The sequence below is a fragment of the Pseudomonas sp. TCU-HL1 genome, assembly GCF_001708505.1.
Lineage (GTDB): Bacteria > Pseudomonadota > Gammaproteobacteria > Pseudomonadales > Pseudomonadaceae > Metapseudomonas.
Map to the genome: position 1 here is coordinate 2,086,862 of NZ_CP015992.1, position 57,671 is coordinate 2,144,532.

Sequence of the window (57,671 nt, forward strand, 5' to 3'; positions counted from 1 at the left end):
AGCGGGAAGTTCCACGGGCTGATGCAGACCACCGGGCCCAGCGGGCGGTGGCTGTCATTAGCGAAATCGTGGCGGGCCTGGGCGGCGTAGTAGCGCAGGAAGTCCACGGCCTCGCGCACTTCGGCGATGGCGTTGTTGAAGGTCTTGCCGGCTTCGCGGACAAGGATGCCCATCAGCGGCTGCATCTCCGCTTCCATCAGGTCGGCGGCGCGATCCAGGGCGGCGGCGCGCTCCACCGGCGGGGTGGATTGCCAGATCGGCGCGGCGGTGATGGAGGCCAGCACGGCATTGCCAACATCAGCGGTCGTGGCGTTCTGCACGTGGCCAACCACATCGCGGTGATCCGCCGGATTCAGCACGGGCTCGCTCGCACCTTCGCTGGTCGGGCAGCCGAGCATGGGCTGTGCGCGCCAGTCTGCATGGCCGGAGCCCAGCAGGGCGCTGGACAGCGAAGCCAGGCGGTGTTCGTTGGCCATGTCGATGCCGCTGGAGTTGACGCGGGCTTCGCCGTACAGGGCCTTGGGCTGGGGGATGCGCGGATGCGGCAGGCCCAGGGTGCCTTCGACGCTGGCCATGGATTCGGCACTGGTCACCGGGTCTTCCACCAGGTCCTTGATGGAGATGCTGTGGTCGGCGATGCGGTTGACGAAGCTGGTGTTGGCGCCGTTTTCCAGCAGGCGGCGGACCAGGTAGGCCAGCAGGGTTTCATGGGTGCCGACCGGTGCGTAGATGCGGCACGGGCGGTTCAGCTTGCCGTCGGCGATCTTGCCCACCACTTGCTCGTACAAGGGCTCGCCCATGCCGTGCAGGCACTGGAACTCGTACTGGCCCGGGTAGTAGTTCTGGCCGGCGATCTGGTAGATGGCCGACAGGGTGTGGGCGTTGTGGGTCGCGAACTGCGGGTAGATCGCGTCCGGTACGCCGAGCAGCTTGCGTGCGCAGGCGATGTAGGAAATGTCGGTGTAGACCTTGCGGCTGTAGACCGGGAAGCCTTCCAGGCCGTCGACCTGGGCGCGTTTGATCTCGCTGTCCCAGTAGGCGCCTTTCACCAGGCGGATCATCAGGCGGTGCTGGCTGCGGCGGGCGAGGTCGATCACATAGTCGATCACGTAAGGGCAGCGCTTCTGGTAGGCCTGGATGACAAAGCCGATGCCGTTCCAACCCTTCAGGGCCGGGTCGAAGCAGAGGCGCTCGAGCATGTCGAGGGAGATTTCCAGACGGTCGGCTTCTTCGGCATCGATGTTCAGGCCGATGTCGTACTGCTTGGCCAGTAGGGTCAGGGACAGCAGGCGCGGGTACAGCTCGCCCATCATGCGCTCGTACTGGGCGCGGCTGTAGCGCGGGTGCAGGGCGGAGAGCTTGATGGAGATACCCGGGCCTTCATAGATGCCGCGGCCATGGGAGGCCTTGCCGATGGCATGGATGGCCTGCTCGTAGGAGGCGTAGTAACGCTGGGCGTCTTCCTCGGTCAGCGCGGCTTCGCCGAGCATGTCGTAGGAGTAGCGGAAGCCCTTGGCTTCGAAGCTGGTGGCGTTGGCCAGGGCTTCGGCGATGGTTTCGCCGGTGACGAACTGCTCGCCCATCAGGCGCATGGCCATGTCCACGCCCTTGCGGATCACCGGCTCGCCGCTCTTGCCGATGATGCGGTTCAGCGAGCTGGAGAGGCCGGCTTCGTTGTGGGTCGACACCAGCTTGCCGGTGATCAGCAGGCCCCAGGAGGCAGCGTTGACGAACATCGATGGGCTCTGGCCCAGGTGTTGCTGCCAGTTGCCGGTGCTGATCTTGTCGCGGATCAGGGCGTCACGGGTGCCTTTGTCCGGGATACGCAGCAGGGCTTCGGCCAGGCACATCAGCGCCACGCCTTCCTGGGACGACAGGGAGAACTCCTGCAGCAGGCCCTGGACGATACCGGCGCGGCCGCCGGCGCTCTTCTGGTTGCGCAGCTTCTCGGCAATGCCGTAGGCCAGTTTGTAAGCGGCGTCGGCCATCTCGGCGGGCAGGCGGGCCTGCTCCAGCAGCATGGGTACGGCTTCCTGCTCGGGGCGGCGATAGGCGCCGGTGATCGCGGCGCGCAGCACGGACTGCGGCAGGATGCTTTCGGCGAAATCGAGGAACGGCTGGTGCGCGGCTTCGGGCAGGGCTTCGAGCGCGTCGTGGTCACCTTCGGCCAGGCGCTGGGCAATGCCCTGGAGTTCCGGCAGGGTCATGCCGCTTTCCAGCGCCTCGAGGTAGCTGAAGATCGCTTGCTTGATCAGCCAGTGCGGGGTGCGCTCGATCCTGCGCGCAGCTTCCTTGAGACGATCACGGGTAGCCTCGTCCAGTTTCACGCCAAGGGTGGTGCTCGTAGCCATTTCTTGTCCTCTTTTCAGCCGTATGCGACGGCATTAGCGGCGCAAAGAGTAGCGTTGTCCTACAAGGGGTGCAACCTGGTGCAACCAAAGGTCGTAGAACTTGCTTCGCTCTCCGGATGAAAGGTCCTGAGCAGCGTTGATCGGGTTGCACCTTGTTGGTGCGAAAGTCCGATTTTTCAGGCGGCCGGCAGGGCGAGGCCCGTCCGGTGGAGAAGGGTGCAACCCGGGTGCAGCCAACTTCAATCCGATCTGGAAAGCATAGGCGGCCCTCGGCGAAAGCCGAGGGTGCGAGGTGGCAGGCGACGGATGGCGGGTCAGGCCCTGGCAGCCTGGGCGGCCTCTACCTGGGCGAGGAGGGTCTGGCGGGCACTTTCGAGGATTCGGTCGGATAGCTCTTCACTCGCCACACTGCGGGCCAGGGTCAGTGCGCCCACTAGGGTGGCGAGCATGGACAGGCTCTGCTCGGCACTACCAGTTTCCTTTTCCAGCAGCTCCAGCATCCCGGTCAGGACGCCGTCGGTGATGGGGCTGGCATTGCCGCGTTGGCCAAGTTCAGCTGACATGGTCGGCAACGGGCAGCCTTGCTCGGGGTGGGCGCGGTGCTGGGGCGAGAGGTAACGCTCGAAGAAGGTCTTCAGCGGTTGCTCCTTGGCGAACGCCTTGACCCATTGTGCGTTGGCGTCATTCGCTGCAGCCTGGAGCGCTTCTTCCACCAGGGCGTCCTTGGACTTGAAGTGCGCGTAGAAACCGCCGTGAGTCAGGCCCAGCGCCTTCATCAAAGGCTGCAGGCCGGTGGCATCGATGCCATCGCTGCGGAAACGACGAGACGCTTCGGCAACGATGCGTTTATGGGTTTCGGCCTTGTGGTCTTCGGGGTAGCGCATGGCAGTCACCTCGTTCGGAACGTTGATATGGCGATTGTAATTCCTCGTTGCCGGTCGTGCGAGCCGGATCTTGGGCGTTAGTCCGTGGCAAGCGCCTGCTCCGCTTTCACCGCGCTGATGAATGCCTGCATGGCTGAGGATTTGATGCGGTGGCGACGGGTGATCAGGCCGAAGGGCGGCAGGCGCGGTTCGAAGGCGATGGGCAGCACTGCCAGCAGGTGTCGGCCGGGATAGTCCTCCACCACCGAACGCGGCGTGACGCCGATCATGTCGGTCTGCTGCAGCAGGGAAAGCAGGGTCATGATGGACGTGGTTTCGACGATGCTGCTGGGAATGTCCACCCGCGCATTGTGGAAGGCCTGGTTGACGATGGCGCGCATCGGGCTCGGATGCTGTTGCAGCACCCAGGTCATGCCCTGCAGTTCATTCCAGCCCAACGCCTGCGCGCTGGCGACCGGGTTCTGCGCGCCGGCGATCACGCAGAGCTCCTCTTCGCCGAGGCTGTGGAACAGCAGGTCATCGGCGCGCGCACCGGTGGGAATGCGCCCCAGCACCACGTCCAGTTGGTCCTGCAGCAGGGCCTGGACCAGTACATCGCTGGTGTCCACCTGAATGCTCATGGAGAGGCGGGGGTGGCTTTTCTTCAGGGTCGCAATGGTGCGTGTGAGCAGACCCGATGACAGCGCCGGAATGGCGCCTACCGTGACGCGGCCGAGGTTGCCGGATTCCAGCGCGGCCAGCTCCTCGCGCATGCCGGACAGTTCGGCAAAGACCATGCGCGCGTAGTAGATCACCGTCTCGCCGAAGGGCGTGGCGCGCATGCCTCGGGGCAGGCGTTCGAACAGCTCCACCCCGAGCAGGCCCTCGGCTTCGTGCAGCATCTTGGTGGCGGCGGGCTGGGTCATGCCGATCTCATCCGCCGCCCGACGCAAAGAGCCGAACTCCTTCAGGGCCAGCATCAGGCGCAATTGTCGCAGGCGCAGGCGGCTGTGGATGAGGGCGGCTTCGGGAATGCGCGACATGGGCAGGACTCGGCAATCAGGGAGCGGCAAGCCTGACAAGAATTGCCAGGCGCTGCCAAGGGGAGGGAGGAGTGGGGCACAGGATTGCGGCACCGATTTGTGGGAGCGAATTCATTCGCGAATGAATTCGCTCCCACGCGGCCTACTGGGCAGCCAGGTGTCGCTTGCGCACGCCGCACAGCGCCTTGGCACCCCGTGCCAGCAATGGCCAGAACAGCATCAGCAGCGCGGCGCTGGTCAGGCTACCCACCAGTGGGTTGGACCAGAAGATCGTCAGCTCACCGTTGGAGAACAGCATCGATTGGCGGAACGCGTCTTCGGCCTTGTCGCCCAGCACGGCGGCCAGCACCAGGGGGGCGATGGGGTAGCCAAGCTTCTTGAACAGGTAACCCAGGGCGCCGAAGCCCAGCATGAGGACCACATCGAACATGGAGTTGTGCACCGAGTAGGCGCCGATGGCGCAGACCATCACGATGATCGGGGCGATGATCGAGAACGGGATGCGCAGGATCGAGGCGAACAGCGGCACGGTGGCCAGCACCACGATCAGGCTGACGACGTTGCCCAGGTACATGCTGGCGATCAGCCCCCAGACGAAGTCGTGCTGCTCGACGAACAGCGTCGGTCCCGGATGCAGGCCCCAGATCATCAGGCCGCCAAGCATTACCGCTGCCGTGGCCGAGCCGGGAATCCCCAGGGTCAGCATCGGCAGCAGGGCGCTGGTGCCGGCGGAGTGATCGGCGGTTTCCGGGGCGATCACTCCTTCGATCTCGCCCTTGCCGAAGTTCTCGCGGTTCTTCGAGAAGCGCCGCGCCAAGCTGTAGCTCATGAACGATGCCGCCGTGGGGCCGCCGGGAGTGATGCCCATCCAGCAACCCACCAGCGCGCTGCGCAGCCAGGTCAGCCAGAAGCGTGGCAGCTTCGCCCAAGTGCGGAGGATCACCATCGGCGTGATGCGCGCGTGTTCGCCCCGGAACACCAGCCCTTCTTCCACCGTGCAGAGAATCTCGCCGATGCCGAATAGGCCGATCACCGCCACCTCGAAGCTGATCCCCGAGAGCAGCCAGCTCTGGTCGAAGGTCAGACGCAGGTCGCCGGACACCGTATCCATGCCGACGGCAGCCATGGCGAAGCCGATCATCATCGCCACCACCGTCTTCAGTGGCGGGTTCTTGCTCATGCCGATGAAGGTGCAGAACGCCAGCAGGTAGACGGCGAAGAACTCCGGCGAGCTGAACTGCATCGCGAAGTCGGCAATGCGGGTGGAGAGGAAGGTCAGCAGCAGCACGCCGACCAGCGCACCCAGCAGGGCCGAGGTGAAGGCGGCGGTCAGCGCTTCGGCAGCCTTGCCCTGACGGGCCATGGGGTAGCCGTCGAAGGTGGTTGCCACCGAAGACGGCTCGCCGGGGATGTTGAACAGGATCGAGGTGATTGAGCCACCGAACAGTGCGCCCCAGTACATACAGGAGAGCAGGATGATCGCCGACACCGGCTCCATAGTGAAGGTCAGTGGCAGCAGCAGCGCTACGCCATTGGGCGCCCCCAGGCCCGGCAGCACGCCGACCAGGATGCCCAGCAACACCCCCACCACCATCAGGCCGATATGGCCGGGAGTTAGAATCAGGTTCATGCCGTGCATGAGGGATTCGAGTTCGCTCATTTAAGCAGGCCTCCCAGCATGGCCAGCGGGCCGGCTTGCAGCGGCACCTTGAACCAGAGCGCGAAGATCAGGTAGCTGGCCAGGGTCGCGCCACAGGACACGGCGAAGATCGCCAGCCATACATAGGGCTTCCCGTGCTGGCGGTCGCGCCACATGAACCAGGCGATGAAACCCGCCGAGGCCAGGTAAATGCCGGTGAATAGCATGGCGGCCACGTACAGGGCGATGGGCAGGAACACCGCCAGCACCTGGCGGAAGGCGCCTCGGCTGACGAAGGCCTCGCCCAGGGCGCGCCAGTGCAGTCCTGTCAGTAGCAGGTTGGCCAGGCTGGCACCGGTCAGCAGCAGGCCGATGTAGAAGGGAAAGTAACCCGGCTCCGGGCCGGCATCGCCCCAGCCGATACCGCTGGCGTAGCTTCCGTACATCACCACGCCGCCCAGGGCGGCAGTGAAGAGCGCGAGGCCGGATTCCACCCAGCGGGTGCCGACCAGCGCGGACGAGTCTTGGTTCGTAGACATCTGCTCACCCCACTGACGGGCGCTGCGCGGGGCAGCGCCCGTGTTGGATCACTTGCGCAGCCAGCCGGCCTGCTGGAAGACCGGGGTTACCCGGGCGGTGTCCTTCTCGATGTAGGCGTTCAGCTCGTCGCCGGCGAGGAAGGTCGGCACCAGTGCGTTGCGCTGGACGTAGGCCTTGAACTCGGGGGTCTGGCTGACCTTGCGCAGCAGCTCGACATAGAACGTGCGTTGCTCGGGGGTGACCTCGCCGGCCATGAACACGGTGCGCGGGAAGCGGTACTGGTCGACGCCCAGGCCCTGTTCCTTGCAGGTGGGGATGTCGGCCCAGCTCTGCTCACCGGCAACTTTCTCGGTGTAGGCCATGCGCTGGTGGCTGAACACGCAGAGCGGCTGGACCTGGTTGCCGCGCCACTGGCTCAGGCTCTCGGCCGGGTTGTTGACGTTGGAGGAGATGTGCTTGCCGGCCAGTTGCGTGGCCGCTTCGCTGCCGCTCTTGAAGGGTATGTAGGTGAGCTTGCTGCCGGTCGTCTGGTTGAGCAGCAGGGTCAGGGTCTGGTCCACGTCCTTGGACTGGCTGCCGCCCATGCGCAGCTTCGCCGGGTCGGCCTTGACCTGTTCGTAATAACCCTTGGCGTCTTTCCAGGCGGCACCCTGATAGGTCCAGAGGATGAAGTCGTCTTCGGCCACTGCAGCGACCGGGGTGAGGTCGGTCCACTGGTAGCCGAGCTTGGCGACCAGGGGCAGCAGGTAGACATTGTTGGTGCCGATCACCAGGCGCTCGGCGTCACCCTTGGACAGTTTCATGTCCAGGAATGCCTCGGCACCGTTGCCGCCGCCCTTGTTCAGCACCACGGTGTTCACGTCCATCAGCTTGTGCTGGCTGATGATCGACTGGATCAGGCGGCCGAGCTGGTCGGTGCCGCCGCCAGGTCCTCCGGCGACCACGATCTCGACATTCTTCTCGGGTTGCCAGGTACTGGCGAGTGCTGGGAGGGCGCTGGCGCAGAGCAGGGTGCATCCGGCGAGCAGGCGAGCGATATGACGAACGGGGGGGGTTCGCATGGTGGACCTCTTCTTGTGCTTGTTATGGGTGGGCCGAGTGTGGGAAGCGGGAGCTATCACGTCTACTCAATAAATCGCATACAGCGATAGCCTGGAGTTATCGCTTACCGCTCCAGCGCCCCAGGCTGGCATATCAGCCTTTCGGGAAGCCTTCACCCACGCGGGTTCGATCTTCCGATATCCCCAGGGAATAGGTCTATGAGGAGTTTTGATTAGACGGTTATTGCTCCGGTTTGGAATAGTTCGTCCATACCAAGAGCGCCCCAGACCTGCCACAGGGCACCACTGACACGAGGACAACCGCATGAGCAACGCCCGCCTTCCCCGCATCGCCATGGTCCTGGGCGACCCCGCCGGCATCGGTCCGGAACTGATCGCCCGGCTGTTGGCCGAGCCCGAGGTGCGCCGGCAGGCCCATGTGCTGCTGATCGCCGACGAAGCGGAAATGCGCAAGGGGATGCAGATCGCCGGTTGCGAGTTTCCCTACCGGCCGGTCGCTTCCCTGGAGAACCTGGAGTTCACCGATGAGGTGCCGCTGTTCTATCAGTACCGGGGTGCGGCCGAAGGGCCGTTCCCGCGCAGCGAAGCCAGCGTCGTCGGCGGGCGCTACAGCCTGGACACCCTGGAAGTGGCCTTGCGCCTGACTGCCGGCAAGGTCACCGACGCCATTCTCTTCGGCCCGCTGAACAAGACCTCCCTGCACATGGCCGGTATGGCCCACAGCGACGAATTGCACTGGTTCGCCGAATACCTCGACTTCCAGGGACCATTCTGCGAGTTCAACGTGCTGGACAACCTCTGGACCTCGCGGGTGACTTCCCACATCGCCCTGGCCGATGTGCCCGGCATGATCAGGCACGACCGCGTAGTGGAAGCCATTCGGCTGATCGACACCGCCCTCAAGCGCAGCGGACTGGAAAAGCCGCGTATCGGTGTCTGCGGGCTCAACCCGCACAACGGCGACAACGGCAGCTTTGGCCGCGAAGAGTTGGACATCATCGGCCCGGCCGTCCGCACGGCGCAGGAGCAGGGCATCGATGCCGATGGGCCTTATCCGGCGGACACCATCTTCCTCAAGGTGCAGGGCGATGCGCGGGTGTTCGACGCGGTGGTGACCATGTATCACGACCAGGGGCAGATCGCGATCAAACTCATGGGCTTCTCCCGCGGCGTGACGGTCCAGGGCGGCCTGCCCATACCCATCACCACGCCAGCCCACGGCACTGCCTTCGATATCGCCGGGCAGGGCAAGGCCAACGTTGGCGCCACGCGCCAGGCCTTCGAGATCGCTTGTCGCATGGGTCGCAACCGGGCCTGAGCCCCGCGCCAACCCTTAACCTCGTTCTTGCTTTCACCGCGCCACCCAATGGGTGAGCGCGGTTTTTGCGTTATCTGCTGGCTGGTGAATTGATAACCGACCGAGTGTGGCGTGGCGATGATGTATTGCTTGTGGTTATCACTGAATGAGCACAAGTGATTATTCGCCGCCCCTTGCGCTGGCTAGAGTCGGCCTCGACGAAAGCACCTCGCGACTCGTTGCATTACCTACAAGAAGCCCGCCCTGTCTCCTCGCAAGACGATTATTGGCAACAGAAGGACCTCACAATGACAATTACGAATTCCCTGCCTGGGACGCTGGTCTCGGCCATCGCCAAGAGCCGCCTGCGGCTACTGCCCTTTCTCATCCTGATGTACGTGCTGGCCTTCATCGACCGGGCCAACGTGGGCTATGCGCGCACCTTCCTGCAGGCCGATACCGGTCTCAGCGATGCCGCCTTCGCCTTCGGCGCCAGCATCTTCTTCATCGGTTACGCCTGCTTCGAAGTACCGAGCAACTTGATGCTTCACCGCCTCGGCGCGCGCGTCTGGCTGTGCCGGATCATGGTCACCTGGGGCCTCGTCTCGGCCGCCATGATGTTCGCCGACAGCGCTACCGCCTTCTACGTGCTGCGCTTCATGCTGGGCGTGGCGGAAGCCGGCTTCTTCCCCGGCATCATCCTGTACCTCACCTACTGGTTCCCGGCGAAGAGCCGTGGCCAGGCGTTGGGGATGTTCTACTTCGGGCTGCCGCTGGCGCTGGTGCTGGGCGGTCCGCTGTCGGGCTGGCTGCTGGAGTTCCATGGCATCTTCGGCATGACCAACTGGCAATGGCTGTTCGTGGTCGAGGGCCTGATGGCGTCGGTGGTGGGGATAGCCGCCTACTTCTATCTGGTGGATCGCCCGCGTGATGCCCGCTGGCTGAGTGCGGAGGAGAAGGCCGCGCTGGAGGACAAGCTGGCCGAGGAGGACGCCCAGAAGCGCGGCCACAGCCCCCATGGATTCCTCAGCGCGCTACGCAGTGGCCAGGTGCTGAAGTTCTGCCTGGTCTACTTCACCGTGCAGATGAGCGTGTATGGCGTGGTCTTCTACCTGCCCACCCGCATCGCCGGCTTCCTCGACGGCCAGGTGGGCTTGAGTGTCGGCCTGCTCACCGCCATTCCCTGGGCCTGTGCCCTGGTGGTGACCTGCCTGGTCACCCGCCATGCCGATCGCACCGGGCAACACCGCAACCTTGCTGCCCTGATGCTGGCGATGGCAGCGGCAGGTATCGCCGCATCGGCGCTCAGCACGAATCTGACCTTCGTGGTGATCGCCTTCTGCTTCGCCGCCTCCGGGTTCGTATCGGTACAGCCGCTGTTCTGGACCATCCCCACCAGCTACCTGAGCGGTGCGGCGGCGGCCAGTGGCATCGCCCTGATCAACTCCCTGGGCAACCTCGGCGGCTTTGTCGCGCCGAATCTCAAGACCCTGATGGAAACCCTCTTCGGCGACCCGCGCGCGGGCATGTTCGCCCTCGCCGTGGTCGCCGTCCTCGGTGCCCTGATGATCCTCCGCCTCAACACCCCCGAAAACGCTACCGAGCTGGCACTCGAGCCTGCCCGCGCGAAATGACTGCAGCCATAGGAACCTTGCGTATGAAAATCAAATCCATCCGTACCCGTGTCTTCGAGTGGAAGGGCAAGGTGGTGCCGCCCCAGGCGCACTTCTGCACCAACGCCACCGACATCCTCTATGAGCGTGGCGATGCCATGGGCTCGTTCCGCTTCCATGGCTGGCTGGTGGTGGAAATCGAAACCGACACCGGCATCGTCGGCATCGGCAACTGCGCCCTGGCGCCGCGCGTGGCCAAGGAGATCATCGACCTCTACCTGGCACCCATCGCCATCGGCGAAGACCCCTTCGACTACGAATACATCTGGCAGAAGATGTACCGCCGCAGCCACGCCTGGGGCCGCAAGGGCATCGGCATGGCCGCCATCTCGGCGGTGGACCTGGCGATCTGGGACATCATGGGCAAGGCGGTGAACAAGCCGGTGTTCAAGCTGCTGGGCGGGCGCACCAAGGAAAAGATCTGGACCTACGCTTCCAAGCTCTACGCCAACGACAACCTCGACCTGTTCCTGGAAGAGGCTCAGGGCTACCTGAACCAGGGCTTCACCGCGTTGAAGATGCGCTTCGGCTACGGGCCCAAGGACGGCCCGGCGGGTATGCGCAAGAACATCGAGCAGGTCCGCGCGCTGCGTGAGCTGGCTGGCCCGGACGTGGACATCATGCTCGAATGCTACATGGGCTGGACCCTGGAGTACGCCCGCCGCATGTTGCCGAAACTGGCCGAGTTCGAGCCGCGCTGGCTGGAAGAACCGGTGATCGCCGACGACATCGAAGGCTATGTGGAGCTGAAGAAGATGGGGATCATGCCCATCTCCGGTGGCGAGCACGAGTTCACATCGTACGGTTTCAAGGACCTTCTGGAGCGCCGTGCAGTGGACGTGATCCAGTACGACACCAACCGTGTCGGCGGGATCACCGCGGCGCGCAAGATCAACGCCATGGCCGAAGCCTGGTCGGTGCCGGTGATCCCCCATGCCGGGCAGATGCACAACTATCACCTGACCATGGCCAGCACCGCGTCGCCCATGGCTGAGTTCTTCCCGGTGTTCGACGTCGAGGTGGGCAACGAGCTCTTCTACTACGTGTTCAAGGGCGAGCCGCAGCCGGTGAATGGCTACATCCAGTTGGACGACAACCTGCCGGGCCTGGGCCTGGAGATTTCCGAGGAACACCTGAAGGACTTCAACATCATCGAGTAACGGGCACTCCAGCCCAATGGGCAGCCCGGGCCAGGTGTGTCGGCGGCTCGAGCACCCGATTGGCCCCGGCGTATGCCGGGGCTTCTTTTGTGCGCCCAGCATGGGCGCACTCTTGGAGGTGTAAGTCCTCCCGTGAGCTGGCCACAGCGAACGAAGCGAAGCGCAACTGCGAAAGGGCGACCGACCGTGGGGAGGAAGCGTGGAGCGAAACTGCGAGCCGATGGACAAGAATCGGATACGAGGCGCTGCCGAGCAGGGCGAGCGGGCAAGAAGCCGCGAAGCTCTCGTGGCCAAGGCGAAGTGGCGTAAATCCGGCGGTTGTGCAGTGAAGGAGTGCGTCCTTACCTGGGGAGATCTCGCCTCATGCCTGAAAGGGCGACGGCGCCAGCCGGAGCGAGAAGTCAGCAGAGGCCGTAGTAGTCGTTTTTTTCGACGAAGGGCCGAACGAGAGAGAGCGCCATAGGCCATCTTGATGCGACATGACCGGAAGTCAGATGCCCGCCAAACGCGGGGCGGACGCCGACGAGAAACGGTGAAGCCGTGAATCGCTCCGTCAGCGACGAGGCATGGCGCCCGCAAGGTGATCCCGAAAACGCAGGGCAAGGGCTGCTGCAACGCGCCTTTGCGAGAGGCAACCTGCAACGCGCGTGGAAGCGCGTCAAGGCCAACAAAGGGGCGGCGGGAGTCGACGGTCTGGACATTGAGCAGACGGCCGAACACCAGCTGACCGAGTGGGCCGGGATTCGCCAGCAACTGCTGTCGGGGGAGTATCGGCCCAGCCCAGTCCGCCGCGTGGTGATTCCCAAGCCGGACGGCGGCGAGCGCGAGCTGGGGATTCCGACGGTCACCGATCGCCTGATCCAGCAAGCGCTGTTGCAAGTTTTGCAGCCACTCCTCGATTCCACCTTCAGTGAGCACAGCTACGGTTTTCGTCCGGGTCGTAACGCCCACGGCGCGATTCTCGCGGCGCAGCGTTACGTTGCCTCAGGGCGGCGGATCGTGGTGGATGTGGACCTGGAGAAGTTCTTCGACCGGGTCGATCACGACATTCTGATTGATCGTTTGGGCAAACGGATTGCGGACCGGCCGGTGATCCGGCTGGTGCGTGCCTATCTGGATGCTGGAACGCTAAAGGCTGGTGTGATCGAGAAAAGCCGCTGCGGGGCGCCGCAAGGCGGCCCGCTGTCGCCGTTGCTGGCGAACGTGCTGCTGGATGAAGTGGATCGGGAGCTGGAGCGCAGAGGCCATTGTTTCGTGCGCTACGCCGACGACGCGAACGTCTACGTGCGCAGTCAAAAGGCAGGTGAACGGGTGATGGCCTGGCTGAAGCGCTTGTATGGACGGCTGCACTTGAGTGCCAATGAGCACAAGAGTGCGGTGGCCAACGCGTTTGGCCGTAAGTTTCTGGGTTACGCGTTGTGGTCCAGGCGAGGCGAAGTCAAGCGGGCTGCATCCTATAAGGCGCAACAGCAGTTCAAGCAGCGGATTCGCTGATACACCCGACGCTCAAGCGGACGCAGCCTGCAGCAAGTTGTCGATGGCTTGCGCCCTTACCTGCTGGGTTGGAAAGCTTACTTTGGCTTGTCACAGACACCAGGCGTCTGGCGAGAGCTGGATGAATGGATACGACACCGCCTGCGAGCGATCCGGCTCAAGCATTGGAAGCGTGGGACGACGACCTACAAAGCGCTGCGAGCACTTGGCGCCAGTGAGGGAACGGCACGGCAAGTGGCGAGGAACACCCGTCGTTGGTGGCGCAACAGCTCCTTGGAGCTGAATCGAGTGCTGAATATCGCCTGGTTCGACCGTTTGGGGCTACCCCTGATCTAACCTCAATCTCTCGAACCGCCCGGTGCGGACCCGCATGCCGGGTGGTGTGGCAGGGGAACGGCCTGTGAAGGCCGTCCCCTATGCCGATTCAGGCCGACGCCAGGGCCAGGTCGGCCAGCACGCCGGTGAGGATCAAACGGATACCGTCGAACATGTCGAACATGTCGAGCATGGGAGGCTCCTGGTTGGGGGATGCCAATCCTGTAGGAGCGATTTCAATCGCGAATGAATTCGCCCCCACAAAACGCTTACGGGCACGAATCCAGGCGTCGCTCACGCCGCACGGGCTAGGCGAGAAGGGCGGAGAACGCGGAATGTACTGTTGTACATGAGCATTTCGACGCTCTTCTCAACAACGCCCGGGCAAGCGAGCGGCGGCCGGATCAGTGCTTGAACATCACATGGCGAATGGCGGTGTAGTCCTCCAACCCATACATGGACATGTCCTTGCCGTAGCCGGAGTGCTTGACGCCGCCGTGGGGCATTTCGCTGACCAGCATGAAATGAGTGTTGACCCAGGTGCAGCCATACTGCAGGCGCGCGGACAGGCGGTGGGCGCGGCCGACATCGGCGGTCCAGAGGGAAGAAGCCAGGCCGTAGTCGGAATCGTTGGCCCAGGCCAGCACTTGTTCCTCATCGTCGAACGCGGTGACCGAGATCACCGGGCCGAACACTTCGCGGCGGACGATCTCGTCGTCCTGGCGGGCGCCGGCGAGCACGGTGGGCTGGAAGAAGAAGCCCGGGCCGTCGACGCGCGCACCACCGGTGACCACCTGGATGTGCGGCACGGCGGCGGCGCGCTGGACGAAGCCTTCGACACGCGCCAGGTGCTGCTCGGTGATCAGCGGGCCGAGCTCGGTGGCCGGGTCGTCCTGCAGACCGGTCTTGAGGCTGCCGACGGCCTCGCCGAGCTTGGCCACGAAGCGCTCGTAGATGCCCTTCTGCGCATAGATGCGGCAGGCGGCGGTGCAGTCCTGGCCGGCGTTGTAGAAGCCGAAGGTGCGGATGCCTTCCACGGCGGCGTCGATGTCGGCGTCGTCGAAGATGATCACCGGGGCCTTGCCACCCAGTTCCATGTGCATGCGTTTCACGCTGTCGGCGGTGCCGGCGATGATCCGTGAGCCGGTGGCGACCGAGCCGGTGAGGGAGACCATGCGTACTTTCGGGTGGGTGGTCAGCGGCTCGCCGACGCTCGGGCCACGGCCGAAGACCAGGTTCACCACGCCGGCAGGGAAGAGCTCGGCGATGAATTCGGCCAGCTTGAGGGCGGTCAGCGGGGTCTGCTCGGAGGGCTTGAGCACCACGGTGTTGCCGGCGGCCAGCGCCGGGCCGAGTTTCCAGGCGGCCATCATCAGCGGGTAGTTCCACGGCGCGATGGAGGCGACCACGCCCACCGGGTCGCGGCGGATCATCGAGGTGTGGCCGGGCAGGTATTCGCCGGCGGCGGAGCCGTTCATGCAGCGGCTGGCACCGGCGAAGAAGCGGAACACGTCGGCAATGGCCGGCAGTTCGTCGTTCAGCGCGGCGGCGTAGGGCTTGCCACAGTTCTGCGATTCCAGGCGCGCCAGTTCTTCGGCGTGGGCGTCGATGCGGTCGGCCAGTTTCAGCAGCAGGGTGGCGCGGTCCTTGGGCGAGGTCTGCGACCAGGCCGGGAAGGCGGCGTCGGCGGCCCGCACGGCGGCATCGACCTGGGCCGGACTGGCCTCGGCGATTTCCACCAGGGCGGTGCCCAGGGACGGGTTGAGCACGGCGAGGCCGGGGCCTTCACCGGCGACGAGCTGGCCGTTGATCAGGAGCTTGGTTTGCATGGGGGCGTCCTCATAGTTGTTCCCTCTCCCTTCAGGGGCGACCGGCTAGGGGAGGGTTGGGGAGAGGGTTACTGGGTTCGGGTACACGGCGGTGCTTGGACTGAGCTTGGTTACCCTCTCCCCCGGCCCCTCTCCCTGAAGAGGAGAGGGGAGCAGAGCTCGGAGAGAGTGTGCGGTGGCTAGTTACTGCGCCGGCACCCCGGCGACGTCAGCGGCCGTTGGGGTTGGCTTGGAGAACTTCCAGGCGTCGCCGGCCGGGGCGGTGCCCTTGTCGTACGGCTTGGCCAGCAGCATGTAGAGGAAGCCCGCGCCCATTACCACCACTGTGGTCAGGATCATCGAGTAGTTGATGTACCAGGCGGCATCCGGGCTGCGCGGCCAGACCATGTTGACGATGGCGCCAAGGCCGTAGATCAGCGCGGCGACGTTCACCAGCAGGCCCCAGCCGCCCAGACTGAACTGACCGCTCGGGCGCCAGCCCTTGGCGCGGGCGATCAGTGCCGCGATCACGATCAGCTGGAAGGCGACGTAGATACCAATGGCGGCGAAGCCGACGATGGTGGCCACGGCGTCCGCCATGAACAGGCCGAGGCAGACGATGGCCGCCGGCAGGACACCGCTCACCACCAGGGCGAAGGACGGTACCTGGTTGGCGGACAGGCGCTTGAGCAGGTTGCTGCCGACGATCATTTCGTCACGGGCATAGGCGAACAGCAGTCGGCTGGCGGCGGCTTGCAGGCTGAGCACGCAGGAGATGAAGGACACCATCACCACGGCCATGACCAGCTTCGAACCCACCGGACCGAAGGCATTGGAAAGGATGGTGGAAACCGGGTCGGTGTCTTCGCCGGCGATGACCTTCTGCATGTCCGGCACCGCGAGAATCAGCGCCAGGCAGGCGAACATGGCTGCGGCGCCGCCGATGTAGATGGTCATGCGCATGGCCTTGGGAATGCGCTTGCCAGGGTTGGGGGTTTCCTCGGCCACGTCACCGCAGGCCTCGAAGCCGTAGTACTGGAACAGGCCCGCCAGGGACGCCGCGAGGAAGGCCGGCAGGTAGGAGCCGTTGACGTTGATCTCGAAGGTGTCGAACAGCACGCTGAACGGCTGGTGGCGTTCGAAGATCAGCAGGTAGCCGCCCACCAGGATGGCCCCGACCAGTTCGCAGAGGAAACCGAACATGGCCACGCGCGCCAGCAGCTTGGTGCCCACCAGGTTGAGCGCAGTGGATAGCAGGATCAGGCCAAGGGCGATGTAGATGTTGGCGTTGGAGTTGGCCTCGAAACCGAGCATGGCGGCCAGGTACGGACCGGCACCGACGGCAACGCCGGCAATGGTGGCGCACAGTGCCCAGGCATAGACCCAGCCCACCATCCACGCCCAGCGCTTGCCCACCAGGCGGCGTGCCCAGGGGTAGACACCACCGGAAATCGGGAACTGCGAAACCACTTCACCGAACACCAGGCACACCAGCAACTGGCCGAGGCCGATCAGCAGGTAGGACCAGAACATCGGCGGGCCGCCTGCCGCGAGGCAGAGACCGAACAGGGTGTAGACGCCGACCACCGGCGACAGATAAGTGAAACCGAGGGAGAAGTTCTCCCACAGGCTCATGCTGCGGTTGAAGTTGGAGCTGTAGCCGAGCGCGCGCAGCTGTTCGGCATCCTGATCGATCGAAGCGGTTGCACGCGCCGCAGAAGACCCACTCATATTGTTTTTCCTCATTTGAATGGCAGTCGTTTGCTTGGCCGGCGGGGCGGGGCCCGCCGGTGCTCATGGAAGAGCCTTTGTTGTTATGGGTGAAGCGTGATGCGGACTCAGACGGCCTTGGCCACCTGCTCGTCGCGGCCGTCGTCGAACTGCGACAGCCACTCGACGGCGGCGTCGCGGTAACGGGTGAAGCCCTTGTAGTCCACCAGCTCCTGGTTGAGGGACTTGAGCACGCGGTGCATGCGCTTGGCCCAGGCCGGGTTGGTGGCGATGTCTTCCAGGTTCAACAGATAAGTACGGATCGGGAACACGATGGCGTTGCTGCGCGGCAGGCGGTGCAGCGGCTGCAGCTCGATGCGCAGGTAGACCAGCTTGCCGGCGTTCTCGGCGGTCACCGTGGTGCGGTCCGGGGCCCAGTCCGGCAGGCTTTCGGCGGAGACGTCCAGGCGCGGGTTGACGGTCAGCGACCAGTTCAGGCGGCGTACAGGATGGCCGCAACGCAGGCGCAGGAGGAACTTCAGCGCGCGGTCGAGCATGCCGGTCTCTTTCACCAGCGGCACCGGACCGTGGAACTCGTGCCAGGCCATGCCGAGGTTGAAGCGCAGGGAGTAGTCGGCGCGCTGGGTGGCGATACCGGCGCCCCAGTACAGGGTGCCGTCACGCTCTTCCTGCAGCACCCAGTCGCCCTGGGCCTGCCGGGTGATGTATTCCATCGGCTCGTAGGGGAGGGTGGCCGGGTCGCCGAAGGTGAAGGTGTCGTCGATGTTCAGCAGCTTGTTGGTCCAGTGCCAGCGAGTGCCGTCCTTCTCCAGGCTGAAGAACTCGGGGTAGTCGCTGGCGTAGGACTCCATGATCAGCTCGAGCAGGTCCCACTGGGCTTCCATCATGTGCGGCGCCGACACGTAGTGCATGCCCGGGTCTTTCTCCAGGGTGATGGCGCGGTCGCGGCATTCGCTGATGTAGTGCTCGTCGATGTCGAAGACGGCCTTGAGCGCTGCGTCGCCCACCGATACATGGGGCTCCAGGTTCATCGAGTACATGTACTCGTCGTCCGGGAAGGGGAAGGGCGCGCGGGCGATGCACTCGGGGCTGTTCGCGTAGGTGTAGTCGTCGCGGTAGGTTTCGTCGGGTCGGAACTGGATGGTCATGGTCGTTCTCCGTTCAGCAGTCGATGACCAGCCGCGAGCACTTGGCGCGCGATACGCAGGGCATGATTTTCTTGTTGGCGGCCTTGTCCTCGTCGGACAGCCAGTCGTCGGTGTGGTGGATCTCGCCGTCCAGCTCCAGCACAGGGGTTTCACACATGCCGCAGGCGCCGCCACGGCACAGGTAGGGAATCTCGTGGCCGGCGGCCTCGGCGGCCTCCAGCAGGCTCTGGTCGGGCGAGACCTCGATCGTGGCGCCGCTGCGCGCCAGGGTGACGCTGAAGGCTTCGCCGACGCTGCCCTGTTCCAGGAACCGCTCGTAGTGGATGTGGCTGTCGGTCCAGCCCTGGGCGCGGGCGCTGTCGATGGCGTCCTGGATCATGGATTCCGGGCCGCACACATACAGGTGGCTGCCCAGCGGGCGGTCAGCCACTACGGCGGCGATGTCCAGGCGCTGGTCGATGTCGTTGCGGTACAGGCGCACCGCATCGCCATATTCGCGCACCAGTTCGTCGCCCAGGCGCGCGTGCTCCGCGCCACGCACGGCCAGGTGCACTTCGAAGGGCGTGCCGCGCAGACGCAGTTCCGCCAGTTGCGAGCAGACCGGGGTGATGCCCACGCCGCCGGCGATGAACAGGTGCAGGCGGGCGTGCTTGCTCAGCGGGAACAGGTTCACCGGGCGGAGGATTTCCAGCACGTCGCCTTCGTTCACGGCTTCGTGCATCCGCAACGAGCCGCCACGGCCGTCCTCGACCCGGCGTACGGCGATCTGGTAGGCGCTGGAGTCGTAGGGCGAACTCATCAGCGAGTAGGCGTTGCGGTAGGTGCCGTTCTCATGGGGGATCAGCACCACCACGTTGCTGCCACCGGAGAAAGGCGGCAGGTGCGCGCCATCGGTGGACACCAGGGTGAAGCGCTTGATTTCGGGGGTTACGGCTTCGACGCGGGCGACCCGCACGTTCAGGGTTCCGTTGCTCAGGCTCATGTGTCGAGCTCCTCGGCGGCCGGCAGTTCGCCGGGGACTTCGGCATCGGCCTTCACGGCCTGGAAGGCGGCGAGGCGGCGGGAGTAGTGATCGCGCACCACCAGCATCCGACTGCAGCTGGGGCACTGGAATACGCGCTGGGTGACATTCTCGGTGTAGCTGTCGCAGTGCACGCACCAGACGCGGCGGACGAAACTGCCGGCGTGCTCACGGAGCACTTCGTCACCGTTCATGTCGTAGCGGGTGGCAACCTGCATCGCGGTGCCGATGAAGCTTTCCGAACCGGAGAGGTAGAGGCGGGTGCCCATGTGGGCATCCCCGAGGATGTGTTCGAGGTCGTCCACCAGCTCTTGATTGCTGGCATAGACGCGCAGCTCGGCAACGTCGCGTTGTGAGAGTTCGGCGAGGAAGTCCTGGCCGGAAAAGGATTCCTGGGAGTAGAGCAGGGTAATGTTCAGGCCCTGCCCGGCCATGTCGTCCAGCAGGCGCAGCAGGGCGCGGCCGCCGCTGCCCTGGCCGACGACCAGATGACGGATACCGCCGGGGAGGGGGTGGAGCTGGTCGTATACCGGCCGGCTCTTGATACCTGTGATCAGCATTGTTGTTTTGCCTCCAGAGCTGCCGGACCTCTCGGGCCCGGCTTCTATGCGATGACCCACTCAGGTGGATGGGTTGCCGTTAGCTGGAGCACATGCTGTGCCAACTTAGTAACGTATTGAAATAAAACGAATTTTATTTGTCTTATAGTGCTGGATGTAGGCAGAAATGAATTGCCTTGTTGGCATTCTTGCAGCGTTGTACGGGAGTGCGGGGAGGGGGAAACGACAGCATTGGGGCACATCCCTGTGCCGGTGGGATCAGTCGCGTTGCAGCTTGCGGATCAGGGTGCCGATGTCGATGCCGAGCTGCTGGGCGGCCTTGCGCTTGCTGCCCTGGCTCTGGACCGCCTGGAGGATGAGTTGGCGTTCGAAGCGCTGCACCTGGGCCTTGAGATTGCTGCCGGCTTCCTCGCTGAGCGGCACGATGCTCTCGCCGTCCACACGCTCTGTCACCGGACGGGCGAATACCGGGGCAGCGAGACCGAGCAGTTCCGGTGGCAGGTGATGTTCCTGGGCTTCTTCGTCCGCCAGCACGGCCAGACGTTCGAAGACGTTCACCAGCTCACGGATGTTGCCGGGGTAGTCGTAATTCATCAGGCGCTGGCGGCAGCCTGCTGAGAGTCGCAGGGTCGGCTGACGGTCGCGGTTGATGCGCACCAGGAGGATGTCCATGAGCACCGGGAGGTCTTCCAGGTGCTGGCGCAGCGGCGGGATTTCCACCGGGAGCACCGCCAGGCGGTAGTAGAGGTCGGCGCGGAATTCGCCGGTCTCCACCAGGCGACGCAGGTCCTTGTTGGTGGCGGCGATCACCTGCACCTGGACCGTCTTGGAGAGTGGCGAGCCCACCGATTGGATGCTGCCGTCTTCCAGGAACTTGAGCAGCTTGGCCTGCACATGCAGCGGGATTTCGCCGATCTCGTCGAGGAACAGCGTGCCGCCCGAGGCGCTCTCGATATAACCGCGTTTGCCACCCTGGAGCGCACCGGTGAAGGCGCCGCGTTCGTAGCCGAACATCTCGGACTCGAACAGGCTTTCCGGGATGCTGCCGCAGTTGACGTGGATGAAGGGTCGGTCGCCCCAGCCGGCGGCGCGGTGGATGTGCCGCGCAATGGCGGTCTTGCCGACGCCGGGTTCGCCCAGCAGCAGGAGCCTGGCGCGCCGGCGAAAGGCCCGCACGCCAGTGTCGGCGATGCTGGAAAGCAACGGTGAAAGGTGCAGGGCGTTGTCCTGCGGGTCGCCCAGGCCGCTGTTCTCTGCGGGCGCAAAGGCCTGCGGGGAGGTGCGGCGCTGGCTCTCGCGGCCTTCGAAGTCGCGCTGCACCAGAAGGGTGTAGGGTTTTTCGTAGGCGCCGGTGGGTACCGCCTGGGTACTGGTGAGGAACATCCGACCATCGCGGGAGCGGGTCAGGGCGCTGGTGCCGCCACGGCTGACGGCCTGCTGGAAATCATCGAAACCCAGTGCCGAGCGCTGGAAGAACTCGGCGTTGGGCAGGCCCAGCGCTTCCTGGCGGGACAGGCGATTGACCCGTTCTGCGGCGAGATTGAGGAAGCGCACCCGCGATTCGCCGTCGCAGAGGATGATGGCCTCGCTGAAGCTGTCGAGCAGCGCGTGCAGGGCCGGCGTTTCCAGTAGTGCGGAGAGCACTTCGCTGCTGACGCTCACCGAGGAGCGCATGCCCATCTTCAGCGATGGCAGGAGGTTCTTGTCGATCATGGATGCAACTCGCCGCTATGGCGGATGCCGCGCTCGGTTGCACGCAGCACCGCGACCTTCCAGGCCACGCCTTCCTGCATGAGGATGCGCGAGCAATGGACGTTGAACAGTTGCGGCCGGCCGCTCAGGTCGGGCAGCTGCAGGCTGTGCCAGGTGCGTTCGGGCAGCGACTGGTCCAGCAGGGCGTGGGCGATGCTGGTGCCCTGGGTGATGCCGAAGGTGTTCTCGAAGGCAGCGTTGCGCCATTGCGGCTGGAGCTCTTCGTCGATCACCACCACCGCGTCCGGCACCGCGTCGAAGACCCGGCGCAGCGCATCGATGCGTTGCTCGGCGTCGTGCTGCACGCGCAGCTCCTGGCTGACGTCGCGGATGCTGCCCCACATGCGCAGCAGGCGGCCGTTGTGGATGGCGGCGCGCACATCGTTTTCCACGTAGGCGGGCGAACCATCGTGGCGGCGGTCCACCGAGAGGGCGCCGTCGACGCAGAAGCCGGTTTCCACCAGGCGCCGCACGAACTCTTCGTTGGCCGGGCTGCGCGGCCAGTAGAGGCGCACCGGTTGCTGGTTGAAGTCGACGTCCGCCGGCATTTCGTAGACCTCCGCCATGGCGCGGTTGCACATGCGCCAGTAGGAGCGGTTTTCGAACACCTGGCGGACGATCTCGTCGGGTGTCTGGGTCATGTCCACCGCCTCGGCGAACTCGATGCACCAGTAGGCCACCTTGGCGCTGTAGAGCATCTGGCTCATGACTTCGTTGGCGTTCTGCAACTCGTTCACCCGGCGGGTGAGGGCGCCGAGCGGCATCTTGATCAGGTGCAGGCGGGGTGTGGGCTCGGTGCGCCATTCCAGAATGCCGCTGGCCAGCATCGGCAGGAGCCCGCCACTGTGGCGGATCAGGGTGAGTTCCAGGTCCTGGATGCGTTCGTCGGCGGGCGGGTTGGCGAAAAGCAGATTCAGGGCGCGCACCGACTCGGCGGTGTAGATCTGTTCGATACCCAGCCCCAGGAGTTCATCCGGCGCATAACCAAGCTGGTCGCTCAGGCTGGGCGAGATATGCAGCAGTTGGCCGCTGATCGAGAGCGTGGCGGAAAGCAGCAGGCCGCGTTCGGCCATCAGGTGTAGTGGGTCCATGTCGATTCCAGGTGTTCTTGCGGGATTCGAACTTACGTCCGCACATTGCGTGCCAGCCGCCATGGACAGGTGGCGCGGGGCCTGCGGCCGAACGCGGGGTGCGAGTGCTGCATTTTTACAGCGCTTCCCGGCAGGACCACAGCACCTCCGGTCGGCCGATGGAAGGCTGGGCTTCCCTGTCCGGCATTGCACGCCGGCCGGCTCTTGAGTCACAGAGGCTTAGCCGATATCTTGAGGCGCCTAATCATTAGTCTGCTACCAAGTCCTTCCCCGGCAGACGACCCGGACCCCTGATGAGCTCCCAAAGTCCCTTGTCGCAACGCATCGACCAGCCGCTGAAAGGTATCGTGCTGGTCTGCCTGGCGACTTTCCTGTTCTCCAGCCACGACGCGATTTCCAAGTACCTGTCGGCGTTCTACCCCATCGTGATGGTGGTCTGGGTGCGCTATCTGGTGCACACGCTGCTGATGGCGGGCTTCCTGCTGCCGCGTGAGGGGATGCGGGTGCTGCGCACCAAGCGGCCGCTGTTGCAGGTGGCGCGGGCGCTCTGCCTGATCGGGGTGAGCCTGCTGTTCACGACCGGCCTGCGCTATATCCCGCTGGCCGAGGCGACCTCGGTAATCTTCCTCGCGCCGCTGTTGGTCACCCTGCTTTCGGTACCCCTGCTGCGCGAGCGGGTCTCCCGCGGGCAATGGGGGGCGGTGCTGGTGGGCTTCGCCGGGGTGCTGCTGATCGTCCGTCCAGGTGGTTCGCTGTTCACCCCGGCCGTGCTCTACCCGCTGGCCGCCGCCGTTTGTTTTGCCTTCTATCAGTTGCTGACGCGCATCCTTGCCCGAACCGACAGTTCGGCCACCAGCAACTTCATCACCGGCCTGACCAACACGCTGCTGATGAGCACTCTGGTGCCGTTCTTCTGGCACCTGCCGGACAACCTCGGCCACAGTTTGTTGATGCTCGCCCTGGGCACTTGCGGCATGGGCGGGCACATGCTGCTGACCCAGGCGTTCCGCCACGCTTCACCGCCGCTGCTGGCGCCCTTCGGCTATGGGCAGATCGTCTTTGCCGGCCTGCTCGGGCTGCTGCTGTTCAACCATGCGCCGGACCAGGTCGGCCTGCTCGGCATCGCCATCATCGTGGGTAGCGGGCTGTTCATGGCCTACGCGCAGAAGCGCTAGCAGCCTGCTAGGCGCTTTCCACCTGGCGCGAGTCCACATAGTCCTTCAACCACCTGAGTACCTGTACCGGTTCCCAGCGGGACGGATCGAACAGGGCATAGGCCTGGCCCTGGTAGCCCACCACATCCAGTTGCCGGTGATAGCCGGCACGCTGGAACAGCGCCTCGATCTCCGCCAGACAGGTGTTGAAGTGGAGGCGGCCGAAGGGCGTCTTGCCGTCGGTGACCAGACCTTCCAGGCGCAACTCCTCCACGGCCTCGCGGATTTCTTCCGGGGCCATGCGGCTCACGGTGTATTTCAACTGGCGTACATCCAGCATCGGGGTGTCCTCGGGCGGAATCAGTGCAGTCGCCGAGTGGCGAGCAAGGGCTGTACCTGGCCGGGGGGCGGGAAGGGCAGCGGTAACTGATAAGGCAGCGGTGCGTTGGTTGGAACGGGTTGCTCGGGTATCGGCAAGCGGATCGGGGCTGATACAGGCATAGGACTTTTCCTGGATTACTGTATATTTATACAGATAGCAGTTGCCGCGGTCTGATGGCAACCAAACCAAAGGAAAAATCTGTTGTCAGTCATTTCCCACTGACGCAGTACCGAGAACAAGAATCCTGATGATCCGCTCTATCCTGCTGTTTTCCCTGTTATTTTCCGCCGCCACCGAAGCCGCAGCCCCACGTACCTTCAACGAAGCCAAGAAGGTCGCCTGGAAGCTCTACGCCACTCACCCGGTGGAGTTCTATTGCGGCTGCCGCTACCAGGGCAATCGTGTGGACCTGAAGAGTTGTGGCTATGTGCCGAGAAAGACACCTCAACGGGCCCAGCGCATCGAGTGGGAGCACATCGTGCCAGCCTGGGTGATCGGCCATCAGCGTCAGTGCTGGCAGAAAGGGGGGCGCAAGAGTTGCACCGAGAACGATCCGACCTACCAGCGCGCCGAGGCCGACCTGCATAACCTGGTGCCGAGCATCGGCGAGGTGAACGGCGACCGCAGCAACTACAGCTTCGCCTGGCTGCCGCAGAAGCCGAGCCAATACGGCGCTTGCCCGATGGTGGTGGACTTCAAGGCACGCAAGGCGATGCCGCGGCAGCAAATTCGCGGGATGATCGCGCGCACCTACTTCTACATGAGTGATCGCTACGGTCTGCGTATCTCCAGCCAGGACCGCAAGCTCTACAACGCCTGGAATCGCCAATACCCGGTGGAAGCCTGGGAGCGTAACCGCAACCAGCGCGTGGCTTGTGTGATGGGCTATGGCAACCCGTTCGTGGGCAAGGTGGATATGGGTGTTTGCCGGCGATAGTGCCAACGCCTTTTGCGAATGAATTCGCACCCACACGGGCAGGCCTTCAGCTCACTTGGCGATTGATTCGCCCCTACAGGTGATCGATGGCCCACCAGGAAGGCAGGAGCCGCTGCACCTCCGGCCGCGCAAAGCGGTCGTCGATCAGGTGCACCACGCCCCTGTCCTCGGTCGAGCGGATGACCCGCCCGGCTGCCTGCACCACTTTCTGCAAACCCGGATAGAGATAGGCGTAGTCGTAGCCGGCGCCGAACTGCGCGGCCATACGTTGCTTTAGTTGCTCGTTGATGGGGTTCAGCTGCGGCAGGCCAAGGGTGGCGACGAAGGCGCCGATCAGCCGCTCGCCGGGCAGGTCGATGCCTTCACCGAATGCACCACCCAGTACAGCGAAGCCGATGCCCTGGCCACCGACTTCGAAGCGCTGGATGAACGCCTGGCGCTCGGCTTCATCCATCTGCCGTGCCTGCAGCCAGATGGGCACCTGCGGATGTTCGCGGGCGAACAGGCTGGCGACTTGCTGCAGGTAGTCATAGCTGCTGAAGAAGGCGAGGTAGTTACCGGGACGTTCTGCGAACTGCCGGGCCATCAGCCGTGCGATGGGAGTGAGCGATGCGTTGCGGTGCTGGTAGCGTGTTGAGACGTCGGTGGCTATCTGCACCCGGAGCTGTTCGGCGCTGAAAGGGGAGTCCACTTCCAGCCAGGGTGTATTGGCGGCCAGTCCCAGCAGGTCGCTGTAATAGCGGCGCGGGTTGAGGGTGGCCGAGAACAGCACGGTGGAATGGCTGGCGGCGAACCGTGGACCCACGAATGGCGCGGGTACCAGATTGCGCAGGCATAGACGCGACAGGCTGCTTCCACTTTTGCCGGGGCGCTTGCTGAGGTCGAACAGCGAATGGCTGTCGAACTGCTCGGCCATGCGACCGAATTGCATGGCTTCGAAGTAGAACTCCTGCAGGGCGGTATCCACGGCGGTGGGGTTGTCGGTGAGGTAGTCGGTAATCGCGGTTACCGCCCCTTGAAGGGCATTGAGCAGCTTGGTCGGAGGTGCGTCATAGGCGCGGTAGTCCTCGGCCTGTTCCTTGTTCAGTTCGCTCCAGGCACGGCCGACCCGTTCCAGGGATTTTTTCAGCGTGGCCGGCGCAGTCTTGCGCAGGGCCTTTAGGCTGAGCTGGTCGAGCTCGGCCGAGTACATCTTGCGCGCCCGTTCCACCAGGTTGTGGGCTTCGTCCACCAGCACGGCGACGCGCCACTGATTGGTGTTGGTCAGACTGTGGAGCAGGGCGCTGGAGTCGAAGTAGTAGTTGTAGTCGCCCACCACCACGTCGCTCCAGCGGGCCATCTCCTGGGCCAGGTAATAGGGGCATACCTGATGGGCGAGTGCGATTTCACGAAGGGTTTTGCGGTCCAGCCAGCGGCGTTCCGCTGCCGCCTTGCGCGCGGCAGGCAGGCGGTCGTAGAAGCTTCGGGCGAGGGGGCAGGATTCACCGTGACAGGCATTTTCCGGGTGCTCGCAGGCCTTGTCGCGGGCGACCAGTTCGAGCACGCGCAGGGGCTCGGCATCGATCTGCTGCAGGGCGTCGAGCGCCAGTTGGCGGCCAGGTGTTTTCGCCGCGAGGAAGAAGACCTTGTCCAGCGCCTGGCGCGGAACCGCCTTGAGCAAGGGGAACAGGGTGCCCAGGGTCTTGCCGATCCCGGTGGGCGCCTGAGCCATCAGGCAGCAGCCGGTGCTGGCCGCCTTGTAGACCGCTTCGGCGAGCTGGCGCTGGCCGTGGCGGAATCCGGCATGGGGGAAGGCGAGGGCTTCAAGGGCTCCGTTGCGCGCTGCTGCGTGGGCGACTTCCTGTTTGGCCCAGGCGATGAATCGCTGGCATTGGGTTTCGAAGAACCGGCGCAGGTCATCGGCCTTGTGGCGCTCGATGAGGAGAGTTTCCTTCTGGCTGCCGACATCGAAATAAACCAGCGCCAGTTCGATTTCCGGTAGCGACTGCTGCTGGCAGAGCAGCCAGCCGTAGACCTTCACCTGGGCCCAGTGCAGGTGCCGGTGGTTGTCCGGCATGCGCTGAAGATCGCCGCGATAGGTCTTCACTTCTTCCAGACGGTTCAGCACCGGGTCGTATCCGTCGGCGCGGCCGCGTACCCGCAGCGGGCCGAATTCGCCAACCAGCACCACTTCCGTCTGGTAGCTCTCGCCGCGACGGCTGGCCACCAGTGCGTGGCCGGCCATGCCTTCCTGTGCAGTGGGCGCAGGGGTGAAGCGCAGGTCGAGGTCGCCCGTCTTGGCGGTGAACTCGCAGAGCGCGCGTACGGCGACGGTGTAGCCCATGTCAGGTGTCCGCCCATTGCACGTAGCAGACTTCCACGGGAATGTCGTGCTGGGCACAGAACTCCAGCCAGCGCAGTTGGTTGTCCTGGAGGCGGTCACCGGGACCCTTCACCTCGATCAGGCGGTAACGACGCTCGGCTGGCCAGAACTGGATCAGGTCCGGCAGGCCGGAGCGGTTGGACTTGATGTCGGCGAGGATGCGCTGGAAGCAGGCTTTGAGCTGTGTCGCCGGCAGGCAGGCCAGCGCCCGGTCGAGCAGGGCTTCGTCCAGGTTGCCCCAGTAGACGAAGGGCGACAGCAGCCCTTGTTTGGCGGCGAAGGTCCGGCGAATGCTGGTCAGGTAGTCGGCACTGTCCAGTTGCGCCAGGCAGGCGTCGAACAGTTCGGTGCGGCGAGCATGGAAATCGGGGCTGAGCAGGTCCGCCGGGCCATTGTGGAAGGGATGGAAGAAGGCACCGGGCAGGGCCGCGAAGATGGCATCCCAGCACAGCAGGCCGAACAGCGAGTTCAGCAGGGTGTTCTCCACGTAATGCACGGGCGCGTCGTCTTCGTGGAAGTGCTGCAGCACAGCGTGCTCCACTGACAACGGTTCCGGGGGCTGGGGTAGCACAAGATCGATGCGTTGCACCGATGCACGGCCGGCTGGCGGCTCCTTGGGCAGGCCCAGCTTTCGCCGCAGGCGCGGCAGGATGCGGATCAGGTGTTGCTGCTCTTCCTCGCTCTCGGGCGCTGCGTTGGCGAGTTGCGCAAGGTCGAAGGCATCGTCATGGGCGTCCAGGCGTTCTAGCACGCGAATGCGTCGGACCCGCGCCCCCGGGTAGCCGCACAGGCCATACAGGCCAAGCGCGGCTTCCAGTAGTTCGCAGCGTTCGCAGTGCTGGCCAACCTGGAACAGCAGTTTGCGACGACGCGCATCCAGCCACGGGTTGGCGTGGGGTTCGACGGGAAGTTCGGGCAGTAACTGCTCAAGTGCCTCGCCCGCCTCGAAGCGCTCCCGCCAACGGTGCAGGCGCAGGTAGTAGTCGAGGTCGGCACGCTCGCGGAAGCCCCTTGCCGAGGTATCGATCTCCACCTTTTCGTACTGGTAGATGCCGAGGTCGGCGAGGACGAATTCGGACCAGTCCTGGTAGAGGTTGCCGAAGAACATCAGCCGCAGGCGATCGCAGATGTCCATCAGGCCGAGGGCATAGACGCAATCGCTACTGGCCGGAAACCAGTCCGCAAAGGTGCGGCGACCATCGTATTCGGCAAGGAGGTTCTCCAGGCGCTCCGCCTTGCGTCCTGGTGCCTTGCCGAAGCAGGCATCCACTTCGCCCAGCGTGAGCAGGCCGAACAGCTGCGCCAGGTCCAGTTCCGCCGCTGCATCCACCCAGCCGAGCGCCAGCAGCGGAACAGCCGCATCGCGGGTATCGCCGATCTCCGGGTAGTTCAGCTTGCTCGCACGAAACAGCGTGCCCTTGCGCATCACCATGCGAACCAGCAGCGCCTGGGAGGCGCGGGGCAGGGCGCGGAAGTCCTCGATGAATGCCTGCTCGTCGCCGTCGAGCAGGTCGTGATAACGCTCGCTGATCCAGTCCAGCAGGGTGTGGAAGTTGTGCAGGTAATAGAAGGGATCGTCGAGGGCGGCAGGCATGGCGGGAGAAGGCAGACCAGTCTTTTACTGTGGATATATACAGATATCAGGCACGGCGGGGGCGCGGCAAATGCATTTCGATCAGTGGGTCTGCGGGCGCCAAGACGCTATTTATTTTGTCGCGCCTGAAACTAAAAAACCTATATCCAAAGCCTTTTGGCGCGCGGGCCCAGCGCTTTTCGTGCTGGTAGCTTTTTCCTAGCCAGCGACTACAAAAATCATAATTTCGCGAATGTCTCGCTCTGAACAGAATGCGGCCAACACCCCAACAGATAGCCGCATCAGCAGAACAAGAATGATCAGAGTCAGAGGAGGCAAGCGATGACCGACCTGAACCAGACCGCGTTTCAGACCTACGCGGAGCAGGCAGTTGAAGTAACAGAAATCGATACGCTGGTTGTTGGTGCCGGTCAGGCCGGCGTGGCCATGAGCGAGCACCTGACCAAGCTCGGAGTGCCGCACCTGGTACTGGAGCGCAATCGCATCGCCGAAGCCTGGCGCACGGGGCGTTGGGATTCGCTGGTGGCCAATGGGCCGGCCTGGCACGACCGCTTCCCCGGGCTGGAATTCGACCTCGATCCCGACGCCTTCGCGCCTAAAGAGCAGGTTGCGGATTACTTCGAAGCCTACGCCAAGCAGTTCGATGCCCCCATCCGTACCGGCGTGGAAGTGAAATCGGTGGTGCGCAATACCGACCGTCCGGGATTCACCATCGAAACCTCGGAGGGGGTGATCCAGGCAAACCGCGTGGTGGCCGCTACTGGTCCTTTCCAGCGTCCGATCATTCCACCGATTGCGCCGACCAACGCAACGGTCACGCAGATTCACTCCGCCCAGTACCGCAATCCTCAGCAACTGCCGGAGGGCGGTGTGCTGGTGGTGGGTGCCGGGTCATCGGGCGTGCAGATTGCCGATGAGTTGCAGCGTGCCGGCAAGCAGGTCTACCTGTCGGTTGGCCCGCATGATCGTCCGCCGCGTGCTTACCGCAACCGTGATTTCTGCTGGTGGCTTGGCGTGCTCGGTCTGTGGGACGCGGAAGCCGCCCAGCCGGGCAAGGAGCACGTGACCATTGCCGTGAGCGGGGCCCGTGGCGGGCACACGGTCGATTTTCGTGGCCTGGCCCATCAGGGCGTGACGCTCGTGGGGCTTACCAAGTCGTTCGACGGCGACGTGGTGACCTTCCAGCAGGACCTGGCGGACAACATCGCCCGCGGTGATGAGAACTATTTGTCCCTGCTGGATGCAGCTGACGCCTATATCGCGCGCAATGGCCTTGACCTGCCAGAGGAGCCGGAAGCTCGTGCTTCGTACCCGAACCCGGAATGCCTGACCAATCCGATTCTTGAGCTGGACCTGGCCAAGGCCGGCGTCACCTCGATCATCTGGGCGACCGGATACGCGGTTGATTACAGCTGGCTGAAGGTCAATGCCTTCGACGGCAAAGGCAAGCCGCAGCACCAGCGCGGTGTTTCGACCGAGCCCGGCATCTATTTCCTGGGCCTGCCGTGGCTGTCACGCCGTGGTTCCACGTTCATCTGGGGCGTTTGGCACGATGCCAAACACATTGCCGACCATATCGCCACGCAGCGCAAGTATTCCGCCTACCGCGATGCTTCGCAGCGCCAGGCCGATGACTGATCGAAAGCGCCCCCCTGATTCGCAACCTCATAACTGCAGATTAATGGAAGCAAGTTGATGCCTACTCATACCCGCATTCGTATGTTCAATACCAAGGATACGTATCCAAACCAGAGCCTGGACAACGACCTGTGCCAGGCCGTGCGCGCCGGCAACACCGTCTATGTCCGTGGCCAGGTCGGGACCGATTTCGAAGGTCGCCTGGTTGGGCTGGGCGATCCGCGCGCCCAGACCGAGCAGGCAATGAAAAACGTCAAGCAACTGCTGGAGGAGGCGGGAAGCGACCTGTCCCATATCGTCAAGACGACCACCTATCTGATCGACCCGCGCTATCGCGAGCCGGTCTATCAGGAAGTCGGCAAGTGGTTGAAGGGCGTGTTCCCGATCTCCACCGGACTGGTGGTGTCGGCCCTGGGCCAGCCCCAGTGGCTGATGGAGATCGACGTGATCGCGGTGATCCCGGACGACTGGCAGCCGAAGGCATAAGGAGCAGGGTCATGACGTTCTCTATCATCGGCCGCTGCCACGAGACAGGCCAGCTCGGTATCGCCATCAGCTCGTCCAGCATTGCCGTCGGCGCGCGTTGCCCGTGGGTGCGCGCCGGTGTCGGGGCGGTGGCGACGCAGAACGTCACCTTGCCGGCGCTGGGGCCGCAAATCCTTGACTTGATCGACGCCCAGCAACTTGAGCCCGCCGCGGCGCTGGATCGGGCATTGAGCGCCAACGGCTGGAGTCAGTACCGCCAGGTAACAGTGATCGACGGGCAGGGGCGAGTCGCGCTTTTCAGCGGTAGTGAGGCGCTGGGCGTGCATAACGCCGTGGCTGGCGAGCAATGCGCCGCGGCAGGGAACCTGTTGGCCGGCACCCAGGTGATCGATGCCATGGTCAAGGCTTTCGAGGCTGCGCCTGGTTTGCTGGCGGATCGGCTGCTGGTCGCCATGCATGCGGCGATGGCGGCCGGTGGCGAGGCAGGTCCTGTGCATTCGGCGGCGCTCAAGGTAGTTGGGGACCTGACCTGGCCGATCGTCGACCTGCGGGTCGATTGGGCGGAAGAAGATCCCATCGGTCAGCTGGATGCGCTCTGGCAGGCTTATCGGCCGCAGATGCAGGATTACGTGATCCGGGCGTTGAATCCGACCGCGGCGCCCAGCTACGGGGTGCCAGGCGATGAGTGAGGTGTCCAGCCGCGACGTGCTCGAACGGCTGATCGGTTTTGCTACGGTCAGTCGGGATTCCAACCTGGAACTGATCGCTTTTATCCGGGACTACCTGGCAGGGCTGGGGGTGGAAAGCGAGCTGTTCCACAACTCGGAACGCACCAAGGCCAATCTGTTCGCCACCATCGGTCCTCGTGACCGGGGTGGCGTTGTACTTTCCGGCCATACCGACGTAGTGCCGGTGGACGGGCAGGCCTGGACGGTCGAGCCGTTCCGGCTGACCGAAAGGGAAGGGCGGTTGTACGGACGTGGTACGGCGGATATGAAAGGCTTCATCGCCTCCGTGCTGGCGGCGGTACCTGCTTTTCTCGAGCGCCCTCTCAGCGTGCCGGTTCATCTCGCCTTCTCGTATGACGAGGAAGTGGGGTGCCTGGGCGTGCGGGCGATGCTGGCGGAACTGGAGAAGCGGCCGCACAAGCCGCGCCTGTGCCTGATTGGTGAGCCTACCGAGCTGAAGCCGGTGCTCGGCCATAAGGGCAAGCTCGCCATGCGCTGCCAGGTCCAGGGGGCGGCTTGCCATTCCGCCTACGCGCCTTATGGCGTCAACGCCATCGAATATGCGGCGCGGTTGATCGGCAAGCTGGGGGAGCTCGGCGCGGAGCTTGCCCGTCCAGAGCGGCACGACGAGCGTTTCGACCCACCGTTCTCGACGGTGCAGACCGGCACCATCAAGGGAGGGCGGGCACTCAATATCGTGCCTGCGGAGTGCGAGTTCGATTTTGAAGTGCGCGCGCTACCGGACTTCGATGCCCAGCAGGTAGTCGATGACTTGCAGGCGTATTCCGAGTCCGAGCTGGTGCCGAAAATGCGTGCGGTGCAGGCTGGCACAGGAATTCGCCTGCAGCTACTGAGCGCTTATCCGGGGCTGGCTACTTCACCGGATAGTGAGGCGGCATGCCTGTTGGCCGTGCTCAGCAAATCAACGGAGTTTGGCACTGTGGCCTTCGGGACCGAGGGTGGACTGTTCGATCAGGTGGGCATTCCCACCGTGGTCTGTGGCCCGGGAAGCATGGATCAGGGGCACAAGCCCGATGAATTCATCAGCACAGGGCAGTTAGCCGGCTGCGACGCAATGCTGCGCCGCCTGGCGCTATATCTGCAGTCCGGGGACGGCCTGCTGTAAAATGCTGCACCGATTACGAATGGCCAAGCAGTGTGATTGACGGCCGTCAACCCCATTGCTACCATTCCAGCCCTTATGTTGGCTCGATTCCTCCGTCCGGAGGTTGAAAAAGCCAATGTCAACCCTGAGATTCGCGCCGCTTCCGGCTTTGGCAGGCAGCGGCGCAACTGGGGCGACGCAGGATACCAGCTTCGATCCTCGTCGCTTCTATTGATGACTTGACCGCATTGGCTGGAGTGCGGAATAGGGCCTTTCCTGGCCTTTGACTACAGGTATGAACATGAGCGAAAGCTTTGCAGAACTTTTTGAAGAAAGCCTGAAATCCCTCGATATGCAGCCGGGTGCAATCATCACCGGCATCGTGGTCGACATCGATGGTGACTGGGTCACCGTCCATGCTGGCCTGAAATCCGAGGGCGTCATCCCGGTCGAGCAGTTCTACAACGAACAGGGCGAGCTGACCATCAAGGTGGGTGACGAGGTCCACGTTGCGCTTGACGCGGTGGAAGATGGCTTCGGTGAAACCAAGCTGTCCCGCGAAAAAGCCAAGCGCGCTGAGTCCTGGCTGGTTCTGGAAGCGGCCTTCAACGCCGAAGAAGTGGTCAAGGGTGTTATCAACGGCAAGGTCAAAGGCGGCTTCACCGTCGACGTCAGCGGCATCCGCGCGTTCCTGCCGGGCTCCCTGGTGGATGTGCGTCCCGTACGCGACACCACTCACTTGGAAGGCAAGGAACTCGAGTTCAAGGTCATCAAGCTGGATCAGAAGCGCAACAACGTTGTCGTTTCCCGTCGCAGCGTCCTGGAAGCCGAGAACAGTGCCGAGCGCGAAGCTCTGCTGGAATCCCTGCAGGAAGGCCAGCAGGTCAAAGGTATCGTCAAGAACCTCACCGACTACGGTGCGTTCGTTGACCTGGGCGGCGTAGATGGTCTGCTGCACATCACCGACATGGCCTGGAAGCGCATCAAGCATCCGTCCGAGATCGTCAACGTTGGTGACGAGATCGACGTGAAAGTCCTGAAGTTCGACCGCGAGCGCAACCGCGTTTCCCTGGGTCTGAAGCAACTGGGCGAAGATCCTTGGGTCGCCATCAAGGCTCGTTACCCGGAAGGCACTCGCGTGACCGCCCGTGTAACCAACCTCACCGATTACGGCTGCTTCGCCGAGCTGGAAGAGGGTGTGGAAGGCCTGGTACACGTTTCCGAAATGGACTGGACCAACAAAAACATCCACCCGTCCAAGGTCGTTCAGGTTGGCGACGAAGTGGAAGTTCAGGTTCTGGACATCGACGAAGAGCGTCGTCGTATCTCCCTGGGCATCAAACAGTGCAAGTCCAATCCGTGGGAAGACTTCTCTGGCCGCTTCAACAAGGGCGACAAGATCTCCGGCACCATCAAGTCGATCACCGATTTCGGTATCTTCATCGGCCTGGAAGGTGGTATCGACGGTCTGGTCCACCTGTCCGACATCTCCTGGAACGAAGTTGGCGAAGAAGCCGTACGTCGCTTCAAGAAGGGCGACGAGCTGGAAACCGTCATCCTCTCCGTTGATCCGGAGCGTGAGCGCATCTCCCTGGGCATCAAGCAACTGGAAGACGATCCGTTCTCCAGCTACGCCTCCATGCACGAGAAAGGCAGCATCGTTCGCGGCACCGTGAAAGAAGTTGACGCCAAGGGTGCTGTAATCAGCCTCGGTGGCGAGATCGAAGGCGTTCTGAAGGCTTCCGAAATCAGCCGTGACCGCGTTGAAGACGCGCGCAACGTGCTGAAGGAAGGCGAAGAAGTTGAAGCCAAGATCATCAGCATCGACCGCAAGAGCCGTGTAATCAGCCTCTCCATCAAGTCCAAGGACGTTGATGACGAGAAGGACGCCATGAAAGAACTGCGCAAGCAGGAAGTGGAGTCCACCGGTCCGACCACCATTGGTGATCTGATCCGTGCTCAGATGGAGAACCAGGGCTAATCACCCTGCTCCTTCAGCAAAAAGGGCGGCCTAGGCCGCCCTTTTTGTTTTCTGCGATTTCCCTTCAGGTGCTTGGACTGTTCAAAGCTCCTCTGGCGTGCTAAAACCTCATGGAGCTGATCTAGCCGCTTGAATTAGAAGGGAAAACCATGACCAAGTCGGAGTTGATCGAACGAATCGTTACCCATCAGGGCCAGCTATCGTCCAAGGATGTAGAGCTTGCCATCAAGACCATGCTCGAGCAGATGTCCCAGGCCTTGGCGACAGGGGACAGGATCGAGATTCGTGGATTTGGTAGTTTTTCCCTTCATTTCCGCGCTCCGCGCGTTGGGCGTAACCCTAAGACGGGGGAATCGGTGCGCCTGGATGGCAAGTTTGTTCCGCATTTCAAGCCTGGGAAGGAGCTAAGGGATCGAGTGAACGACGAAGAGTAGCCTCTTCACCCCACCTTAAGTGGTCGTCCTCTCTTTCCAGGTATTTCTTGTTTTGCGTCAAGGTGTTATTCGCGCTCTCTGCTTGCGAATTTACGAAACGTAGGCAAAATGCTCGGGCTGCACGGTACTGAATCGACTGTGTCGATTTCTGCGCTGCCCATTGCAGCGTTTGGAGGTAATTCGTCCTGAAGGTGCAGTCGGAGAGGGCGAATTCATTCGATGTGTTAAGGACTGACTCGTGGTGTGTCTATTCCCTTAGTCGCGGCGCTTATGGCAGACAATTGGCTTGAATGGTCGTTGATTGCGAATGGGGCTGCACGTGCTGGAGGCGGTGCCATGCTTGGCGTCTGCTTCCCGAATCCCTTCCCGTGTCACTCTCGATATCCGTTTGGCTGATTTTGACGTCCCGCAAGGAGAGGCAAGGTTTTGCTCCATTCATCCAGTTTCGCGGGTCTCGGGGCCTTTCATTGGTGGAAGGCTTGTGAGTTGGGGGCGATTGGCTCCAGTGATTGCTCCCGTTCTGTGGTGTTCCAGAGGGAGGTGGAATGACCGGCAGTTCGGCGGCCCATCTGCAGGCAGGGCTATGAGATTTTCGTCCAAGTCCTTATGTGTGGTTTTTCGGCGTGTGCCTGATGTGCTCGCTGAACTCGCCATTCGTACAGACGGCCATGCAGCGCGGGTGCCGTGCCTTGGGTCGATCAAGCTCCCGTCTGGCTGATGCCTTTGATCAGTCAGATAGTCGGGAAGCGTGACTCAAACTGAATTGGCTCAATTTCTCGAGATAAAATATTGAAGCGTTATTGCGTTGTTATTTGGGTCGGGGTTTCTCTGAGTTTATAAGTATGCAATTTAAAGAATATAAAGATAGGCTTGGTTCCGGTGTTTATAATTTTTCTGTGAAACCAAGTTTATTCATGCTGTGGCTGGGGGCGTTCGCTTATGCATTTGTTCTTGGGTTGACATTGCAGAAACTCGTGCTGCCTCTGATTCCAAGTATGCATGCAGGCCACGGTCTCATGTTTGATGATGCGATAAACTTTCATCAGAATGCAGTCGCCATAGCGAATAGTATCAAGGCTAATGGCTGGGGCGCATGGGAGCTGATGCCTTTCGGCCGTTACACCGCGAATGTCGGGATCCTGGGTGCGATATATGCATTGTTCGGGGCCGAACCGGCTTATTTTCTGCCGCTGAATGCCGCATTTCATGCGCTGGGTGCGGTGTGCATAGTGCTTTTGACCTCTTTGATTTCACCTGTTACGCAGGGCATCAGGGGGGGGTTGTTCGCTGCATTCCTTTTCCTGGCCTTTCCTTCTGCTCTGGTCTGGTACGGCCAGAACCACAAGGACGCCTTCCTGATTGCGGGTTACCTGCTTTCCCTATATGCGTTCCTCCGCTCGTTCAGTCCGTGTTCGTTCCGCAAGGCGCTGATCAATGTCCTGATCATGGGCATCGGGATGGGGCTCGTAGCCATCATGCGGCCGCATATGGTGATGATCTATACCGCGGCTTTCGGTTGCGCATGGCTGGTGCTGGCCGCGTGGAGGCTCGTGCGTCCGGGCACCTTGGGGCGAGTCACCCTCCTCAATGCCCTAACGATGCTGGCCATCGCGGGCGCAATCGCCTCGACTGCTCCTGTGGAGAACCAGATGGTTACTTGGGAGGGGGGTGGCGTCGGGGGAGGCAGGCATGCGCCAGCCAACATGCAATTGGATAACTGGAAGTGGGAGCGTTCGGAGTTCCTACCCCTGAAAGTGGATAAAGAGCTGGAGAAGATTTCGGCCATTCGAGTGCATTTCATTCTGTCTGGAGAGAAGGTGGGCGCGGGCTCCATCATTGATGGTGATGTAAAGCCGACCAATGCCGTTGAGGCGCTTTTGTACATGCCAAGGGCCGCGCTCGTAGGTGTTTTTTCCCCTTTCCCGAGCTTCTGGGTCGAGCGACTCTCGTTGCCCAGGATCATTGGCTCGATTGAAACCTTGATTTTCTACATTCTCTTCCCAGGTGTGCTGGTGATGCTCTGGAAGAGGCCCAGCAAAGAGTTAGTCGCAAGCCTGATTGCTTGCTTGGCGGTCATTACGGTTATCAGTTATGTGGGTCCCAATATTGGTACTCTGCATAGGGTCCGCTATGGGCAGTTGTTTGTATTCACCTTGGTCGGATGTGCTGGTTGGGGAGTACTGCTAAGAGGTTGGCTGGAGCGTTCGGGGTACTCGCTTGCCTCGTTGCGAGTTCATGGAAGTCCTGCAGACAATTCCGCCGGTGGTGCAATCGCGAGCGGCGGCAAGGCATTCGGAGCGGGGCTCGTCGTGACGATCGTCACGATGCTGGGGCTGCTCGGGCTTCTTATCCGGGACTTGATGCTGATCAATCGCTCCGGTTTTGGTCATAGCCTGGATAGCTACTACATGGCAATCATGTTGCCAATGCTTGGTGCAAGCATTTTGGCTGCGCCACTTGGGGACGCACTGACAACCAAATTCTTGCAACAGAAAGAGCGCAAGAATATTCAATCCCTGCTAAGTGCTGCGGTCAGTTTTACGCTGCTTCTGTTTGCCCTGATAAGCATCGGGTTCTTGATGTTTTCCCACAGGATATTTTCCGGATTCCTAGCTGCTGGCCATCCCGCTGAAGTCATAAGGCTCTTGCCCGTCGCAATCCCGTTGTTTCTCCTGTCCGGGATAATAGTCGCAGGGAACAGCCTCGTTAATACACTTGGTCGTCCTGTCATTGCGGCTATTGCGCAGCTTGCGGTTCCGATAGTGGTGGTGGTGGCTATCTTGTTTGCTGATGATGGCCAACTCATGACCTACGCAATGGCAGGCATGAGCATTGGGCAGCTTGTCAATCTCGTCATCTTGTTCGCGATAGTCAGGCGCTTTGGGTTTACTTTGGTACCGGGTTCCATGTCGGCCCTCTTTCGTGAGAGGGAGATGATTGCCAATTGCAAATGGCTGGTTTTCTGCGCCCTAGTAACAGTTTTGGTCATACCTGTCAACTATTGGTTTGCTGGTCGGATTGGCGTTGGTTCGATCTCGACCTGGGCGATTGGCAGCAAGTTGGTCCAGATGTCGTCCCTACTCGGCGCAGCATTACTTACGGCGGTCTTTGTGCCCTACATGACTCGCCTTGTTTCCATGGGTTCAAAATCCCGGATACGTGGAAACCTGTACCTGTCGCTGGTCGCGGGGAGTTGGGGAAGTGCAGTCGTAATCGCGGTCGTCTTCATTTTCGCCGAACCGTTGGTGTTTGCCGCAGTCTCGGAGGGAGATAAAGAGGGGGCGGCCATGCAGTTGATTGGAATACTCAAGCTGGGGGCGCTGCAGCTTCCGTATGTCATTTCCAGCATTCTGCTTATCAAGCTGTGTGCGGTTTCTTCCAAATCCCGAAAGGCCGTAGTGGCGGCGTCTGCCGGCCTGGTCGGCAACGTGGTTCTGAACTTCATTTGGGTGCCGATGTGGGGGGTGCTGGGCCTGGCTGCGGCTTGGACGGTGTCGAGCATCCTTTCGACGGTCCTGATCATGGCGTTCACACGCAAGCAGTCTCACCTGAGTGCCGCGGAATTGTTCAGCATTGCCGCTACTTGGTTGGTGCTGTTCGGCTTTGCCGCCAGCATGCACCTGCGGAGTGTCGCGGTCCTGATGGTGACTCTCGTCGCATCGGTAGCAGTCATCTCGTTCCAGTTCAGGGCCCTCGCAAAAGTCACCCATGAGTGATGAGTGTCGTTACTTCGTGCGAAGCTGGCCACTCCGTGGCCAGTCAGCGCGGCACGGGCATCGGCAGTCGACTGTTCTTTGCTGGTGGGGGTGCATGCTGTAGGCTTTCGACCTCCCCTATGGATGGGCATCATCTATGTGGGTTGGTTCAGTTCCGGGTGTCCGGGGCATTGTGGTCTTGCAACCCGTTTTCCAGAGGAGCTGCGCCGGAAGCGGCTTTCTCGAATCTGAAGGAAATGTCATCGGCAGGATTGAGGCCTATCGCCAGCCCAGCCTGCCGTATTGTTGGAGTTTGAAATGTCTGTCCAGTCTGAACTCTGTGTTGCCAAGTTCAAGAGCAAAGAGGCTCTAATCGGAATTCTGGGGCTGGGCTATGTTGGCCTTCCACTCATGCTGCGATATAGCAATATCGGCTTTCGAGTGTTGGGAATCGATATTGACCGTGAGAAAGTCGAAAAGCTGAACGCCGGCAAGAGCTATATCGAACACATATCGGGCGAGCAAATTGCGAAAGCTCGTGCCGAAGGGTTCGAGGCGACCTCGAATTTTCAGCGCGCCAGCGAGTGCGATGCGTTGATTCTGTGTGTGCCAACCCCCCTCAACAAGTATCGCGAGCCTGACATGAGCTTCGTGATCAATACCACCAATGCCATCAAGCCTTATCTACGGACGGGTCAGGTCGTTTCGCTGGAGAGTACGACGTACCCGGGGACGACCGAGGAGGAGTTGCTGCCGCGGGTGGAAGAGAGCGGTTTGAAGGTTGGCGAGAACATTTTCCTGGTTTATTCCCCTGAGCGGGAGGATCCGGGCAATCCCAACTTCGAGACTCGTACGATTCCCAAGGTCATCGGTGGGCATACACAAGAGTGTCTGCGCGTAGGGGTGGCCCTCTACGAGCAAGCCATTGATCGCATCGTCCCTGTCAGCTCCACGAAAGCTGCCGAAATGACCAAGTTGCTGGAGAACATCCATCGTGCAGTGAACATTGGCCTGGTCAACGAGATGAAGGTGGTGGCCGACCGTATGGGGATAGATATCTTCGAAGTGGTCGACGCCGCCGCGACCAAGCCCTTCGGCTTCACGCCCTACTACCCGGGGCCCGGGCTGGGCGGGCACTGCATTCCGATCGACCCCTTCTATCTCACCTGGAAAGCGCGTGAGTATGGCTTGCATACGCGATTCATCGAGTTGTCGGGGGAAGTGAACCAGGCAATGCCCGAGTACGTGGTCGGCAAGCTTATGGACGGCCTCAATGACGAGGGCAAGGCCCTCAAGGGCAGCCGAATCCTCGTGCTTGGCATTGCGTACAAGAAGAACGTGGACGATATGCGAGAGTCTCCGTCGGTGGAGATCATGGAGTTGCTGGAGGCCAAGGGTTGCCAGGTGGCCTACAGCGATCCCCATGTCCCGGTCTTTCCAAAGATGCGCGAACATCATTTCGATCTGGTGAGCGAAGAGCTTACCGCTGAGAATTTGGCCAGATTCGACGCAGTCGTGCTCGCCACCGACCATGACAAGTTCGACTATGAGTTGATTCGCCAGCACGCTGCGTTGATTGTCGATAGTCGCGGCAAGTTCCGAGCGCCTGAAACGCACATCATCAAAGCCTGATTTTCCGGAGAGTTCTGCTTGAAACGCTTCGCACTGATCGGCGCTGCCGGTTACATCGCCCCCCGCCATATGCGCGCTATCAAGGACACGGGCAACGAGTTGGTGTCCGCCTACGATGTCAATGACTCGGTAGGCGTTATTGACAGCATCTCTCCCCAAAGCGAGTTCTTCACCGAGTTCGAACGCTTCATCGAACATGCCTGGCGGTTGAGGCGCGATCCCGCGACGGCGCTGGACTATGTGTCGGTTTGTTCTCCCAACTACCTGCACCACGCCCATATTGCCGCCGGACTTCGGCTTGGTTGCGACGTGATCTGTGAGAAACCACTGGTTCCCAGTCCGGAGATTCTTGACGAATTGGCGTTGATTGAGCGGGAAACTGGTATGCGCGTATACAACATCCTCCAACTCCGTCATCACCAGGCCATCCTGTCTCTGAAGAACAGGGTTGCCCGGGAAAATGCCGCGGAAAAATACGATGTTGAGCTGACGTACATTACCTCCAGGGGTAAGTGGTACATGGAAAGCTGGAAGGGCGATCCGCGAAAGTCCTTTGGCGTCGCGACCAACATCGGTGTGCATTTCTACGACATGTTGCACTTCACCTTTGGCAAGCTCCTGCGAAATGACGTCCATTTCTCCAGCGAGTCCAAGGCGGCCGGTTACCTGGAGTATGAGAAGGCGCGCGTGCGCTGGTTCCTTTCCATTGATGCCCGGGATCTGCCAGAGTCCGTGCGGGGCAAGAAGCCAACCTATCGTTCGGTCACCGTCAATGGTGAGGAAATCGAGTTCTCTGAGGGTTTCACTGACCTCCACACCGTAAGTTACCAGGAGATCCTTGCCGGTCGCGGATACGGCATAGAAGATGCGCGCCACTGTGTGGAAACGGTGAACAGCATCAGGACTTCGTCGATCGTCGAACCTCGGGAACGCGAGGGGCATCCTTTTCTCGCGGGCCTGGCTTGTTGAGGCTGGTATGACTGTTCAGGTACATCCGTCCGCGATCATCGATGAAGGTGCCCGGATCGGTGACGGCTCGCGTGTCTGGCATTTCGTTCATGTTTGCGCCGGCGCGTGCATCGGAAAGGGCGTCTCGCTTGGACAGAACGTCTTTGTCGGCAACTGCGTCGTGATCGGCGATCACTGCAAGATTCAGAACAATGTCTCCGTCTACGACAATGTTACGCTGGAAGAGGGGGTGTTCTGCGGGCCTAGCATGGTGTTCACGAACGTCTACAACCCCCGATCCCTGATCGAGCGCAAGAGCGAGTACCGCGATACGCTGGTTCGTCGCGGCGCCACCTTGGGCGCCAATTGCACCATTGTCTGCGGGGTCACGATTGGCGAGTTCGCGTTTGTAGGCGCGGGCTCAGTGGTGACCAGGAACGTGCCGGCATACGCACTTATCGTCGGCGTGCCGGGGCGACAAATTGGCTGGATGAGCGAGTTCGGTGAGCGGCTCGCTTTACCCTTGCAAGGGGAAGCGCAGGCAATTTGCGAACATACCGGCGCCCGTTATGTTCTGCAGGGCTCGACACTCAGCAAAGAGGATTCGTGATCCATGATCGAGTTTATCGACCTCAAGGCGCAGCAGCTCCGTATCAAGGACAAGATCAATGCTGCCATCCAGCGAGTTCTGGCTCATGGTCAATACATACTCGGCCCTGAAGTGACCGAGCTGGAAGAGCGCCTGGCGGCGTATGTGGGGGCCAAGCACTGCATCACCTGCGCCAATGGTACCGATGCTCTCCAGATCGCCCAGATGGCACTTGGCATTGGGCCTGATGATGAGGTCATCACGCCGGGCTTCACTTACATCGCGACGGCCGAGACTGTTGCCTTGCTTGGCGCGAAGCCGGTTTACGTGGATGTGGATCCGCGCACATACAATCTTGATCCATCCCTGCTGGAAGCCGCGATAACGCCTCGGACCAAGGCCATTATTCCGGTCTCGCTCTACGGGCAGTGTGCGGATTTCGATGCGATCAACAGCATCGCGGCCAAGCATGGCATTCCCGTCATTGAAGACGCGGCGCAAAGTTTTGGCGCGACCTACAAAGGCAAACGTTCTTGCAACCTGACCACCATCGCGTGCACCAGTTTCTTTCCGAGTAAGCCGCTGGGTTGCTACGGAGATGGCGGTGCGATCTTCACCAGTGACCATGAGCTTGCTGTCGTGCTTCGACAGATTGCGCGCCATGGGCAGGACCGGCGTTACCACCATGTACGAGTGGGTGTTAACAGTCGTCTGGATACGCTGCAGGCGGCGATCCTGTTGCAGAAGCTGGATATCTTCGAGGACGAAATCACGCGGCGGCAGGCGGTGGCCGCATCCTATGACCGGCTGCTGAACCATGTAGGTATTCATACGACTCCGTACATCGAACCAGGGAACCTGAGCGCTTTCGCGCAATACACTATCAGAGTGTCGGGTCGGGATTGTGTCATTGAGGGGCTCAAGGCGAGGGGGGTTCCTTGCACCGTTCATTACCCAATTCCGTTGAACAAGCAGCCGGCAGTCATTGACCGGCTGGCATCGTTGCCAATCGGCGATGTATTGGCAGAAGAGGTAATGAGCCTGCCGATGCATCCTTATCTTGATGTTGACTCCATTAACCTGGTCGTCGAAGGAATTCGCCATCGGAATGGCTTGCTGTGAGCATGGATTATGACTGATGTACTTGGCAGGAGAGTTCTGGTTATTGGTGATGGTGCATCAGTATTCGTTCGTGACTTTATCTGCCAATATCATGGAAGAGGCGTGCGTATCGACCTGATTTCTTTCTCGTGCTGCGAGGAAGTTCCGGGTGTGGAGTCTCAGTTCAATTGCCGTTTCAGTGCTGGCGGCTTGGGTAAGTTGCTATTTCTACGTGATTTGTATTCGGCGCTGCGGCGAACGGATGGCGTCTATGACAGCGTGGTGCTTCATTTCGTCTACCCATTCATGGCGTTCTTTTTGCCATTTCTCCGCGGGAAATCCAGACGACTGATTTCGGTCGTCTGGGGAAGCGATTTCTATAGATCAAGCTTTGTTAAGAGAGTTGCCCAGGCGATGATCTTCTGGGCTTCGACAAGGATTGTGTTTACCAATCCAGAGACGCTGAAGGATTTTTCTCGCGGAGTGCTCCGACCCAAGAGCAGGCTTTGTGTGGCACGATTCGGATTGCCTGTGCTGGATCAAATAGAAAGATATCAGGAGAATGATGCGGATCGCTCGGCGCTGTGTGGGTTCTTTGGTCTTCCAGCAGAACGAAAGATAGTTCTGGTTGGCTATAATTCCAGCCCAGCGCAGCGCCATGTCGATATAGTTCGTGAACTCCGGCGGCTGGACTCATCCATCAGGAACAGGATGCATCTCGTTTTTCATCTGGGCAGGGGCGGGGACCAGTTGAAGTCCACTTTGAGGGACCTGCTCGCGGAGTGTGAAATCGCCGAATATACCATCCTGTCCGAATTCTACGGGTTCTCTGATATTGCCAGGTTGCGCTGTGTCACGGACATCTTGATAAATGTTCAGGTAAGCGACCAGTTCAGCGGGTCTATGCAGGAGACTCTTTATGCTGGCGGGGTGGTAGTTGCGGGAGACTGGCTACCGTATCAGGAGTTGTTATCGTTTGGTCGTCAGATTTGCCTGGTGCACTCACTTGGCGAGTTGCCAGCAATGGTTGAGCAGATTGTAGTGTCCAAAGCCAGTTCGCACACGTCCCCCGGCTTGAAAGACTATATTGCAGGTGTGTCAAGTTGGTCGGCAACCATGCATCATTGGGATGATGCCCTTTTCGGGGGCGCTGATTAGTGCGTTTCTCCAAGATTTCAGGGTTTGCCATAGGGCCAGCCGCCAATGCGGTACTGGGGGTGGTGAGTCTGCCGTTAATCACGTGGATGTATTCAAGCGAGGACGTTGGGCGACTGGCGTTACTACAGGTGGTCTCCAGTTTCTTTGTTCTTGTCCTCAGTCTTGGTCTTGATCAATCCTATGTGCGCGAGTATCACGCATCGCGCAATAAGTCTTTGCTCTTGCGGTTGGCCATTACCCCTGGGCTATTCTTGCTACTTCTCTGTGTTTTAGTTTCGTTTTTTATCTTGCGACTGCTTTCCGATGGTGTTTTTTCTATCGATAGTGCACTAATCGGATTTTTGATCGTTCTGTGTTTTTCCTCTTTGTTTTTCACTCGGTTCTCAACCTTGATATTGCGCATGCAGGAGCGCGGGGTGACCTTTTCGCTATTTCAAGTCCTGCCGAGACTCTTCTTCATTCTGCTGGTCTTGTCCTTCTACCTGGTGTGGGGTAACCAGCAATTTCTGGCGTTGATTTCCGCGCATGTCGCATCGGTGGTTGTAGTTGCGATCCTGTGTTTCTGGGTTGTTCGTCTGGAGTGGCGGCTCGCCCTGGGGCATCAATTCAATATTCATGAAAGCGTGCCCTTGCTCAAATTTGGTATGCCGTTGGTCGCCGGCGGGCTTGCCTACTGGTGTATGTCGACGATTGACAGGGTCCTTCTGCGGAGCCTTTCAGGGTTCGAGGAGCTTGCTGTCTATTCAGTTGCGACAAGTTTCGCCATGGTTACCGCGATATTTCAAAGCGTGTTTTCCGTGGTCTGGGCGCCGATCGTATACAAGTGGGTCGAGCAGGGGGTCGAGTTAGACCGACTGAATGTAATTTCCGAGACTGTGCTGCTGGTCGTTCTGCTGTTTACCTGCATTGCGGGTTTTTTCTCGTGGGTACTGCTGTTCGTGCTTCCCGAGGAGTACGCCAGGGTGCGTTTCCTCCTTCCGGTCTGCATGCTTTGCCCGTTGTTCTATGCCTTGTCGGAAGTCAGCGGCATTGGGCTGGGAATCTCCAAGCGAAGCGGCTATGCAATGCTGGCGTCGCTCATTGGATTGCTTATCGCCGTGATCTGCAATTTCTTGCTGATTCCCCGATTGGGGGCCGCTGGCGCGGGGGTAGCCTCGGCGGTTGCATTCTGGTTCTACCTGCTTTTACGGACCGAGTTTTCCTACCGTGTGTGGCAGCCGACTCCGCGGCGGAAGATGTACTTCTCGACCTTTTTGCTGCTTCTCGTTTCCTCCTATTCCGCCATCAGCGTCGAATTGAGTGTGTTTTACTTCGCTTCGATGTGGCTTTTTTTTGCTGGGTTTTTTATTGTGATTTTCTGGTCTAGAATTAATTACCTGTGCAAGTATTGGTGGCAATAGGCTGTCAATAAATTTCCCAGGTTTTTATATCCTTGGCTATATAGAGGTGCTGAATATCTTTGCGTTTTTTGTTTTTATGTAGTTTTGCGTTGTTTGGGCTTGTTTTTCGGTTTTTTTTGGCGTCATTGCCCATGCTAATCGGGTGTCTGGGTTGGGGTGCTCGAATTTTACGGGTTCTTCAAGTTAACCTTTATGTTCGAAAATTTGGCTAAATTTAATTTTTAAACTTAAGAGGGTTTAGTATTTTTAGGGTGTTTTGGGATGCTCTTGCTTAAAAGAAGCTATAGGCTGGTCACAGTTTGTTCGGGTCAGGTTCAGGCAGGCGCATGTCCTATGGGGGGCTATTTATCTCTTTCGAGTGATCATGTCGAATGGTAAGTTGGTCGGCTCTGGCGTCAGCTGCCATGGCGTGAGGCTACAGAAATTTAACCGAATTTATATATGTTGAGCGGTCTAGTAATTTCAGCCTAAATTATTTGATGGTATCACTGTAGTGTTGATGAGGTTGTGAGTTAGAAGGTTTTTAATGAGGTTTAATGAAAGTATATCTCATTGCCTTGTGTGTTAAAGTGGATGAAGCCATTGGCTCGATTCGGCCCGAGAATTGGGCTGGCTGGTTGAGCAGGGAGCATGAAGTAACAGTAATTGCCCGCGAGTTAAAAGGGGCTGATGATGCCAATGACGAGTTTTCAGTGGTGCGTCCCGCGAGTTTGCTTATGCGAATTCTGGAGTGGATGAGCGACTGCAGGAGGAATGGAAGACTAAATTCCCAGGTAAAGTCGGAGAAAAACTCAAGTAAGGAGGCTTTCGATGATATGGCCAGCACGCCTGCTGGAGTATTTTTCTGTCGAATGCCTTGCCTTTATGATATCTGGTTCTTTGCCTGTTATCGTGCGCTTAGAAAAAACAGGCCCGAACTGATAGTCGCCAACCATAGCCATTATGTCGGGCTCGTTGTTGCCTGGATTTATTCATTACTGAATCCACAGGCCAAACTATGGGTGGATTTTCGTGACCTATGGGTGGGTAATCATTTGGCTATCGGAATCGGTGGGGGCAAACGCTTCGAGAAGTGGTTTGAGTTGAGGATGCTCCGGCGTGCGGATGTCATCTCTACTGTAAGTGAGGGGCTGGAATCGTAGATTTTCTTCGGTGAGCGTATAGGGGAATATTTTGTTCTTTTGGAACGGTGTATGAAAGTCTCGATCCTGATGCCGGCATTCAATGAAGAGAAATTCATAGATGATGCGATAAAAAGCATTGCTAAACAGATTGTCGATTATGAGATTGAACTGATCTGTGTTGATGATTTTTCGTCCGATGGCACTTGGGTCAAGTTGGTGGCTCTGGAGAAGGAGTACTCTTTTGTCAGAGCCTTTAGGAATGTCGAGAAAGGCAAATGCAGCGCATTCAATTTGGCCTTCGAGCATTCAACTGGCGACTATGTGATGTTGCTTGCTGGCGACGATATGCTTCCTGAGGGGGCTCTCAAGGCAAGGGTTGAACCGCTGCTGGATGCAGGCCCTTACGCTATAACTGCTTGCAAATACAGGACTACATCGACGGACAGCAGGCTGGATGGCATGGTAATGCCGAAATTGAAGGGGACCGGTGCCCTGTCAGGTGGGACTATCGTGTTCTCCAGAGAGTTTGCGCTGAAGGTTTTTCCGATCCCGAGTTGTCTTGTTAGTGAAGATATGTGGATAAAATGCCATATCGAGTATCTTGATGGAATGCGAGTAATCGATGTTCCAGTCGTCGGCTTGATTTATCGACTGCATGAAAACAATTCATTGCGTCGGGATGTCGGTTTTGCTGTCAAGAGTGAAGATATTCGCCGTAGGTCCATGGTTTATAGCGTTTTTCTTGAGTCTAAGCGAGCGGCGCTTAGTCAGAATTGTATTGAAAAACTTTCTAGGCTGGCTGCTTTGGAAACACTGCGTGCATCTGGAAGTCGGTTGAGCATTTTGCTCTTCAAGGGTGTGCCGCTGATAGATAAGTTGCGCGCGCTAGCATATTCACATGCCGTCTGTTATTGGTTGCACAGCAGGCTTATTCGGTTTTCCACGGGGTTCGCGCGGTGAGTTTCCATATCGGGGTCACGCGCACATCGAATAATTATATTTGTGGACGATTTCATGAAGCGTAAGCGCATCTGCTTTGTTGTCGCGGTTCCGATGACGGTAACTGCGTTCCTGAATGCTCATATCGAGCGCCTGGCTGATGAGTATGATGTCTTTGTCGTGTCCAACTTTTCTTCCGGTGATGTCGGTATCTCGCCCAAGGCTGAAAAGGTTCACGTCGAAATCGCACGCGAGATTTCCCCTTCACGTGATCTCAAGGGGTTGTTTGCGTTAATGCGAGTTTTTCGCAAATACAACTTCGATGTTGTTCATTCTGTGACTCCAAAGGCTGGTCTCCTGTCAATGATTGCGGGCTTCCTTGCCAGGGTGCCGGTGCGGATTCACTGGTTCACCGGGCAGGTCTGGGTGACCCGCAAGGGACTCGGTCGCCAGTTGCTGAAGTCTGCTGATCGAACCATTGCTGCATTGGCCACTCATTTGCTGGCTGACAGTCCGTCCCAACGTGATTTCCTGATAAGAGAAGGCGTGTGCTCCGCCAGGAGGATCGAGGTGATGGGCGACGGCTCCATTTGTGGCGTGGATGGCCAGCGTTTCCGTCCGAATCTGGAGGCTCGCCGGGTGATTCGCGAGGCTCATGGCATTGGTCCGGATGAGGCCGTGGTGCTCTTTCTCGGGCGTTTGAGCGTCGACAAAGGATTGAGGGAAATGGCCCAGGCAATGGCGTTGCTCGACCAGAAGTTCCCGGCAGTGCACTGGCTGATTGTCGGTCCTGACGAGGAGCGGATGGTCGAACACTTGCAGGAGGTCGGACGTGCCTTGGGTAATCGCCTGCATTTCCAGGGATTCACTCGTGAACCGGAGGCATATATGGCCGCAGCTGATATCTTCTGCTTACCTAGCTATCGCGAAGGGTTTGGTAGTTCGGTGCTTGAGGCGGCAGCGGCCGGAGTTCCTGCTGTGGCAACTCGAATCTACGGTCTTTCCGACGCTGTCGAGGATGATGTGACAGGGATTTTGGTGGAACCCCGAGACCCGCAGTCACTGACTCACGGTCTGGCGCGGATGTTGGGTGAGCCGGCACTCATGGCTCGTATGGGGTTGGCCGCGAGGGAGCGAGCATTGGGGCGGTTTTCTAGCAGGCGGATCGTTGATGAGTTGTTTTTCTTTTATCGGCGAATCCAGTTTCGCTAGTGGAGTGAATGAGTGATCAAGCGTGCTTTTGACGTTTTCTGCAGTGCAGTTGGCCTGCTTTTGCTCTTTCCCCTGTTGCTGCTGTTGTTCGTTGCGGTTCGACGCTATCTCGGTGCGCCCGCACTTTTTCGCCAAGTGCGGCCTGGCATGGATGGCCGGCCGTTCGAGATGATCAAGTTCCGCACGATGCTCGATTCGACGGACGAGGCAGGCAAGCCTTTGCCGGATGCGCAGCGCATGACGCCCTTCGGTCGGTTTCTGCGGGCTACCAGCCTGGATGAGTTGCCCGAGTTGTGGAATGTGCTCAAGGGCGACATGAGTCTCGTAGGGCCGCGGCCACTATTGATGGAGTATCTGCCCCTCTACAGCCCGGAGCAGGCCAGGCGCCATCAGGTCAGGCCAGGGGTAACGGGCTGGGCGCAGATCAACGGCCGGAATGCATTGAGCTGGGACGACAAGTTCGAGCTCGATGTCTGGTACGTGGATAACCGATCGCTCTGGCTGGACATCCGGATCCTGTTTCTGACCGTGCGCAAGGTGTTCGTCCGGGAAGGTATCAGCGGGGAAGGCGAGGTCACCATGTCGAAGTTCACAGGTAACAAGCAGTGAATCGATTGGCGCTGTTGGGCGCTAGCGGCCACGGCAAGGTGGTGGCTGATACCGCTGAAGCTTGTGGGTGGAACTCCATCGTGTTCTTCGATGACGCATGGCCGGCCTCCGAGCGCAACGGTCCTTGGCCGATAGACGGCAGTGGCGCTGATCTGCTCAGGCGTTTGTCGGACTTCGATGCGGTAATGGTTTCGATCGGCAACAATCGCATCCGACTAGCCAAGCTGGAGTCTCTGAGGAAGGCGGGAGCCCGTTTGATCAACCTGATTCATCCCTCTGCGGTCATCAGCCGATACGCTGTGCTTGGCGAGGGAACGGTGGTCTTTGCTGGTTCCGTGGTCAATGCGTTTGCGCAGATCGGCAAGGGCTGCATCCTGAACACGGGTTGCAGTGTCGATCACGACTGCAGCCTTGCCGATGCTGTCCATATCAGCCCTGGCGCACGCCTGGCTGGTGGAGTTCGAGTAGGTGAGGGAAGCTGGATTGGTATTGGTGCGAGCGTACGCCAATCGGTTTGCATAGGCAGCGATGTGGTGGTCGGCGCTGGAGCCGCTGTCGTTGCCGATACAGTCGACAAGGTCACAGTCGTGGGTGTGCCGGCAAGGATCAAGTGACGTGGTTGACGGTCACTTGGGCGGCTTACTCGTTTAGTTTTGAAGGTTCTACGGGATATTACTTGTGCTGAATACTCCATTTTCTCCCTGGCCGTACTTTTCTGAAGAAGAGGCCGATGCTGTTCGAAGTGTCATCTTGTCCAACAAGGTCAACTACTGGACGGGGAAGGAGTGCCGTGAGTTCGAGCGCGAGTTTGCCGACTGGGTCGGCACAAAGCACGCGGTGGCGCTGGCTAACGGAACTGTCGCCCTGGACGTTGCGCTGAAGGCGCTCGACATTGGTGTAGGGGATGAAATCATTGTTACTTCGCGGACCTTCCTGGCGTCGGCGTCTTGCATCGTGAATGCCGGTGCCGTCCCCGTTTTTGCCGACGTTGATCCCGACTCTCAAGCGATCACTGCCGAGTCGATTGCCGCGGTGGTCACGGCTCGTACTCGGGCGGTCATTTGCGTGCATCTGGCCGGCTGGCCGTGCGACATGGATCCGATCATGGCCCTTGCTGCCAAGCACGGTTTTTACGTCATCGAAGATTGCGCGCAGGCCCATGGCGCCCTCTACAAAGGGCGCCCGGTAGGATCCATCGGGCATATCGGTGCCTGGTCGTTCTGCCAGGACAAGATCATGACTACGGGGGGGGAGGGTGGCATGGTCACAACCAATGACACTAACCTGTGGTCGAGCATGTGGTCGTTCAAGGACCACGGCAAGTCGTGGGAAGCTGTTTACGAGCGGGAGCATCCATCCGGTTTCCGTTGGTTGCACGAGAGCTTCGGTACCAACTGGCGGATGCTCGAGGTCCAGGCTGTCATTGGACGAATCCAGCTGAAGAGAATGGCCGCGTGGCAAGCCGCACGCCTCGAGAATGCCAATCGAATCTGGAAGCTCTCCGACGGTCTGCGTGGGCTGCGCGTGCCGGCTCTGCCCGATACCATCCGCCATGCCGCCTACAAATGCTATGTGTTTCTGGAACTCTCTGAGCTCAAGTCCGACTGGAGTCGAGATCGAATCATTGCTGAAATCACTGAGCGGGGGGTTCCATGCTATTCGGGCACCTGTTCCGAGGTTTATCTCGAAAAGGCTTTCGATGGTACGGGGTGGCGTCCCCAGGGGCGTTTGCCTGTTGCCAAACAGCTGGGCGAGACCAGCTTGATGTTCTTGGTTCATCCGACGCTCAGCCAGGCGGAGATCGATAAGACCTGTGATGTCTTGGCAGAGGTAATGGCTCTGGCCGCAGCATGATCCGAGCAAGACCGTGATGTGTCGCTGATCTATATAAAAATGAGGATGCTTTTGTGTTGAGGGCAATTGACCTGTTGCGTGAGCGGCTACTGAAACTGCCGCGTCGAACAAAGCGCATGGTGCAGGTTGGCATGGATGTGGTCTTGGTGTGGGCCGCTCTTTATCTCGCCTTTGTGGTGCGGTTGGGTGTGGACCAATTGGTATTGCCGTGGGACGGATATACATGGCTTTTTCTTATTGCGCCTCTGATTGCGATACCATTATTTGCTCGAATGGGTATGTATCGCGAGGTCATGCGCTATTTCGGTAATGCTGCGCTTATCGCGATTGCCAAGGCAGTCACCCTGTCAGCTCTGACCTTGGCCTTGATTGTCTATTGGCACCAGGATGCGCCTAGAACTGTTCCGCGTTCATTGGTATTCAACTACTGGTGGATCAGCTTCGTCATGGTGGGGGGGCTGCGGTTGTTCATGCGCCAGTACTTCCTTGGTGACTGGTATATGGGCGGTCAATCGCTGCCCTTTGGGACTCGAGAGGATACGCTTCCTAAAGTTGCGATTTATGGGGCCGGCGCCGCTGGCAACCAACTGACTGCCGCACTGCGCATGGGGCGTGCCATGCGTCCGGTCGCCTTTATCGACGATGATAATGGCATCGCCAATCGGGTTATTTCCGGCTTGAGGGTGTACAAACCCAAGCATATCCAGCAGATGGTCGATGAAACGGGCGCTCAGGAGATCCTCCTGGCAATCCCCTCGGTGTCTCGTAGTCGGCGCAAGGAAATTCTCGCAATGCTTGAGGGGTTGCCTCTGCATGTGCGAAGTGTGCCTGGCTTTATGGATCTGGCCAGCGGACGAGTGAAGGTCGACGATATTCAGGAGGTGGATATTGCCGACCTGCTCGGGCGGGATGCTGTGCCACCTCGGCAGGAATTGTTCGAGCGCTGCATTCGCGGGAATGTAGTCATGGTGACAGGCGCGGGCGGTTCTATCGGCTCGGAACTCTGTCGCCAGATTCTTGGTTCTGGTCCAGAGACACTGCTGCTGTTCGAGCACAGTGAGTTCAATCTTTACAATATCCAGATTGAGCTAGAGAGGCGCTTGGCTCGCGAGTCAATGAACATAACCCTGGTTCCGATCCTGGGTTCGGTTCGCAACCGAGGTCGGCTTTTGGATGTCATGCGGACCTGGAAGGTTGACACTGTCTATCATGCTGCTGCCTATAAGCATGTTCCGATGGTCGAGCATAATGTGGCTGAGGGTGTGCTCAATAACGTCATGGGGACTTTGTACACCGCTGAAGCTGCAGTGCAGGCGGGTGTCGAGAACTTCGTGCTGATCTCTACTGATAAGGCGGTGCGGCCCACCAACGTCATGGGTAGTACGAAGCGTCTCTCCGAAATGGTCCTGCAGGCTGTGAGCAGCGAGCCAGCACCAGTGTTGTTCGGCGACAGCGAAGCGATGCACCGGGTCAACAAGACCCGTTTCACCATGGTTCGCTTCGGGAACGTTCTTGGTTCTTCCGGATCGGTGATCCCGTTGTTCCGAGAGCAGATCAAACGTGGCGGGCCGGTAACTGTCACCCATCCCAATATCACGCGTTACTTCATGACGATTCCAGAGGCTGCGCAGCTGGTGATTCAGGCGGGTTCCATGGGGCAGGGTGGGGATGTCTTTGTTCTGGACATGGGGCAGCCGGTAAAAATCGCCGAACTTGCGGAGAAAATGATTCATCTTTCCGGTCTGACTGTTCGCTCAGAAAAAAACCCCAACGGCGACGTCGCGATCGAGTTCACCGGGCTGCGTCCAGGGGAAAAACTCTACGAAGAGCTGCTGATTGGCGACAATGTGAGCCCGACCGACCACCCGATGATCATGCGTGCCAACGAAGAGCATCTTTCTTGGGAGGAGTTCAAGCGCGTACTGGCCGAGCTCTTTGCTGCCGTCGAAGCTGATGACTACGTCCGTGTACGCCAACTCCTACGCGAAACGGTCAACGGTTACACCCCCGGAGAGGAAATAGTTGACTGGATTCATCAGCAGCGGCGAATTGAGCCTTCCAACTCCAGGCATTAGTTTGTGTGGGGCGGTTATGGATGTACCGCCCTTCCCCTTAATGACATGGAGTGTATGCAATGATTCGCGTTCGAATCGCCTCGCTGTTTATCGTCCTCTGTTCTCTCTTCGTTGGTTACAGCCCCCTCGCAGCTGCTGCGAAGGTAGAGACAACTGCCGCTTCAAGTGCTGAAGCACAGGCTGGCAAGCTAAACATCAACGCAGCCGATGTGGTTGCTATCCAGGATCGGTTGATTGGTATTGGCGAAGCGAAAGCCAAGGCGATCGTCCAGTACCGCGAGGAGAACGGACCGTTCTCTTCGGTCGATGACCTGCTTGAGGTCAAGGGGATTGGTGTAAAGACGCTTGATAGGAATCGCGACAGGCTTAGCGTGGAGTAACCGCGCGATGTCAAAGAGCCGGCCACATTGGCCGGTTTTTTGTTCCGGGCGAGGTGAGGGTGTGCAGCGTAAGCGCTCCATAAATCCCGTCTTCCTTTGACGAGTTGCCGTGATCAGGATGTGCTAGTCGGCGGGCAGTTCCACGGCAGCAGGGCTTCGTAGTCTTCGACACTATTGGCGGTCGGCAGGCGCTCCAGCACATGGCGCAACCAGGCATAGGGTTCGTTCCCGTTGGCCTTGGCGGTTTCGATCAGGCTGTAGATCTGCGCGCTGGCTCTGGCGCCCTTGGGCGTGTCGCTGAACAGCCAGTTCTTGCGGCCGATCACGAAGGGACGGATGGCGTTCTCGGCACGGTTGTTGTCGATGGGCAGATGCCCGCCTTCGACATAGCGCACGAGCCTGCTCCAGTTGCTGGCCAGGTAGTTCACCGCCTTGCCCAGGGCATTCTGCGCGGCGACCTGTGGCTGGGTCTTGTCCAGCCAGGCCTTGAGCTGTTCCAGGATCGGCAGGCTGCGCTGCTGTCGTGCGGCGTGACGTTCCAGGTTGCCGCTGTCCTTGTGATCGCGCTCGATGCCGTACAGCTGGTTGATCAGGTTCAAGGCCATGTCGGCGCGCCCGATCTTGCCCTTGGGCTGCACCTTCTGTGCCTCGATGAATTTGCGTCGAGCGTGCCCAGCAAGCCAGGCGCTCGATGCCGTCTTGGTAAGCGCTCCATGAACCCCACCTTCAACTGAACGATCCGCTTGCGGATGCTGGGCTCCCGTTTTCCCAGTGGAGCCCCGTCATGATGCGTCCGGACGCCAAGGTCAAAGCCGTCTACCTCTATCCGAAACCCGTCGACTTCCGGAAGTCCATTGATGGTCTGGCGGCCTTGGTGGAGCTGGATATCAAGGTGGCCGTGTTCGACCCGGTGTTGTTCGTCTTCCTCAACAAAACACGCAACCGGGTGAAGATCCTCTATTGGGAACGCAATGGCTTTTGCCTGTGGCTCAAGCGCCTGCAGGCCGAGCGTTTCAAGACCAAGCCTGATGCTGAAGAGCCCATCGTGTTGACGGTGCGGGAACTGAATCAGTTGCTGGCAGGATTCGACCTCTGGGGGAACCAGCCACACAAGGTGCTGACCCCGCGTTTTGTGAGCTGAGTCGGTATAATCCGGCGCCATGAAATCTGGCGCAGACTCCCTTCCCGACGATCCCGTCCTGCTCAAGGCCTTGGTTCTGCAATTGCAGGAACAGGTTGCTCTGCTGCGCCACAAACTGTTCTCGCCAAAGTCCGAGCGTAGCCCCGAGGATGCCGACTCCCCTCAGTTGGCCATGTTCAACGAGGCTGAGGAGTTGCTCGAAGAACCTGCTGGCGGATCGGGTGAAGCCGAAGAAGTCGTCGCCCCAGTGAAGCGACGTGGCAAGCGCAAGCCCCTCCCGGCTGACTTGCCGCGCGTTGAAATCATCCATGAACTGCCCGAGCACGAGTTGACCTGTGCCTGCGGCGCCTGCAAGCAGGTGATCGGCGAGGAGACCAGCGAGCAATTGGAGATCATCCCGATGCAGGTACGGGTGATCCGCCATATCCGCAAAACCTACGCCTGCAAAGCCTGCGAAAGCGCTCCGGTCACGGCCGACAAGCCGGCCCAACTGATCGAGAAAAGTGTGGCCAGCCCTAGCGTGCTGGCCATGCTGCTGACCACCAAGTACGCCGATGGCATCCCGCTGTATCGCTTCGAGAGGATGCTCAGCCGCCACGGCCTCGACATCCCCCGCCAGACCCTGGCGCGCTGGGTGATCCAGTCTGGCGAGCAGTTGCAGCCCCTGCTCAACCTCATGCGCGACCAGTTGCTGGGCTACCCGGTGTTGCACTGCGACGAAACCCGGCTGCAGGTACTGCACGAACCCGGGCGCGATCCCACCGCGCAGTCCTGGATGTGGGTACAGAGCGGCGGCCCGCCGGAGAAACCCGTCGTCCTCTTCGACTACAGCACCAGCCGCGCGCAGGAGGTGCCGTTGCGCCTGCTCGCCGGCTATCGCGGCTACCTGATGACCGACGACTATGCCGGCTACAACGCCGTGGCCGCGCAAGACGGCATCGAGCGCCTGGCCTGCTGGGCTCACGCTCGACGCAAATTCATCGAGGCACAGACGGTGCAGCCCAAGGGCAAGATCGGGCGCGCCGACATGGCCTTGAACCTGATCAACCAGCTGTACGGCATCGAGCGCGATCACAAGGACAGCGGCAACCTGGAACGTCACGCCGCACGACAGCAGCGCAGCCGGCCCCTCCTGGAACAGCTCAAGGCCTGGCTGGACAAGACCCAGCCACAGGTCGCCGCGCAGAATGCCCTGGGCAAGGCGGTGAACTACCTGGCCAGCAACTGGAGCCGGCTCGTGCGCTATGTCGAAGGCGGGCATCTGCCCATCGACAACAACCGTGCCGAGAACGCCATCCGTCCTTTCGTGATCGGCCGCAAGAACTGGCTGTTCAGCGACACGCCCAAGGGCGCCACGGCCAGCGCGCAGCTCTACAGCCTGATCGAAACGGCCAAAGCCAACGGGCAAGAACCCTATGCCTGGCTGCGCCACGTCCTGGAGCGCCTGCCAACGGCCAACAGTGTCGAAGACTACGAAGCCCTGCTGCCGTGGAACTGCCCGCCGACTAGCACATCCTGATCGCGATACCCCGTCAAAGGAAGACGGGGTTTATGGAGCGGTTACCCGTCTTGCGCGGCCACGGCGTTGTAGTCGGCGTAGTCATCGGTCATCAGGTAGCCGCGATAGCCTGCGAGCAGGTGCAACGGTACTTCCTGCGCACGGCTGGTGCTGTAGTCGAAAAGGACGACAGGTTTCTCCGGCGGGCCGCCGCTTTGCACCCACATCCAGGACTGCGCCGTGGGATCTCGCCCGGGTTCATGCAATACCTGCAGCCGGGTTTCGTCGCAGTGCAACACCGGGTAGCCCAGCAATTGGTCGCGCATGAGGTTGAGCAGGGGCTGCAACTGCTCGCCAGACTGGATCACCCAGCGCGCCAGGGTCTGGCGGGGGAGGTCGAGGCCGTGGCGGCTGAGCATCCTCTCGAAGCGATACAGCGGGATGCCATCGGCGTACTTGGTGGTCAGCAGCATGGCCAGCACGCTAGGGCTGGCCACACTTTTCTCGATCAGTTGGGCCGGCTTGTCGGCCGTGACCGGAGCGCTTTCGCAGGCTTTGCAGGCGTAGGTTTTGCGGATATGGCGGATCACCCGTACCTGCATCGGGATGATCTCCAATTGCTCGCTGGTCTCCTCGCCGATCACCTGCTTGCAGGCGCCGCAGGCACAGGTCAACTCGTGCTCGGGCAGTTCATGGATGATTTCAACGCGCGGCAAGTCAGCCGGGAGGGGCTTGCGCTTGCCACGTCGTTTCACTGGGGCGACGACTTCTTCGGCTTCACCCGATCCGCCAGCAGGTTCTTCGAGCAACTCCTCAGCCTCGTTGAACATGGCCAACTGAGGGGAGTCGGCATCCTCGGGGCTACGCTCGGACTTTGGCGAGAACAGTTTGTGGCGCAGCAGAGCAACCTGTTCCTGCAATTGCAGAACCAAGGCCTTGAGCAGGACGGGATCGTCGGGAAGGGAGTC

Annotated in this window: 45 protein-coding genes and 3 pseudogenes (2 of these 48 running past the window's edge); 29 read left to right on the forward strand and 19 right to left on the reverse strand. The window is 60.5% G+C overall.

Annotation, left to right across the window (positions count from 1 at the left end; translation table 11 throughout):
• The 6 genes from putA to THL1_RS09685 all read right to left on the reverse strand — a co-directional run.
• A protein-coding gene (gene putA, locus THL1_RS09660) for a trifunctional transcriptional regulator/proline dehydrogenase/L-glutamate gamma-semialdehyde dehydrogenase (RefSeq protein WP_069083072.1) crosses the window boundary here: on the reverse strand, positions 1 to 2,351 show its 5' portion. Its footprint begins 1,627 nt before the window's first position; only the first 2,351 of its 3,978 coding nucleotides appear in the window; it begins with the start codon at positions 2,349 to 2,351; the stop codon falls past the left edge of the window.
• Between the two features lie 314 nt (positions 2,352 to 2,665).
• Positions 2,666 to 3,235 carry a TetR/AcrR family transcriptional regulator gene (locus THL1_RS09665; RefSeq protein ID WP_069083073.1) on the reverse strand — a complete coding sequence of 190 codons (570 nt, stop codon included), beginning with the start codon at positions 3,233 to 3,235 and terminating at the stop codon, positions 2,666 to 2,668.
• A 77-nt stretch (positions 3,236 to 3,312) separates the two neighbouring features.
• Positions 3,313 to 4,257, reverse strand: a complete 945-nt coding sequence (locus THL1_RS09670; protein ID WP_069083074.1) for a LysR family transcriptional regulator — start codon at positions 4,255 to 4,257, stop codon at positions 3,313 to 3,315.
• A 142-nt stretch (positions 4,258 to 4,399) separates the two neighbouring features.
• Complete coding sequence (locus THL1_RS09675; RefSeq protein WP_069083075.1) at positions 4,400 to 5,917, reverse strand: tripartite tricarboxylate transporter permease; 1,518 nt, start codon at positions 5,915 to 5,917, stop codon at positions 4,400 to 4,402.
• Complete coding sequence (locus tag THL1_RS09680; RefSeq protein WP_069083076.1) at positions 5,914 to 6,435, reverse strand: tripartite tricarboxylate transporter TctB family protein; 522 nt, start codon at positions 6,433 to 6,435, stop codon at positions 5,914 to 5,916. Before THL1_RS09680 ends, THL1_RS09675 begins: the two co-directional genes overlap by 4 nt.
• Before the next feature lie 48 nt (positions 6,436 to 6,483).
• Positions 6,484 to 7,497: a Bug family tripartite tricarboxylate transporter substrate binding protein gene (locus tag THL1_RS09685; protein ID WP_069083077.1), complete on the reverse strand. Its 1,014-nt coding sequence runs from the start codon at positions 7,495 to 7,497 to the stop codon at positions 6,484 to 6,486.
• Positions 7,498 to 7,801: 304 nt separating this feature from the next.
• Here THL1_RS09685 and THL1_RS09690 point away from each other — a divergent pair, with 304 nt between their 5' ends.
• From THL1_RS09690 to ltrA, 4 genes and pseudogenes are all read left to right on the forward strand, one after another.
• On the forward strand, positions 7,802 to 8,815 hold the full coding sequence (locus THL1_RS09690) for a 4-hydroxythreonine-4-phosphate dehydrogenase PdxA (protein ID WP_069083078.1): 1,014 nt from the start codon (positions 7,802 to 7,804) through the stop codon (positions 8,813 to 8,815).
• A gap of 287 nt (positions 8,816 to 9,102) precedes the next feature.
• Positions 9,103 to 10,428, forward strand: a complete 1,326-nt coding sequence (locus THL1_RS09695; RefSeq protein WP_069083079.1) for an MFS transporter — start codon at positions 9,103 to 9,105, stop codon at positions 10,426 to 10,428.
• Between the two features lie 23 nt (positions 10,429 to 10,451).
• Positions 10,452 to 11,627 (forward strand): L-lyxonate dehydratase, encoded by a 1,176-nt coding sequence (locus THL1_RS09700; RefSeq protein ID WP_069083080.1) that lies wholly within the window; start codon positions 10,452 to 10,454, stop codon positions 11,625 to 11,627.
• Between the two features lie 540 nt (positions 11,628 to 12,167).
• Positions 12,168 to 13,457, forward strand: a pseudogene (gene ltrA, locus THL1_RS09705) (group II intron reverse transcriptase/maturase).
• 88 nt (positions 13,458 to 13,545) lie between these two features.
• On the opposite strand, the gene THL1_RS29565 reads toward ltrA, so the two are convergent.
• The 8 genes from THL1_RS29565 to THL1_RS09740 all read right to left on the reverse strand — a co-directional run bounded on the left by THL1_RS29565 (position 13,546) and on the right by THL1_RS09740 (position 22,547).
• Positions 13,546 to 13,734: a hypothetical protein gene (locus THL1_RS29565; RefSeq protein ID WP_145928280.1), complete on the reverse strand. Its 189-nt coding sequence runs from the start codon at positions 13,732 to 13,734 to the stop codon at positions 13,546 to 13,548.
• A 106-nt stretch (positions 13,735 to 13,840) separates the two neighbouring features.
• Positions 13,841 to 15,265, reverse strand: coding sequence for a gamma-aminobutyraldehyde dehydrogenase (locus tag THL1_RS09710; protein ID WP_069083081.1), 1,425 nt, complete (start codon positions 15,263 to 15,265; stop codon positions 13,841 to 13,843).
• A 183-nt stretch (positions 15,266 to 15,448) separates the two neighbouring features.
• Complete coding sequence (locus tag THL1_RS09715; protein ID WP_069083082.1) at positions 15,449 to 16,975, reverse strand: APC family permease; 1,527 nt, start codon at positions 16,973 to 16,975, stop codon at positions 15,449 to 15,451.
• A gap of 107 nt (positions 16,976 to 17,082) precedes the next feature.
• Complete coding sequence (locus THL1_RS09720) at positions 17,083 to 18,123, reverse strand: heme-dependent oxidative N-demethylase family protein (protein ID WP_069083083.1); 1,041 nt, start codon at positions 18,121 to 18,123, stop codon at positions 17,083 to 17,085.
• Between the two features lie 13 nt (positions 18,124 to 18,136).
• Entirely contained in the window at positions 18,137 to 19,105 is a 969-nt protein-coding gene (locus THL1_RS09725) for a PDR/VanB family oxidoreductase (protein WP_069083084.1), read from the reverse strand.
• Positions 19,102 to 19,704: a dimethylamine monooxygenase subunit DmmA family protein gene (locus THL1_RS09730; RefSeq protein WP_069083085.1), complete on the reverse strand. Its 603-nt coding sequence runs from the start codon at positions 19,702 to 19,704 to the stop codon at positions 19,102 to 19,104. Before THL1_RS09730 ends, THL1_RS09725 begins: the two co-directional genes overlap by 4 nt.
• A gap of 258 nt (positions 19,705 to 19,962) precedes the next feature.
• Positions 19,963 to 21,417 carry a sigma-54 interaction domain-containing protein gene (locus THL1_RS09735; RefSeq protein ID WP_069083086.1) on the reverse strand — a complete coding sequence of 485 codons (1,455 nt, stop codon included), beginning with the start codon at positions 21,415 to 21,417 and terminating at the stop codon, positions 19,963 to 19,965.
• Entirely contained in the window at positions 21,414 to 22,547 is a 1,134-nt protein-coding gene (locus tag THL1_RS09740) for a PAS domain-containing protein (protein WP_069083087.1), read from the reverse strand. Before THL1_RS09740 ends, THL1_RS09735 begins: the two co-directional genes overlap by 4 nt.
• Positions 22,548 to 22,840: 293 nt before the next feature.
• On the opposite strand from THL1_RS09740, the gene THL1_RS09745 reads away from it, so the two are divergent.
• Positions 22,841 to 23,722 (forward strand): DMT family transporter, encoded by an 882-nt coding sequence (locus tag THL1_RS09745; RefSeq protein ID WP_069083088.1) that lies wholly within the window; start codon positions 22,841 to 22,843, stop codon positions 23,720 to 23,722.
• A gap of 7 nt (positions 23,723 to 23,729) precedes the next feature.
• Here THL1_RS09745 and THL1_RS09750 read toward each other — a convergent pair whose 3' ends face one another.
• On the reverse strand, positions 23,730 to 24,041 hold the full coding sequence (locus THL1_RS09750) for a transcriptional regulator (RefSeq protein WP_069083089.1): 312 nt from the start codon (positions 24,039 to 24,041) through the stop codon (positions 23,730 to 23,732).
• 289 nt (positions 24,042 to 24,330) lie between these two features.
• Between THL1_RS09750 and THL1_RS09755 the strand changes: the two genes are divergently transcribed.
• The gene (locus tag THL1_RS09755; protein ID WP_069083090.1) at positions 24,331 to 25,020 is read left to right on the forward strand and encodes an endonuclease; all 690 of its coding nucleotides are present in this window, start codon (positions 24,331 to 24,333) and stop codon (positions 25,018 to 25,020) included.
• A 73-nt stretch (positions 25,021 to 25,093) separates the two neighbouring features.
• Here THL1_RS09755 and THL1_RS09760 read toward each other — a convergent pair whose 3' ends face one another.
• Together THL1_RS09760 and THL1_RS09765 are read right to left on the reverse strand one after the other, a co-directional pair.
• A complete protein-coding gene (locus tag THL1_RS09760; RefSeq protein ID WP_069083091.1) occupies positions 25,094 to 27,343 on the reverse strand; it encodes an ATP-dependent DNA helicase in 2,250 nt (749 codons plus the stop codon).
• Position 27,344: 1 nt separating this feature from the next.
• Positions 27,345 to 28,976, reverse strand: a complete 1,632-nt coding sequence (locus THL1_RS09765) for a VRR-NUC domain-containing protein (protein ID WP_069083092.1) — start codon at positions 28,974 to 28,976, stop codon at positions 27,345 to 27,347.
• Between the two features lie 321 nt (positions 28,977 to 29,297).
• Here THL1_RS09765 and THL1_RS09770 point away from each other — a divergent pair, with 321 nt between their 5' ends.
• From THL1_RS09770 to THL1_RS09870, 21 genes are all read left to right on the forward strand, one after another.
• A complete protein-coding gene (locus THL1_RS09770) occupies positions 29,298 to 30,614 on the forward strand; it encodes a flavin-containing monooxygenase (RefSeq protein WP_069083093.1) in 1,317 nt (438 codons plus the stop codon).
• 57 nt (positions 30,615 to 30,671) lie between these two features.
• Positions 30,672 to 31,100, forward strand: coding sequence for a RidA family protein (locus THL1_RS09775; protein ID WP_069083094.1), 429 nt, complete (start codon positions 30,672 to 30,674; stop codon positions 31,098 to 31,100).
• Between the two features lie 11 nt (positions 31,101 to 31,111).
• On the forward strand, positions 31,112 to 31,789 hold the full coding sequence (locus tag THL1_RS09780; RefSeq protein WP_069083095.1) for a DUF1028 domain-containing protein: 678 nt from the start codon (positions 31,112 to 31,114) through the stop codon (positions 31,787 to 31,789).
• Positions 31,782 to 32,954 (forward strand): acetylornithine deacetylase, encoded by a 1,173-nt coding sequence (gene argE, locus THL1_RS09785; RefSeq protein ID WP_069083096.1) that lies wholly within the window; start codon positions 31,782 to 31,784, stop codon positions 32,952 to 32,954. The genes THL1_RS09780 and argE overlap by 8 nt, the downstream gene beginning before the upstream one ends.
• 280 nt (positions 32,955 to 33,234) lie before the next feature.
• Positions 33,235 to 34,914 carry a 30S ribosomal protein S1 gene (rpsA, locus tag THL1_RS09790; protein WP_069086463.1) on the forward strand — a complete coding sequence of 560 codons (1,680 nt, stop codon included), beginning with the start codon at positions 33,235 to 33,237 and terminating at the stop codon, positions 34,912 to 34,914.
• 149 nt (positions 34,915 to 35,063) lie between these two features.
• A complete protein-coding gene (ihfB, locus tag THL1_RS09795) occupies positions 35,064 to 35,348 on the forward strand; it encodes an integration host factor subunit beta (RefSeq protein ID WP_069083097.1) in 285 nt (94 codons plus the stop codon).
• 842 nt (positions 35,349 to 36,190) lie between these two features.
• Positions 36,191 to 39,064, forward strand: a complete 2,874-nt coding sequence (locus tag THL1_RS09800; RefSeq protein WP_083245856.1) for a lipid II flippase MurJ — start codon at positions 36,191 to 36,193, stop codon at positions 39,062 to 39,064.
• Between the two features lie 297 nt (positions 39,065 to 39,361).
• Entirely contained in the window at positions 39,362 to 40,675 is a 1,314-nt protein-coding gene (wbpA, locus tag THL1_RS09805) for a UDP-N-acetyl-D-glucosamine 6-dehydrogenase (RefSeq protein ID WP_069083099.1), read from the forward strand.
• A gap of 18 nt (positions 40,676 to 40,693) precedes the next feature.
• Complete coding sequence (wbpB, locus tag THL1_RS09810) at positions 40,694 to 41,644, forward strand: UDP-N-acetyl-2-amino-2-deoxy-D-glucuronate oxidase (RefSeq protein ID WP_069083100.1); 951 nt, start codon at positions 40,694 to 40,696, stop codon at positions 41,642 to 41,644.
• A 7-nt stretch (positions 41,645 to 41,651) separates the two neighbouring features.
• Positions 41,652 to 42,233 (forward strand): acyltransferase, encoded by a 582-nt coding sequence (locus tag THL1_RS09815; protein WP_069083101.1) that lies wholly within the window; start codon positions 41,652 to 41,654, stop codon positions 42,231 to 42,233.
• Positions 42,234 to 42,236: 3 nt separating this feature from the next.
• Positions 42,237 to 43,334: a DegT/DnrJ/EryC1/StrS family aminotransferase gene (locus THL1_RS09820; RefSeq protein WP_069083102.1), complete on the forward strand. Its 1,098-nt coding sequence runs from the start codon at positions 42,237 to 42,239 to the stop codon at positions 43,332 to 43,334.
• Between the two features lie 102 nt (positions 43,335 to 43,436).
• Positions 43,437 to 44,471, forward strand: coding sequence for a hypothetical protein (locus tag THL1_RS09825; RefSeq protein WP_069083103.1), 1,035 nt, complete (start codon positions 43,437 to 43,439; stop codon positions 44,469 to 44,471).
• On the forward strand, positions 44,471 to 45,871 hold the full coding sequence (locus THL1_RS09830; RefSeq protein ID WP_069083104.1) for a lipopolysaccharide biosynthesis protein: 1,401 nt from the start codon (positions 44,471 to 44,473) through the stop codon (positions 45,869 to 45,871). The genes THL1_RS09825 and THL1_RS09830 overlap by 1 nt, the downstream gene beginning before the upstream one ends.
• A 536-nt stretch (positions 45,872 to 46,407) precedes the next feature.
• Positions 46,408 to 47,013 (forward strand): glycosyltransferase, encoded by a 606-nt coding sequence (locus THL1_RS09835; protein ID WP_069083105.1) that lies wholly within the window; start codon positions 46,408 to 46,410, stop codon positions 47,011 to 47,013.
• A 51-nt stretch (positions 47,014 to 47,064) separates the two neighbouring features.
• Positions 47,065 to 47,955, forward strand: coding sequence for a glycosyltransferase family 2 protein (locus THL1_RS09840; RefSeq protein WP_069083106.1), 891 nt, complete (start codon positions 47,065 to 47,067; stop codon positions 47,953 to 47,955).
• Positions 47,956 to 48,009: 54 nt separating this feature from the next.
• On the forward strand, positions 48,010 to 49,146 hold the full coding sequence (locus THL1_RS09845; RefSeq protein WP_069083107.1) for a glycosyltransferase: 1,137 nt from the start codon (positions 48,010 to 48,012) through the stop codon (positions 49,144 to 49,146).
• Positions 49,147 to 49,158: 12 nt separating this feature from the next.
• Positions 49,159 to 49,755, forward strand: a complete 597-nt coding sequence (locus THL1_RS09850) for a sugar transferase (RefSeq protein ID WP_069083108.1) — start codon at positions 49,159 to 49,161, stop codon at positions 49,753 to 49,755.
• Positions 49,752 to 50,369, forward strand: coding sequence for an acetyltransferase (locus THL1_RS09855; RefSeq protein ID WP_069083109.1), 618 nt, complete (start codon positions 49,752 to 49,754; stop codon positions 50,367 to 50,369). Before THL1_RS09850 ends, THL1_RS09855 begins: the two co-directional genes overlap by 4 nt.
• A 64-nt stretch (positions 50,370 to 50,433) precedes the next feature.
• Complete coding sequence (locus tag THL1_RS09860) at positions 50,434 to 51,609, forward strand: DegT/DnrJ/EryC1/StrS family aminotransferase (RefSeq protein WP_069083110.1); 1,176 nt, start codon at positions 50,434 to 50,436, stop codon at positions 51,607 to 51,609.
• Between the two features lie 116 nt (positions 51,610 to 51,725).
• A complete protein-coding gene (locus tag THL1_RS09865) occupies positions 51,726 to 53,684 on the forward strand; it encodes a polysaccharide biosynthesis protein (RefSeq protein ID WP_069086464.1) in 1,959 nt (652 codons plus the stop codon).
• A 59-nt stretch (positions 53,685 to 53,743) separates the two neighbouring features.
• Positions 53,744 to 54,064, forward strand: coding sequence for a ComEA family DNA-binding protein (locus tag THL1_RS09870; RefSeq protein ID WP_069083111.1), 321 nt, complete (start codon positions 53,744 to 53,746; stop codon positions 54,062 to 54,064).
• A 113-nt stretch (positions 54,065 to 54,177) separates the two neighbouring features.
• On the opposite strand, the pseudogene tnpC (THL1_RS09875) reads toward THL1_RS09870, so the two are convergent.
• Positions 54,178 to 54,772, reverse strand: a pseudogene (tnpC, locus tag THL1_RS09875) (IS66 family transposase); the annotation flags it as partial.
• A 76-nt stretch (positions 54,773 to 54,848) separates the two neighbouring features.
• Between tnpC (THL1_RS09875) and tnpB the strand changes: the two are divergent.
• Positions 54,849 to 55,205, forward strand: coding sequence for an IS66 family insertion sequence element accessory protein TnpB (tnpB, locus tag THL1_RS09880; RefSeq protein WP_003449170.1), 357 nt, complete (start codon positions 54,849 to 54,851; stop codon positions 55,203 to 55,205).
• 19 nt (positions 55,206 to 55,224) lie between these two features.
• The gene (tnpC, locus tag THL1_RS09885) at positions 55,225 to 56,724 is read left to right on the forward strand and encodes an IS66 family transposase (RefSeq protein ID WP_083245827.1); all 1,500 of its coding nucleotides are present in this window, start codon (positions 55,225 to 55,227) and stop codon (positions 56,722 to 56,724) included.
• 44 nt (positions 56,725 to 56,768) lie between these two features.
• Here tnpC (THL1_RS09885) and tnpC (THL1_RS09890) read toward each other — a convergent pair.
• Positions 56,769 to 57,671, reverse strand: a pseudogene (gene tnpC / locus THL1_RS09890) (IS66 family transposase) (its annotated part continues 15 nt past the right edge of the window); the annotation flags it as partial.

Coding starts and splice junctions, on each gene's coding strand:
- THL1_RS09665 (WP_069083073.1), bottom strand. CDS start 3,235: ATGCGCTACCCCGAAGACCACAAGGCCGAAACCCATAAACGCATCGTT.
- THL1_RS09670 (WP_069083074.1), bottom strand. CDS start 4,257: ATGTCGCGCATTCCCGAAGCCGCCCTCATCCACAGCCGCCTGCGCCTG.
- THL1_RS09675 (WP_069083075.1), bottom strand. CDS start 5,917: ATGAGCGAACTCGAATCCCTCATGCACGGCATGAACCTGATTCTAACT.
- THL1_RS09680 (WP_069083076.1), bottom strand. CDS start 6,435: ATGTCTACGAACCAAGACTCGTCCGCGCTGGTCGGCACCCGCTGGGTG.
- THL1_RS09685 (WP_069083077.1), bottom strand. CDS start 7,497: ATGCGAACCCCCCCCGTTCGTCATATCGCTCGCCTGCTCGCCGGATGC.
- THL1_RS09690 (WP_069083078.1), top strand. CDS start 7,802: ATGAGCAACGCCCGCCTTCCCCGCATCGCCATGGTCCTGGGCGACCCC.
- THL1_RS09695 (WP_069083079.1), top strand. CDS start 9,103: ATGACAATTACGAATTCCCTGCCTGGGACGCTGGTCTCGGCCATCGCC.
- THL1_RS09700 (WP_069083080.1), top strand. CDS start 10,452: ATGAAAATCAAATCCATCCGTACCCGTGTCTTCGAGTGGAAGGGCAAG.
- THL1_RS09710 (WP_069083081.1), bottom strand. CDS start 15,265: ATGCAAACCAAGCTCCTGATCAACGGCCAGCTCGTCGCCGGTGAAGGC.
- THL1_RS09715 (WP_069083082.1), bottom strand. CDS start 16,975: ATGAGTGGGTCTTCTGCGGCGCGTGCAACCGCTTCGATCGATCAGGAT.
- THL1_RS09720 (WP_069083083.1), bottom strand. CDS start 18,123: ATGACCATCCAGTTCCGACCCGACGAAACCTACCGCGACGACTACACC.
- THL1_RS09725 (WP_069083084.1), bottom strand. CDS start 19,105: ATGAGCCTGAGCAACGGAACCCTGAACGTGCGGGTCGCCCGCGTCGAA.
- THL1_RS09730 (WP_069083085.1), bottom strand. CDS start 19,704: ATGCTGATCACAGGTATCAAGAGCCGGCCGGTATACGACCAGCTCCAC.
- THL1_RS09735 (WP_069083086.1), bottom strand. CDS start 21,417: ATGATCGACAAGAACCTCCTGCCATCGCTGAAGATGGGCATGCGCTCC.
- THL1_RS09740 (WP_069083087.1), bottom strand. CDS start 22,547: ATGGACCCACTACACCTGATGGCCGAACGCGGCCTGCTGCTTTCCGCC.
- THL1_RS09745 (WP_069083088.1), top strand. CDS start 22,841: ATGAGCTCCCAAAGTCCCTTGTCGCAACGCATCGACCAGCCGCTGAAA.
- THL1_RS09750 (WP_069083089.1), bottom strand. CDS start 24,041: ATGCTGGATGTACGCCAGTTGAAATACACCGTGAGCCGCATGGCCCCG.
- THL1_RS09755 (WP_069083090.1), top strand. CDS start 24,331: ATGATCCGCTCTATCCTGCTGTTTTCCCTGTTATTTTCCGCCGCCACC.
- THL1_RS09760 (WP_069083091.1), bottom strand. CDS start 27,343: ATGGGCTACACCGTCGCCGTACGCGCGCTCTGCGAGTTCACCGCCAAG.
- THL1_RS09765 (WP_069083092.1), bottom strand. CDS start 28,976: ATGCCTGCCGCCCTCGACGATCCCTTCTATTACCTGCACAACTTCCAC.
- THL1_RS09770 (WP_069083093.1), top strand. CDS start 29,298: ATGACCGACCTGAACCAGACCGCGTTTCAGACCTACGCGGAGCAGGCA.
- THL1_RS09775 (WP_069083094.1), top strand. CDS start 30,672: ATGCCTACTCATACCCGCATTCGTATGTTCAATACCAAGGATACGTAT.
- THL1_RS09780 (WP_069083095.1), top strand. CDS start 31,112: ATGACGTTCTCTATCATCGGCCGCTGCCACGAGACAGGCCAGCTCGGT.
- argE (WP_069083096.1), top strand. CDS start 31,782: ATGAGTGAGGTGTCCAGCCGCGACGTGCTCGAACGGCTGATCGGTTTT.
- rpsA (WP_069086463.1), top strand. CDS start 33,235: ATGAGCGAAAGCTTTGCAGAACTTTTTGAAGAAAGCCTGAAATCCCTC.
- ihfB (WP_069083097.1), top strand. CDS start 35,064: ATGACCAAGTCGGAGTTGATCGAACGAATCGTTACCCATCAGGGCCAG.
- THL1_RS09800 (WP_083245856.1), top strand. CDS start 36,191: ATGCAATTTAAAGAATATAAAGATAGGCTTGGTTCCGGTGTTTATAAT.
- wbpA (WP_069083099.1), top strand. CDS start 39,362: ATGTCTGTCCAGTCTGAACTCTGTGTTGCCAAGTTCAAGAGCAAAGAG.
- THL1_RS09815 (WP_069083101.1), top strand. CDS start 41,652: ATGACTGTTCAGGTACATCCGTCCGCGATCATCGATGAAGGTGCCCGG.
- THL1_RS09820 (WP_069083102.1), top strand. CDS start 42,237: ATGATCGAGTTTATCGACCTCAAGGCGCAGCAGCTCCGTATCAAGGAC.
- THL1_RS09835 (WP_069083105.1), top strand. CDS start 46,408: ATGAAAGTATATCTCATTGCCTTGTGTGTTAAAGTGGATGAAGCCATT.
- THL1_RS09840 (WP_069083106.1), top strand. CDS start 47,065: ATGAAAGTCTCGATCCTGATGCCGGCATTCAATGAAGAGAAATTCATA.
- THL1_RS09845 (WP_069083107.1), top strand. CDS start 48,010: ATGAAGCGTAAGCGCATCTGCTTTGTTGTCGCGGTTCCGATGACGGTA.
- THL1_RS09865 (WP_069086464.1), top strand. CDS start 51,726: ATGGTGCAGGTTGGCATGGATGTGGTCTTGGTGTGGGCCGCTCTTTAT.
- THL1_RS09870 (WP_069083111.1), top strand. CDS start 53,744: ATGATTCGCGTTCGAATCGCCTCGCTGTTTATCGTCCTCTGTTCTCTC.
- tnpB (WP_003449170.1), top strand. CDS start 54,849: ATGATGCGTCCGGACGCCAAGGTCAAAGCCGTCTACCTCTATCCGAAA.
- tnpC (WP_083245827.1), top strand. CDS start 55,225: ATGAAATCTGGCGCAGACTCCCTTCCCGACGATCCCGTCCTGCTCAAG.